This is a genomic window from Nostoc sp. (genome assembly GCF_036917155.1).
GTDB lineage: Bacteria > Cyanobacteriota > Cyanobacteriia > Cyanobacteriales > Nostocaceae > Nostoc.
Genome location: NZ_JBALDZ010000108.1, coordinates 1 through 57,671, shown reverse-complemented (window position 1 = coordinate 57,671; position 57,671 = coordinate 1). Strand labels below are relative to the sequence as shown.

Sequence of the window (57,671 nt, the reverse complement as noted above, 5' to 3'; positions counted from 1 at the left end):
TTATTACCCACTCATATAGAATTTATACTGAATTCTGACTCCTGAGTTCTTCTTATAAAAATTATAGAGTATTTGGTTCTTAGTGAACTTTTTTGCATAGTGAACAACAGCTATATTAAAATTTAGGGTGCATTGGGCTTGCCATAACTGACTAATATCATGGCAATATGCCATACTTTCTGCTAGCGTAATGTCTTACTATAGATAAGTAAATAAATAGAATTTATTCATTATTCTATCCTCGTGTGAAAGATAGTTTTAAACACATGAATAAACTTCCGTGTTCGCTTCTCTACATAACTGTTTTCAATTAGATAATATTGGGGCTAACTTTGGAGAAGATGCTATTTCCCCCTCATTATGCAAATCTGCCAAAATCCCAATTGCTCAAATCCATTCAACTCTGATAGCAATAGATTTTGCGTGAGTTGCGGACAAAGCAACTTTGGCAAACTTCTCAGAAACCGTTACCGCGTATTAAGACTCTTAGGTGAAGGTGGATTCAGTAGAACTTATGCTACAGAAGATGTCGATAGACTAAACGCACCTTGCGTCATCAAGCAATTTTTCCCACAATTTCAGGGAACAGGACAACGCACGAAAGCAGCAGAATTTTTTAAAGAAGAGGCTTTTCGGTTGTATGAATTGGGAGAAAATCATACCCAAATTCCCAGATTACTAGCTTATTTTGAACAAGGTACTAGTTTGTATCTCGTACAAGAATTTATTCAAGGAAAAACTCTCTTACAAGAAGTTCAGCAACAAATCTATGGTGAACAACAAATTTGGGAACTTTTAGCTGATTTATTGCCAGTTCTGGAATTCATTCATACCCATAACGTCATTCATCGGGATATCAAACCAGAAAATATTATCCGCCGCACCAGTGATGAAAAACCCGTATTAATTGACTTTGGCGGTGCTAAACAGGTAACACAAACCAGTATAGGAAGACAAGCTACAGTAATTTATACCCTTGGCTATGCCCCAACTGAACAAATGGCTGGATTTGCTTGTCATGGTAGTGATTTGTATGCTTTGGGTGTAACTTGTGTGCGTCTTTTAACTCAATGTTTGCCTTTTCAGGATGCTTCTGGACAGGTTAAAGATCCTATTTATGATGCCATGAATGCTAAATGGTTGTGGCGCGAACGTTTACAGCAAAAAGGTATTACTATCAGCGACGACTTAGGGAAAATTTTAGATAAATTACTCAAACATTTACCGAGTGAAAGGTATCAAACAGCAGTAGAAGTTATCAACGATTTGAAGTTTATAACATCGAACATTGAACCTGTTGCCCTAAAAATTGTTTCGATGCCTCAACCCATATTACCGCCGCTACCACAAAAAGTAATCGTACCATTACCCCCCTTAGAAACCTTTGAATTTGACGTAGTGACAGTAGACACAGGTGGTAGAGAAGTAAACCGCATGAGTTGCAATGCCAACTTCTTTGCCGAAGAATTGAGTAAATCTATCATATTAGAAATGGTATCGATTCCTGGCGGTACTTATATGATGGGTTCACCAGAGTTTGAAGGAGATGCTGACGAACGTCCCCAACATCAAGTTACCGTCGAACCATTTTTTATGGGGAAATTTCCCGTAACTCAAGCACAATGGAGAGTAGTAGCAGCTTTACCTAAAGTCAAACAAACTTTAAATCCCCATCCGTCGAAATTCAAAGGTTTAGATAGACCAGTGGAAAATGTATCTTGGTATGAAGCTGTAGAATTCTGTCTCAGGCTATCAGAAAAAACTGGACGCGACTATCGTTTACCGAGTGAGGCTGAATGGGAATATGCTTGTCGTGCTGGAACTACAACATCCTTCCACTTTGGTGAAACCATTACCTCTGAGTTAGTCAGTTGCACTATGGAACCAAAAAGCAAATTCCGTAAAGAAACAACAAACGTCGGCAGTTTTGAAGTCGCCAATGTCTTTGGATTATATGATATGCACGGGCTAGTTTGGGAATGGTGTGCTGATTCGTGGCACAACAATTACAACGACGCACCCTTAGATGGAACAGCTTGGGAGGTTGGCGGTGATATTCATCGTCGGGTGCTACGAGGTGGTTCTTGGAGTTTCAATGCAGAACTTTGTCGCAGCGCCAGTCGCAGTTGGAATGAGTCAGACGGTGGACTGAGGATTTGTGGCTTTAGAGTAGTATTTTCAGGGTAACTGAAAGTTTGAGAGATTTAAAAACCCTCCATACAAATGAAGGGCTATCGCATCAGTTCACTGAAATTATTTTACACAATTCCTATAGTCGGCACGGAAACAACCAACCGGAGTCCGATTCAGGGTTATAAGATTTCAATGACTCAGATAAAACTGGATGAACCGGGATTTGGCGGGTTCTTCGCTTCCCGTCAGGGCTAGCCTTGCGGGTTCTCGCGCGAAAAGTGATATATTACCGTGGTGTACCATCGCTGTAGTACGCGTCTTCAATTCGTAACTGTACAATTGCGCCCCAGCGCTCACCAGTGTGCCAAGCAATATCTAGAGGTGAGCGACGCTCACCTCCTTCCCTTTATTTGATTATTATCTTTAAGGGCTGTAACGAGAGAATAACTTTGTAAAAATTGGACAACATTGTTAGGTAAATTCAATTATCAAATAGGAGTCCTAGTAGATGGATAGCAAAGAACTAGCGCAATACATCGAAGCAACCAACAGCATTACTAAACCTTGGCTTTTAGTACAACTGCGTCTTAAGAAATTACAAGAGCGTCGAGCGATGCTTGCAGACGATGTTTATACCAAAGAATTAGAAGATATTTACCTAGACTTGATGAAATTAGGTGAATGGTGGCGCGGTATTGAAGATGAGGTATTTTAAAGTGAGGAGTTAAAAAAACTCATAACTCCTCACTTTTCACTTAAAACGCAACCTGATGGCTCAAGCTCTCGATCAAGTCGATTACGATACTCTCGATGCTGCAAAACGACGCTTCATCGATGCTGCAAAACGTACACTTGGCTTTGCAAGCACATACGGCATAGTGCCCGCGTCGGGTCTAGGAGCAAGTGCCAACGCTTTCAGCTTCAACCTGGCTCCGTTTCTAGAGGCGGGGGCTAGAGAACTTTCGATGACACTTGTACCCGAAGGACTGGGTACCGCAGACGATACCCGCCCTGACGACCTCGGTGAAGAAGAACTGCGACGATTCTGGTGGAATATTGGTATCAAGATTATCTCGTGTCTGACGAATGATGCTGCAACTTCCGGTATGCAGACTATACTCCTCGGTCTTTATTTACCGTCGAGTACTCCTGAAACAATTTTTACCCCCGCTTTCCTTGATGGGTTTCTGGATGGAGTGGTTGAAGGGTGCAAACGAGTGGGGTGTGTCTATCTCTCAGGGGAAACTCCTCAACTAAAAACTAAGATGATTCCAGGGCGACTCGATATCGCCGGCTCGGTTTTTGGGGTTATGCCAGCTGGTGTTGCTCCTATTGATAGCTCGCGTCTGGATGCCGGAAATACCATTGTTCTCGTCGAGAGTTCGGGCCCCCATGAGAACGGTTTTACTCCACTGCGAAAGCTTGCCCAGTCGCTTCCTGATGGCTATAGAACAAAACTCCCAAGTGGGCAGGAGTTCTGGGAAGCGATAAATGCTGCATCATATCTCTATACGCCGCTTGTACAGGCGGTGCTTGATGAGGGGATTCGTCCCACGGCGATGGAGAATATTACTGGTCATGGCTGGCAAAAGCTGATGCGGTCGGTGAAACCGCTCCGGTATGTCATCGAAACGATGCTCCCAATACCAGAGATATTTACCTTTGTCGAGGGTCATCTTGAGGGTGGTGCTGAGACGATGCTTTCGGTGTTCAATTACGGTGCAGGATTTGCATTCTATACAGAGTCGGAGCAGGATGCAGAGAAAATTGTCCTACTTGCAAGGGAACATCAACTCTCGGCTGTGATTGCAGGAAGGGTTGAAGCTTCCCTTAGTCGCGAGGTAGTGATAGAACCCCTGGGAGTCATTTTGAAGGGAGATTCTTTTGGAATTGCGCGAGGGGTGTAGTAAGAAAACTAGCGATCGCTAGTTTTCTTGGAGCTATTCTAAACTCACAAGATTTTCTTATTTATGCGATGCCTGGGTTGGGCTACGCCTACGCTAAAGTTGTTATTAGTTAAATCAAAGCGATAATTACTGAGGCAAATAACGATTTTTACACACAAACTCTAGTTGCATTTTCGGCTGATTATAATAGCTAACTCTTCTAAGAAGCCTTTAGTATCTAAGTCATTTACCATAGATGTTATATGCATATTTATGAAGTTTTACATGCAATATTTATTACTACTTAACGACAAAGTAGTCCAAATTACCCATGACTACTGAGATTAAGATTTGCTAACGTAGTCTTAACATATTGAAAAATTTGCTGAGAAAGCTGAGAAAGTACCAACCAACACTAATTTTTTAGTGGTGGATCTTTCTCATCTGTAGATGTGGCGTTTTGGTGTGTTAAGAATATATATTTTTGTTCAGAGGGAGTTATGGCTGTAAATTTGGCCCGGACTACTGCTTCGGCAGAACTTTTGAAGCAAGTATTCCATAACATTGATGCACATAGTTGTCCAAGGTTATTCAACTTTCACATGCACACTGTCTACTCGGATGGCAGGTTGCAGCCGAGCGCATTGATGGAGCAGGCGATCGCTATTGGGCTGAAAGGGTTAGCTATTACCGATCATCATGGTATTATCGGCTATCAAGCATCACTTGCTTGGTTAGAAGATTGGAAGTGGAGTAATCCTAGTGCAAGCACTCCTTACCTGTGGAGTGGTGTGGAAATCAATGCCAACCTTTTGGATACAGAAGTTCACATTTTGGCTTACGCTTTTGGAACAGAACACTCTACTATGAAACCCTATCTGCAAAGAAGGCCGACTACAGGGCAAGAATATCAGGCAAGTAACGTAATTGCCGCGATTCATGAAGCTGGGGGATTGGCAGTTCTGGCTCATCCAGCTCGTTACAAGCGATCGCATTTTGACTTAATTCCCGCTGCTGCCCAAAAGGGTATCGATGGCGTAGAAAGTTTCTACGCCTATAATAACCCTAACCCCTGGCAACCCAGCATCGTGGAATCAGAACAAGTGCAAAAGTTAGCTGATGAATACTTTCTTTTCAATACCTGTGGTACTGATACTCACGGTTTGAGCCTGCTACAACGTTTATAAAAGAATACCTTTCCCAATGTTAGGAGGCTTGGGAATAGGGTTTAAGCTGGTCTTGAAGTTCAAACAAAAAGAAATATCCCTTGGTTAAATTAATCGACTGCAAGCAGAGCCTCTCTGGCTCCGCAAAGTTTTTCTATGCGAACGAGCGGTGATTGAATGGATGGCTAAATCGGGGGTCACTCTACCATTTAGTTCTTCATAGAGTTAACTTCAAGAGCTTGAGAAGCTATCTTGATTGTCTCTTTAGCGGCTTTTTCCTTACGTTCTGAGTAGCGGTCTGTGAGATAATCAACTTTAGTCACGCAATAGCAAGGTAAATTTTTGACATACTCCCCCGAATGCGCCGATCTGGTTTTTCATAATGCCATAAATCTGACCGTGCAACTCTGGGCTAGACCAGACCTGCCCTTCTGACCACAGACTTAATTCGCGTAACTCCTGTACCTTTGGGTGAGTGTCAGGTACGCTGCCATAAATTGGCAGTTCGCGTGGATCGAAAAACTTCACCTGCGCCCCAAATTCTTCAATGATGCATGCGGCTTCTTCTGCCAAAAGGCGGCTATAGGAACGCTGACGTAGGGAGCCATACAAAAATAAAATTCTGGGGGGATGCTCAAATGTTGTCATAGAAATTTCAGTATACAAATTAATAGCTGGAACAGATAAGCGCAGAACTACAGAGACTAAGAACAGGTGGATTAAGGGGTTATTTCTACCTTGCCTTGAGACTTAGCTTGTGTACTTCAGCAACTTTAAACCTGCTGTAATTTTCGTGAAACTTTGCTTTGGGTTTGTTGAGCGACGGACGGCATATCAATAACAAAACAACGAGTAGAAAATATGAAATTAGTCCTGTCGCACCGATGATCAATAACCCTGGTAGCCTATCTTTTATCGTTTCAGACTTTAACTTCTTCCACCAATCTTCATCCATATTCCTTACTCCCTATCCAATCTATAAGATGTTGCTCCCAGTCGGTTTAGCTTCATCCAACAGATGCAACTTGCAGAGATTCAATTAGGCGAGTCACCCGTTCTCTGATTTCATCCCGCACACGAGGAAAAATTTCCGGTTGCTCTGCTGGATCATCCAATTGCCAATCTTCAAATACTTCCCGTGTCACCCACTCTGGAGGCAAATTCACACCACACCCACACAACGAAATCACTACATCAAAATTCTCCGATTTGAATTCACTCAAAGCTTTCGAGGTTTGATGGCTAATATCAATACCTGCATCTTTCATGGTGGCGATCGCTTCTGGTCTGACCTGACTTGCTTCTAAGCCAGAGCTAATTACTTCAATCTTTCCCTTACCAATAGTTTTAGCAAAACCTTCTGCCATTTGGGAACGGGCAGAATTCTTTTTGCAGACAAACATTACACGTTTCATGGTTCAACTCCTCCAAATAATTTGAGTAAATTTAAAATGTTCTCGATTCAGATGGCGAAAAATAACGTTTTTCAAACCAGAAAGCAACATTAACCAGACCAATCAATACAGGCACTTCCACCAGAGGCCCGACAACGGCGGCAAAAGCAACACCCGAATTAATGCCAAAGACAGCGATCGCCACTGCGATCGCTAATTCAAAATTATTCCCGGTGGCTGTAAACGCCACACTTGCGGCTCTAGAATAATCTGTCTTAATCCGCCAAGCCATGTAAAAGCTGACCAAAAACATGATCACGAAGTAGATGATCATCGGAATTGCAATCTTCACTACATCCAAAGGTATCTGAACGATCAAATTCCCTTTTAAGCTGAACATCACCACGATTGTAAATAACAAAGCAATCAGTGTGATGGGGCTGATTTTAGGCACAAATTCTTCGTGATACCACTGCCTACTTTTCACTTTTACTAGAAAAAAACGAGTTAAAAATCCAGCTAAAAAGGGAATACCAAGATAGATAAACACACTTTTGGCAATCTCGGCAATGCTAACATTAACAACACTGCCTTGTAACCCAAATAGTGGCGGCAGTACAGTGATGAAGAACCACGCATAAGGACTATAAAAGATGACTTGAAAGATGCTATTGAAGGCAACCAACCCAGCCGTGTACTCTGTATTTCCTCGTGCCAAATCACTCCACACAACTACCATTGCAATACATCGGGCTAATCCAATCAGAATCAATCCCGTCATATATTCTGGATAACCGCGTAAGAAAATAGTCGCCAGAGCAAACATCAAAATTGGCCCAATAATCCAATTCTGAATTAGTGACAAACCAAGAATTTTTCCGTTGCGAAATACATCCCCTAATTCTTCATACCGTACCTTGGCTAGGGGCGGATACATCATCAGAATTAACCCAATGGCAATTGGTATATTGGTTGTTCCTACTTGGAATTGGTTGATAAAGGCTTCTACTCCTGGAAAGAAATAGCCCAGACCAACACCGATTGCCATTGCTAAAAAAATCCACAAGGTTAGGAAGCGATCAATAAAGGAGAGGCGTTTTGAAGTCTTTTTGTTCATTACAATTAACCCCATACATGAATGCAGGAGCTTTGAGCATGAATTTTGGATTATTCAGTCTAAAATCTAAAATTCGTGAGTTATATCAAGAGTATATCTCCATCATTTCAAAAAAAATTGATTTGTCAATTCCTATTTAATTAAAATTAAACAAAATATTACAAAAAAAGTTGATGAATATTTAAGTCTCGCAGGGGGGACGAGTAGGTAATATTGGGCTAAAGCGGCGGAATTCTGCTAGATACTGCTCTAGGGCAACAAACTGCGGCAGATTGAGGCTGTAGTAAATCCAGCGACCTTCTTGACGAGCGCGAACTAAACCAGCTTCTTTCAGGGTTTTGAGGTGAAAAGACAGTTTAGACTGAGTGGTTCCCAGGTGGTCGCACAGGTCACAGACGCATAGTTCTTGAGAACGCAGCAGTTCTAAGACCTGAATCCGTAGGGGGTCAGATAGGGCATGAAAGCCAGCCGCGATCGTCTGAGGAGTGAAGGTGCTATTAGGAGCCATCAATTTTTTTTGAAGTATTTATTTATGGTAAGGTCTAAATCATCGCAAAGCAATTGGCATCATTGCATCATGAATGATGCCAACTTGTTGGTCGTTATGCTGTCTGTGTAGAAGCTGCTTTTGATTCTGCGGTAGGGTGAAGAAGACGCGATGAATCGGGTATCAGGTTCGGTTTTTGAGACGCGATAAATCGCCGTCTCTACAAGGCTATGCGATCGCCCCTATTCAAACAGATATTTTGACCGGGATGGAAATGCGATCGCAAAAACGATCGCCCCCCTTGTAGAGACGCGATTCATCGCGTCTTCTTCCTTCCCATCATTTACATAGCGCAAATAATTCCGAGTTTTTTGGGTTGGCAATTACATCAATGCAAAGCAATAATTGCATAAATTTTTGTATAAATCAAAGATGTAACCATGAATCATTACGATCCTCAACCAGAAAACAACAAACCTAAATACAAAGGTAAATATCGAATTGATTCAACCCGTTTGTCGGCATGGAGTTATGTTAGTAATGCTGGATATTTCATTACTATTTGCACCAACGGTAAAAAATGCTTTTTTGGTGAGGTTGTGCAGGGTGAAATGCAGCGATCGCTAATTGGAGAAATTGCTCATAAATTGTGGTACGAGATTCCTAATCATTTTTCTCATTGCCAGATAGATTCGTTTTGCGTCATGCCTAATCATATTCATGGGATTTTGGTTATTAATCAAATACGAGAAGAGGACGCGATGAATTCACGAACACAGGAAGAAGACGCGATGAATCGGGAAGAAGACGCGATTCATCGCGTCTCTACAAGGGGGGGTGGGGTTACTGGGTTATTTAATCCGATGTTGTCTAAAAATTCCCTTTCTAAAATTGTTAGGTGGTACAAAGGACGATGTACATTTGAAATTAATCAAATATATGAAGGTTTTAGATGGCAAGCAAGGTTTCATGACAACATAATTCGTAATGAATTTGCCCTCGATCAAATTAGACAATATATTATCAATAACCCAATCAATTGAGAAAGTGATCACGAACACCCACCCCATTAACCCTTGTAGAGACGCGATTCATCGCGTCTAATGCCTGTGCGTTTTGTGCTGGTAAAACAGATATTTTGAGGTACGCAAAATTAAAAAAAGAAAGATAACGAAGAAATGCTTAACTCAACTGTATTGGTTTATAGTCGATTCTTAGTGGGAATCACAATCATGGAGAAATATGGTACTTCAGCTGGATCAACTTCATCTAGGGGTATGATGCGTTGCTGTGATGTTGATGCCCGCTCAATATATCTTGCTCGTGATGCTAGCCCTAATTTATGCAGGATATCCCGTACTTTGGTAAAGTGACGACCTAGCTTCATAATTGCGGCGGCGTCGGTCATCAGCAGATGTGTAGTTAGTTCTTCTGCTGGCAATGGGGCGGGTAGAACTGTGAGGATATCGGTGTAATAGGTGAAAGGTACACCCAAGGCTACTGGACAAGCCATTAGTGAGGAAACTCCGGGGACAACTTCTGTTTCGTATTGGTCACATAACCGTGTGAACAGGTACATGAAGGAACCATAGAAAAATGGATCGCCTTCGCACAGTACCACAACATCTCGACCGGCTGCTAAATGGTCAGCGATTGGTTGAATTTCCTGGTCATAAATAGATTTTGCCTTTTCTGGTTCCAAGGCGCGGGGGAGATGAAATAACACCTCAATTTGATTTCCGGGAAGATACTGCGCCACGATCGCTCTAGCAATACTTTCTTTATCTGTGGCTGATTGATAAGCTACCACAGGAGCCGCACGTAATAGCCGCAGCGCTTTCAGAGTCAATAATTCGGGATCGCCAGGGCCGACACCAATTCCATAGAGACGACCTTTGGGTTTCATATTCATTCTTCCTCCGTTGCCAGGGCGTTTACTGCTGCTGCCGCGATCGCACTTCCACCGCGCCGACCGTGTAAGGTTAAAAATGGTACATTTCTGCTGTCTGCTGCCAATGCTGCTTTCGATTCGGCTGCACCGACAAAACCCACTGGAAAGCCTAAGATAATCGCAGGTTTGGGCATTCCTGCATCGAGCATTTCTAACAGCCTAAACAGTGCTGTGGGGGCATTGCCAATTGCAATTACCGATCCTTCTAGGTGCCATCGCCATAATTCTAAAGCTGCTGCCGATCTTGTAGTACCCATATTCTGGGCAATTTCTGGCACTTCTGGCTCGTTGAGAGTGCAGATAACTTGATTGTTTGCAGGCAACCGTCGCCTAGTAACGCCATCAGCAACCATCCGGCAATCGCATAAAATTGGCGCTCCGGCTGCTAGTGCTAACCTTGCGGATTGCACTGCTGTTGGTGAATATCCTAAGTCTGTGACAATATCCGTCATTCCACAGGCATGAATCAGACGTACAGCAACTTTTGCTACATCTGGCGGCAGCACATCTAGATTCGCTTCTGACCGGATGATTGCAAAAGAATGACGGTAAATTTCGTTGGCATCTCGGATATATTCGGGCATTCAATTTTGGATTTTGGATTGATTTGTTAGTTAATATAGATACTTTGTTTCCACCGGGAAAATACTTAATTTAATTAACCGCAGAGTCGCAGAGAACACAGAGTAAGAGAAACGGAGAAATCAATCATCTGTATTTATCTGTGCTTCTATATTCTAAGTATTTATTAAATAACTGCTGTAATTGGGCTAGTGGATATCGATTAGCAAATTTCCCAAATGACTCATCAGAATTTAAGCGTTGAATTTTATATACACATAGCATCCGCTCTATTAATGCAGGTAGTTGGGCAAAAGTTACATATTGATATAGTTCACGTCCGAATTTCTGCTTGTTGTCACCAACATAAATGTGATAGCCCTCCACAGTTTCATTGTCAGCATTGAGGCTGACACCGAGGAGAGTAATATCACTTTTGCTATGCTGGGCACAAGATTTTTCACAGCCGCTAAAGTGGATATTAACTGGGCAATCGAGAGTAACGCGAGTTTCAAGATACTCTGCTAATACCAACGCATGACTTTTAGTGTCTGTAGCAGAAGCGGCGCAACCCTTTTTTCCAGAACAGGCAACTAATCCACCTTTGATGTTGGTTGCAGAGGAATCTAATCCTAAGAAAGCAATTTCACTTTGGACATCAGCAACCCATTGCTGAGGAATATCTGTAAGGAGCAAATTTTGCCAAGGGGTTAGCCTGAGAGTTCCACTACCGTGTTTTGCTGCTAAATCTGCCAAACCCCGCATCTGTCTACTCTCCAATCGGCCAAGGGGCAAGACAACACCAATGTAAAATAAGCCTGGCTGACGTTGGGGATGGATGCCAATATGCTGATAATTCTCCCCCTTCCCTTGCAGAAAAGGGGGTTGGGGGGTTAGGTCTTTTCTTGTTTCACTACATAAAAGCGGGAAAGGTAGACACTGTTCAACTTCTTGGAGATAATTTTCACAACCCAAAGTATTCAATAACTCTAAGAGACGTAGCCGCCGCTTACTCTTAGTATGACTATAAGCTAGATAGACATCTGTCAATGCTGCCAAGACGGGCAAACATTCCTCTGGTGATAACAAAATTCCCATATCGCAGGGCGGTTGGCCCTTCTCTCCGACACTGAGATAGAGGCGAAAATAAACGTCACTTTTGACTAAGACAGCAGCAAATAAGATATCATTCAAGCGATCGCACACTCGAATTATCCCACCACCATCAAAGCAAACGCTAAATTTTGCCGAAAGTCCCGAAAGCGCTGGATGTGCGGCAATATAGTGATCCCAACTTTGCACAAAAGGGCGAGTGTCGATTAATTCTTGGGGATCGATACCAGCAGTTGGACTGGTCATAATATTCCGGATTTGGTCTACAAGAGTATTGCTAGAACCCAATCCCATAAGCTGTAGGTACTTCAGAACCTCAGCATTTATCCCTGTGCGGATTTCACGAACTTGTAGATTAGCTCGATTAGTCACGTCTATATAGCCGCCACCATGCTGGTCTGCTATATCTGCGATCGCACGGCACTGCTGACTACTAATAATTCCACCTGGTATTCTAATACGAGATAATATACCATCTGCGGCGGGTGTAGCATAAAATAAGCCAGGACAAGTGGCAAATCCAGAAAGCAAACTGAGAACTCCTTCCCCGTGCAACGCAGGGAGTAGACGGTGAGTGTGTTTTGAGGACATCCTGAGAGTTGGCATTCTGACTTGAGCGATCCCATCACAGCTGCGGCACAGTCCCGGAATTTCACCGGAGTTTCCCAACTCTCAGCTTTAGTAATTTAGATTTTGTTTAGGTTATAGACATCAGCCAGACATCATCTGAACAATTATCTTACACTATCATCGACATAAATCTTACTGGTAATTTAAGAAATTACTTATTTATCTTTCTTTTCTTTCAGCCACTCCACTGCGATCGCTAAAATTAATTGAGAATGAGTAAAAAAGGCACAAAAAAACGCCGAGACTAAAAATATCTAAGAAAAATGAGGGTCTCGGCTATGTCTCAATACGCTTGGGTTAAGGCTAAAACTCTGTTATCAAAGTCAAATTTTTAACGTAGACGCAAAGCGGTGAGGGGGTCGCAGTCTTGGCGGTTCCCGTCGATTGTGTTAGCGACGTTAGGAGCGTCACCCCCGAACCCGTTGGCGCAGCCTCTCGTAGAGAAGGGCTTGCCACAGGCTACCGCCTTCTCTGCGAGACACTGCGTGAACGCGTAGCGTCTCGTAGAGAAGACGCAGAGGACGCAGAGAAAAGAAGGAAATGCTTAACCCAAGCGTATTGCCATATATATTACTAAAAATGGTCAATTAGCTTTACGTAATTTGAGTTATATAGGTTTACTTCAATCTGTGGAACTCCATCGCGCACAAGTATTATCTCTTACCCGAAGAGAGTTAAATCTTAAAAGTCCTACAGGTATTTTCTATCTGTACAAAATAGATATTCACCCATCAACTCAATCAGTTTTTCAGGGGCTAGTCATAGAACGCTGTCAAGGAATTTGGGCACAGTTGGAATAATGGGTTTCCCCCTATTTTTAGCGTTGTTACACAAACAGGGGGAATATTAAAATAATTCGTAATTCGTAATTCGTAATGACGCTCTCTACAAGACTCTGCGCGTAGCTTGCTTCCCCGCAGGGGTAAGCGGACTCGCTACCGCTACACTAACGTAATTAAGTTTTGTAAAAAAGATTTTGTCCATTTAACTGTCTTAACTGTCTTAATTGTCCATTTAACTATCTTAAATGTCTTAACTGTCCACTTAGATTGTCTTAACTGTCTACTTAGATTGTCTTATCTGCTATTGCATTTTCTTGATAAAGCTGAGATTATTTGAGAGTCTAGATTAAGCAAATTGCAATACTACTCGCTTTGTGTATTTTTAACTCGTAATTGGGTTTATCTTATAGGTTAAAGGTTTTTATTTCCCTTTTTTCCTTAACCGACAAGTATGAAAGTACGTTGTTTAAAAAAGCTAGTTGATCTAAGTTAAAAAATTAATCTTTAGCTCTAAAAAAATACTAATTTTCCATCAATTGCCTAATTTTAGCAAAAAGACGTTTAACAGAGGTCGTTCAAAAGATTTACCAACAAGCTCTAGTTTTTATAAAAAACAACTTATTAATTACGAATTACGTTAGCGTAGCGGTAGCGATTCCACAGGCGTCATTACAAATTACAAATTACAAATTATCTTATTTGGAGATTAAAATCTTATGACAAACCAGGTATATAGCCAATCAGTTCTAACATTTGATGGTCAAGATGATTACATAGATTTTGGCAAAAACGATTTTGCTGGTGTTTTTGCTCAGGGAAGTTCAGCTTTTACGATTTCGGGATGGATAAATCCTCATCAACTCACAAATAAAGCTACTACTTATGGGACGCGCAATGTTTTTTTTGCCCGTTCTTCAGATCGATATAGTGATAATTTTGAGTTCGGCATCAGTGAATCAGGGAACCTAGATGTATTCATTGATGAAACTGTTGAAAAGAAAATTAAAACTTTTGGCACTGAAGAATTAACAGTCGGACAATGGCACTTCTTTGCCATTGTTTTTAATAAAGGTCAACTGAGCATATATCTTGATGATCATGAGTATTTTAGCCATTTTACAGGTGACTCTTTAAACAAAGCAACTAGTTCTGTGACTCTAGGCGCGACTTTACACAACAACATATTTTTCACAGGTCAATTAGCTAACATTAGCATCTGGAATTATCCCTGCCCTCCAGTGGAAATCCAGAGACATCGCTATCAGCCTCTAGTTGGAAATGAACAAGGATTAGTCGCTTACTGGGCATTAAACGAAGGACAAGGAACAACTGTAAAAGACCAGACTGTAAATGGCTATGATGGAAACTTGCGTGGGAATCCGAATTGGGATTTAGGACAACTTCCGTTTGGAATTACACAATCATCGAACGAGAGTGAGAGACAAGATCGCATAGCGAGTAGTGCCGAGGAGGGAAACCCTAGGGAAACTGTCGTGCTGGTGGAAGAAAGTCAGCCCGTTGCAGAAGTTATCTCCGTTGAAGTAATTGCTGTCAGTGAAGTCGAGTTGCAGCAAGCGCCCGTTGAAGTTCCGCCAATTGTAGAAACTGGCATCCCAATCCAAGCCACAACTGTAAACCCAAAGGCTAAAAAAGGGACGAAAAGACAGAGCGAAAAATCTGCAAGCCTTCAAACTACGAAGCCAAAAGAGGAGAAATCTGAAACAGTTGCAGTCAATATCCAACAGCAAGAACAACCACAAATATTAACTCAGGAGCGATCGCAAAAAACTATGAATACGAAAGCTAATCCCAAATATAAAATCCTTGCTATTGATGGCGGCGGTATTCGGGGCATTATCCCAGCCCTGGTACTAGCAGAAATTGAAAAGCGGACACAAAAGCAGATTTTTAGTTTGTTCGATTTAATTTCTGGCACTTCCAGCGGCGGAATTCTGGCACTCGGATTAACCAAACCCCGATTGAATTTAGATTCCACTGATAGCTCACCTACCGCCCAATACAGCGCCGAGGATCTCGTCCAAATATATCTTGAGTATGGGGCTGAGATATTTTACGAGCCATTCTGGGAACAAATACTCGGTCAGCTAGAAGATATATTCATCCAACCAAAATATTCTTCTGAAGGCAGAGAAGAAATTATCAGACAATATTTTGGCGACACTCCTCTAGAAAATAATCTCAAAGAAGTTTTTGTAACTAGCTACGATATCGAGCAGCGAATTCCCATATTCTTTACCAACAAAATCGAAAAGCAAGAGACAGAATCGAAAAAATTCCGCAAGTTATCTTCAGGTTTTACCCTCACAGATGCGGCATTGGCAACTAGTGCAACTCCGACTTATTTTGCTCCCTATCGCGTTGCAAGTTCTCATAATAGCAATGGCTTCTATACTTTAGTCGATGGTGGAGTAATCGCGAATAATCCTGCTAATTTGGCTATTTTAGAAGCGCAAATTAGTAGACAAGAAAATAAACAAGTCCTGAATACAGAAGATATCTTGGTAGTATCCCTGGGTACTGGTTCCCTGACGAGTATCTACCCTTATGACGAAGTTAAAAAATGGGGACTATTGCAATGGGCAAAACCGCTGTTAAATATTGTGCTTGACGGTGGCAGTGAAGTAGTAGCTGGAGAATTAGAACGGTTGTTTGAGGCTAATAATAAAGGTAAGCAAACTTCTTATTATCGATTCCAAACGTTCTTAAAAACTGAACTCGAAGCCATAGATAATGCCAAACCAGAAAATCTGCGGCAGTTACAAACTTTAGCCAATACACTCATTCAGGAAAAAAGTAAAGAGATCGATGAGTTGATTAGTATTTTATTAGCCTAAATTCTGAGCTTTTCTAAATGATAATGGAGTGGAACCAGTAATTTTCAATAGGTCGGAATGGGGGCTGGGGATTGGGGACTGGGGCAATGACCAATGACTAATTGTTTTAACCAAGAAAAAAAGGATTTTAGGTAATTACAATGGACGAAATCGTTAAAAAACTTGCTGGTCTGGGTCTTCCTGGCATAATTCTCGTGATTTTAACAGTCACATCAGCAGGTAGTAATGCTGCTGTTGTTGCTGCCCTCACAGCCTTAGGAGGGCCCTTTGGCATTGTTGGAGGGATAGGAATACTCGGTCTGATAACGGTTGTAGGGGATACTGTAGCGGGATATGGAATTGAAGCTGTTCTCAAAGCCATCTATACAGAACGTAGTAAAACCGAATCTGTGAGATTCCTCCTGAAAGAAATTAAAGATTTACCCATTTCAGAGGAGCTAAAACTCAAACTGAAAAATGAACTTAGCCCAGAAGTTATTATTGATACTGACGAAGTTCAGCCGCCAAAAACAATTGAAATCGTTGAGGAGTAATTTTACTGCCCTGACTGGTAATCCATTCTGGGAGGCTGCCACCTCCTCTCTCTTAAGCCTACAGTGTACGCACAAGTCGAATTACCCCCCTTAATCCCCTTACCAAGGGCAGGGCTAGGGCTGTTTCATCCCCTAAAAGATGTAAAATGACAAGCGTCGAGGGGATGAAAACAATGGGTGCAAATCTGATTGAACAACTACGGCAAGTAAAAGATTTTCGAGTCAAAGCGAAAATCAAGCTGGCTCGTACCTACGAACGGATTACCAATCTGAGAGATGACTTTCTGCACAAGCTGTCAACTCGTCTAATCAAAGAAAACAGCATTATCTGTATTGTTCGCGGAGCGTGTCGTAGACAAGATTTGCGAGTTGCCAATATGGTGAAGAATCATAAATTAGCCCTGAGTATTTCAGACGCTAGCTGGTCAAAGTTTGTCGCCATGCTTGAATACAAAGCTATGCGGCATGACAGAATTGTGCAGAAAGTCGGTACATTTTACCCCTCATCTCAGACTTGTAATCATTGTGGTTTTGTTAACCCGTTGGTTAAAGATTTAAACTTGCGTGAATGGTCTTGCCCTAGTTGCAATAGCTATAATTTGAGGGATAAAAACGCAGCACTCAATATATTAAGCGAAGGCTTGAGATTACTAACCGCCGTCGGTACGCCGGAGGTTATAAAAAACGCCTGTGGAGAACTCGTTAGTCCAGAAGCAATTCTGGCAGAGATCGCTGAAGCAGGAATCACGCCACTTCTAGTGGTGTGAGGTTCAAAAATTCAGAATTGAAAAACATGGCGTGCCTTCCTACTCGACGACCCGTCGGATACTAATAGGAGTAGACTTTGATATTCTTGGGAAAATATTCAATCAGTGGGCGCAAAACTACGTTCATGTAGATAAATCTGAGTGGTTTGGAATTGATAGTGGCAATGTATTGGGGGGAAGCCAGAAATTTAGTTCCCTCCCCAATACATAGGGGGAGGGTTAGGGTGGGATAAAACTGACACGAAAACTCAGTGAGTAAACTATTTCAGACTTGTGTATTTCTTCAACTGCTGCACAAACGCATTATGTTCCGGTGACTTCAACCCCGCTTGCACCACCTCCAACACTCGCACCATCTGATTGTTTAACAGCGCCTCGATCTCTAACCACAAACCCGGAAACACCTGAGAGCGAATAATTCCATCTGCACTAGGAGATAGCAATCGATAGCCGCCATCAATTAGGCAAAACCATTCAATTTTATTCTCGTAAGATTGCCAGATTACGTACTCCAACACCCCATTACGGCGATAAACCTGCTTTTTGCTGCCTGTATCGATCGCCACGCTACTCGCTGCAATTTCAACAATCAATTCGGGAGATCCTTCAATGTAACCGTCGCTGCTCAAACGGGTTTGTCCGCCTGCGTCTGGTTCAATAAACAGCACTACATCTGGCTGGGGTTCATTGTCTAAATCTAGTCTGACGGTTGGTTCAACGCTTAAGTCAACACCGGGAGTCAATGATTGGTAGACTCCTAACCAAGTTATGACTCGACTGTGGGGTTTGCCATGTTGCTCATGTCTTAAGGGAGATGCCACGTAAACGATTCCTTCAATCAGTTCTGCTTTCTTGATCTGGGGTGCAGCTGCATAACGCCGTTCAAATTCAGGGCGAGTTAAGCGATCGCCACTTTCAAGCGGAGGCAGATGTCTCTGGGCTGAGTACTCTCTAACCATTTGCCAATCCTTGGAGTTGCCGGATATTTCTGACTTTAGCAAATCTTCAGTTATCAGTTAAAATTTGTTGATTTGCTGCTTTCCTCAAATTCCAAAAATCAAAAAACGTAATGTTAATTGTCATCTTGTGTTTTACTGTGCGATGCTGTATTTGCCCAAGTAGGCATCGCCCACAGTTGATGCTGCATAACAGAGTCCAACTAGCTATCATTAGCTAAGTGGTATGTCAGATACAACGGCAATACCATTTAGTTTGCAGTCTTTATCAACTGCTTACACTCGCACCCATAAAAATTAGTTTGATTTACTTTTTATTTTCTACTCTCTATTTTGATAACCATTACCTAAAAGTTCTCTAACTAGGTACGGGATACAAAAAATACAAAAAATTCCTCAAGATTCAAGATTAAGGATAAGGCTATGGCAACCGAACAGTTGACTAGAGACAGCGACAATTTAGATTTAAATCAGCTACTAAGAACGCTGAATGCTGTTAAACACGGTGACTTCTCGGCTCGGATGCCCATAGACCATACTGGTGTGGCGGGGAAAATTGCTGATACGCTCAATGATATTATCGATCAAAATGAGCGGATGGCGGCGGAGCTACAACGGATTGGTAATGTTGTCGGCAAAGAAGGCAAAATTGCCGATCGCGCCTCTCTTGGAGATGTTCGAGGTTCTTGGTCAGATTGTGTGACTTCTGTCAATACTCTAATTACTGATTTAGTTCAACCAACGGCTGAAACTACCCGTGTGATTCGGTCGGTTGCCAATGGTGACTTATCCCAAACGATCGCCACAGAAATTGATGGCAGACCTCTCCAAGGTGAGTTTCTCCAAACTGCGAATATTGTCAACACGATGGTAGAACGGCTCGGTTCCTTTGCATCAGAAGTTACTAGGGTTGCCCGTGAGGTGGGAACTGAGGGTAAATTGGGTGTTCAAGCCGAAGTGCAAGGTGTGGCAGGCACTTGGAAGGATTTGACTGATAACGTTAACTTGATGGCGGGTAATCTCACCGGACAAGTTCGCAACATTGCCGAAGTTGCCACTGCGATCGCAAATGGTGACTTATCCAAAAAAATCACTGTGGATGTCAAAGGCGAAATTCTCGAACTAAAAAACACCGTTAACACAATGGTGGATCAGCTTAATTCTTTTGCGAGTGAAGTAACGCGAGTTGCCCGTGAGGTGGGAACTGAAGGTAAGTTGGGCGTACAAGCAGAAGTTAAAGGAGTGGCAGGAACTTGGAAGGATTTGACTGACAACGTTAATTTAATGGCAGGGAATTTAACTGCCCAAGTCCGTAACATTGCGGAAGTAACAACGGCGGTAGCTAATGGCGATTTATCCAAGAAAATCACTGTTGATGTGAAAGGTGAAATTTTAGAGTTGAAAAACACCGTCAACATCATGGTGGATCAACTTAATTCTTTTGCATCAGAAGTCACAAGGGTTGCCCGTGAGGTGGGTGCAGAAGGCAAATTAGGCGGTCAAGCAGAAGTGCGCGGGGTAGCGGGTACGTGGAAAGATTTAACTGATAGTGTGAATTTCATGGCGGGAAGCTTGACGGCACAGGTGCGGAATATTGCCGAAGTGACAACGGCGGTTGCAAATGGCGACTTATCTAAGAAAATCACTGTGGATGTGAAAGGCGAAATTCTGGAGTTGAAAAATACTATCAACACAATGGTGGATCAACTCAATTCCTTTGCATCAGAAGTGACAAGAGTTGCGCGTGAAGTGGGAACTGAAGGGAAGTTGGGCGTACAAGCAGAAGTGCGGGGAGTAGCAGGTACTTGGAAAGATTTAACTGATAACGTTAACTTAATGGCGGGTAATCTCACCGGACAGGTGCGAAATATTGCCGAAGTTGCTACTGCGATCGCCAATGGCGATCTATCTAAGAAAATCACCGTCGATGTGAGAGGTGAAATTCTCGAACTTAAGAATACCATCAATATAATGGTGGATCAACTCAGTTCTTTTGCGAGTGAAGTCACAAGAGTTGCCCGTGAAGTTGGTAGTGAAGGTAAACTGGGTGTGCAAGCCGATGTGCGCGGCGTGGCTGGAACTTGGAAAGATTTAACTGACAGCGTGAACTTCATGGCGGGAAGTTTAACGGCACAGGTACGGAATATTGCCGAAGTGACTACGGCTGTTGCAACAGGCGACTTATCCAAGAAGATCACCGTTGATGTCAAAGGTGAAATTCTGGAACTCAAAAATACCATTAATACAATGGTAGATCAACTAAATTCCTTTGCATCAGAAGTTACAAGGGTTGCCCGCGAGGTGGGAAGCGAAGGTAAATTGGGCGTACAAGCAGAAGTACGCGGCGTGGCTGGAACTTGGAAAGATTTAACTGACAGCGTAAACTTCATGGCGGGAAGCTTGACGGCACAGGTGCGGAATATTGCCGAAGTGACTACGGCGGTTGCAACTGGCGATTTATCCAAGAAAATCACCGTTGATGTCAAAGGTGAAATTTTAGAACTCAAAAATACCATTAACACAATGGTGGATCAACTCAGTTCCTTTGCAAGTGAAGTGACGCGAGTTGCTCGTGAGGTGGGAACTGAAGGTAAATTGGGTGTACAAGCCGAAGTGAAAGACGTTGCCGGCACTTGGAAAGATTTAACCGACAGCGTAAACTTCATGGCGGGAAGCTTGACGGCACAGGTGCGGAACATTGCCGAAGTGACAACTGCGATCGCTAATGGTGACTTGTCCAAAAAAATCACTGTTGCTGTCAAAGGCGAAATTCTGGAACTCAAGAATACCATCAATATCATGGTGGATCAACTTAATTCTTTTGCCAGTGAAGTTACAAGAGTTGCTCGTGAGGTGGGAAGCGAGGGTAAACTGGGTGTCCAAGCAGATGTGCGCGGCGTAGCTGGAACTTGGAAAGATTTAACTGACAGCGTAAACTTCATGGCGGGAAGCTTAACGGCACAGGTGCGAAACATTGCCGCCGTCACCACCGCCGTAGCTAATGGCGACTTATCTAAAAAAATCTCTGTTGATGTCAAAGGTGAAATTTTAGAGTTGAAAAACACCGTCAACACAATGGTAGATCAACTCAATTCCTTTGCCAGTGAAGTTACCAGAGTTGCCCGTGAGGTGGGAACTGAAGGTAAGTTGGGTGTACAAGCCGAAGTTAAAGGTGTAGCCGGCACTTGGAAGGATTTAACCGACAGCGTAAACTTCATGGCGGGAAGCTTGACGGCGCAAGTGCGGAACATTGCCGAAGTAACCACAGCAGTAGCAAACGGCGACTTATCTAAAAAAATCACCGTTGATGTGAAAGGTGAAATTCAAGAACTTAAAAACACCATTAACACAATGGTGGATCAGTTAAATTCTTTTGCATCAGAAGTTACCAGGGTTGCCCGTGAGGTGGGAACGGAAGGTAAATTAGGCGTACAAGCTTACGTCAGAGGAGTTGCTGGAACTTGGAAAGATTTAACAGACAACGTTAACTCAATGGCGGGGAACCTTACCGGACAAGTTCGCAACATCGCCGAAGTTACGAAAGCGGTAGCAAATGGCGACCTTTCTAAGAAAATTACCGTCGATGCCAAAGGTGAAATTTTAGATTTAAAGAATACCACCAATACGATGGTAGACCAACTCAGTTCCTTTGCATCAGAAGTAACGCGGGTGGCGCGGGAAGTGGGAACTGAAGGGAAATTGGGTGGACAAGCGCAAGTCCAAGGTGTTGCGGGGACTTGGAAAGATTTAACTGATAACGTGAACTCAATGGCGGGGAACTTAACGGCACAAGTGCGCGGTATTGCCAGAGTTGTCACCGCAGTTGCTAACGGCGACTTGAAACGGAAACTGATGCTAGATGCCAAGGGAGAAATTGAAACCTTGGCAGAGACAATCAACGAGATGATTGATACCCTAGCGACATTTGCCAATCAAGTAACCACAGTAGCGCGAGAAGTGGGAATTGAAGGGAAGTTGGGCGGACAAGCAAGAGTCCCTGGGGCGGCTGGAACTTGGAAAGATTTGACGGATAATGTAAATGAACTTGCTGCTACATTGACAACTCAGTTGCGAGCGATCGCAGAAGTTGCTACAGCTGTAACTAAAGGTGATTTAACTCGTTCAATCGCCGTCGAAGCATTAGGGGAAGTAGCGATCCTCAAAGATAATATCAACCAGATGATTGCCAACCTGCGGGAGACAACGCAGAAAAACACCGAACAAGACTGGTTGAAAACTAACTTAGCCAAGTTTACCCGAATGCTCCAAGGGCAGCGAGACTTGGAAACCGTATCTAAACTCATTCTCTCAGAATTAGCACCCTTGGTAGGAGCGCAACACGGTGTATTCTTCCTGATGGAGTCTGCTGAGAATATACCATATTTGAAATTAATTAGTAGCTACGCTTACCGCGAACGCAGACATCTAGCTAACCGCTTCCACTTGGGTGAAGGTTTGGTGGGACAATGCGCTTTAGAAAAAGAGCGAATACTACTGACGGATGTGCCAAGTGATTATGTCAGAATTGCCTCTGGTTTAGGAGAAGCCACGCCCCTGAATGCTGTGGTGTTACCTGTACTCTTTGAAGGACAAGTAACAGCAGTCATTGAATTGGCATCCTTTCGCCGCTTTAGCGAAATTCATCTGACATTCTTCGACCAGCTTACCGAAAGTATCGCGATTGTCCTCAACACGATCGCAGCATCGATGCGAACTGAAGAATTACTCAAACAATCGCAATCTTTAGCTGAAGAACTCCAAACCCAGCAAAGCGAACTCCGCGAAACCAACAAGCGTTTAGAACAACAAGCCCAATCACTCAAAACCTCTGAAGATTTACTCAAAGGACAGCAAGAGGAACTGCAACAAACCAACGCCGAACTAGAAGAAAAGGCAGAGTTGTTGGCGATGCAGAAAAAAGAAGTCGAGCGCAAAAATCGGGAAATTGAACAAGCAAGACTATCTTTAGAAGATAAGGCTGAACAACTCGCCCTCTCCTCAAAATATAAATCAGAATTTCTCGCCAATATGTCCCATGAACTGCGGACACCGCTAAACAGCTTGTTGATTTTGGCGAAATTGTTGACAGATAATATCGATCGCAACCTCACCAGCAAGCAAGTTGAATACAGCCAGACAATTTACTCAGCCGGTACTGACCTGTTGGCATTAATCAATGACATTCTGGATCTTGCCAAAATTGAATCTGGAACCATGTCCATCGACATGACCCAAATGCCATTAGCAGAGTTGGGCGAACAAGTTGAGCGTACCTTCCGACAAATCGCTCAGAGTAAAGGACTTGTTTTCGTAATTGAATTTACTCCCGAATTGCCCAACAGCATCTATACAGATGTCAAACGTATACAACAGGTCTTGAAAAATCTCCTCTCCAACGCTTTTAAATTTACAGAACAAGGGGAGGTCCGCTTACAGATTGCGGTAGCCAAGCAGGGATGGAGCAATGACAACGAAACCTTAAATCGCGCTCAGATTGTCATCGGTTTCTCAGTCAGCGATACAGGTATTGGTATAGCCCCCGAAAAACAGAAAGTGATTTTTGAAGCATTCCAGCAAGCCGATGGCTCTACCAGTCGGAGATACGGCGGTACCGGATTGGGCTTATCAATTAGCCGCGAAATCGCCCGTCTCTTCGGCGGCGAAATTAAACTCATCAGCCAACCCGGTGAAGGTAGCACCTTTACATTCTATTTACCACAATTCAGTGCTGTTAGCGATAGCGGGGCGTTTAGTCTGTCACGAGTGCTGAGTCCTGAGTCTAGATCGACACTCCCTACTTTTCACTCCCCACTCCTCACTCCCCACTCAGCACTCAGCACTCATCACTCAGCACTCATAACTGACGATCGCACTACTATTGAAAAAGGCGATCGTGTGTTACTAATTGTCGAAGATGACGTTAATTTCGCCCGTATCCTTCTAGATATGGCGCAACAGCAAGGATTCAAGGTAATAGCTGCCCAAACAGGTAGTACAGGTTTGATGTTAGCGCAGCAATTTCTACCTTCAGCCGTTTTGCTAGATATCCGGTTGCCAGAAATGGATGGTTGGACGGTATTAGATCGTCTCAAACACGACCCAAATACCCGTCACATCCCCGTACATATTATGAGCGTTGAAGAAGGTAAACAACGCGGTTTACAACTAGGTGCGATCGCATATCTGCAAAAACCTTTAACCAGCGAGACAATATCCGAGGCGTTAACCAAAATTAAAGGTTTTGTTGAGCGCCAGGTGAAAAATTTATTGGTAGTCGAAGATGACGACACTCAACGGCTGAGTATTGTTGAGTTAATTGGCAACAGCGATGTTTCAACCACTGCTGTGGCTACTGGTACAGCAGCCTTAGAAGCTATTCGCACCCAGCATTTTGATTGCCTCGTCCTCGATTTGGGGCTACCTGACATGACTGGCTTTGAACTGATCGAGCAGATAAAGCTTTTACCTCATGGTAAAACTTTACCAATTATTGTCTACACAGGTAGAGAAATTAGCAAAGCTCAAGAAACGGAACTCAGACGAATTGCCGAGACAATCATTATTAAAGATGTGCGATCGCCCGAACGTCTCCTCGATGAAACAGCATTATTTTTACATCGAGTCCAAGCAAATTTACCAGCACCCAAGCGCCAAATACTCGAACAACTGCATTCACAAGACTACTTACTCACTGGCAAAAAAGCGCTAATTGTAGACGACGATATGCGGAATATCTTTGCCCTTACCAGTATGCTGGAGCGTTATCAAATCCAGGTTTTATATGCTGAAAATGGTAGAGAGGGAATCACTCTGTTAGAAAATACACCAGATATTGATGTGGTGTTGATGGATGTCATGATGCCAGAAATGGATGGTTACGAAACCACACGGGTAATCCGCCAAAACGAGCAATTTAAATCTTTGCCGATTATTGCACTGACCGCTAAAGCCATGCAAGGCGATCGCGAGAAGTGTATTGAAGCAGGTGCATCAGACTACATCACCAAACCCGTGGATACCGAACAATTGCTGTCACTATTGCGTGTTTGGCTATACCGTTAACAATATCTACCCAATTTGCTCAATCAAAAAACCTCTAAGAAGGTTTTACTACGCAAAACCGTCCCTCTCCGAGTCGGAGAGGGACAGACTTGAATACTGTTCGGTTAAGTCAATAGACGCGATGAATCGCCGTCTCTACAATAATCAATCTTTTGTAGAGACGGCGATTTATCGCGTCTTTGGAATTTAGAATTTTAATCAAAAAACCTTAACCGAACCGTATTGCATCGCGTCTTTATGATGATTTATTTTTTCTAGCATTATTCTTTTGCGGAGATAATAACTTTTCTCCTTTATATTCTTTCCATCCTAGAACACGTCTAAGACCAATTTTCAGATATTCTTCTTGAGATTCTATGCTAATAGAATTCCGCCCTAAGCGTTTTGCCACGGCAGCAGATGTAAAGGTTCCTGCAAATGGATCAAGGACAATACTACCCCGATCACTACTTGCAAGAATAATTCTCTCTAGTAATGATTCAGGTTTTTGTGAGGGATGATTTTCATATTCTTCCATTCGATATCTCACACGAGAGAAATACCATACATTACCAGGTACTTTTTCTGTGTTGTATTGGCTGGGAACAGATTTTCTGTAATCAATCAACTTTCTCTGCGCGCCTGTTTTTGCTTCTATTTTAATATCACTTGAGTTGAAAATATAATTGCTTTTGTCTTTAACACAATGAAGTATTGGCTCATACATTGAGCCGAAATATTTTGTTGCTTGAACTCCAGAACTATCATAATGCCATACAATTCGGCTCAGAATTACCATTTTCTGCCTTAAGTAAAGGTCAAAGTATGGCATCGCTTGAGTGCTTGTCATGACATATAAGGTTCCATTTGGCTTCAATATCCGCAGACATTCATCAAGCAACTTGTATGCCCACTTGGCATACTCCTCTTCAGACTCCCATTTGTCGTAGAAATTTGAAAATTGTTTTCCTATGTTGTAGGGAGGATCGATAAAAATAATATCTACAGATTCACCAGGAATCTCACTAGACAAAATATGTAGGGCATCGCCATGAAATATAGTATGTTCCTCGTCTTTATATCGTTCAAACATTACCATTTATCTAAAAATAAGCTGTACGCGAATAAATTAAATATGCGTTAGCGTAGCAATACGCTTCGGTTAAGGTTTTTTAATGAAGATTTTAGATTGCTAAAGATGCGATAAATCGCGTCTGATTATTGTAGAGACGGCGATTCATCGCGTCTCTTGCCTTAACCGAACAGTATTGGTTAGCGTAGAGATTTTGCGTCTATACAATCCTTAACCGACAAGTATTGCGATCGCCTTCACCAATTCCTCTGGATCTACAGGCTTGGAAATATGCTGTTGAAATCCCGCAGCAATCGCTTGTTGATGATCCATCTCACCAGCATAAGCAGTTAAAGCGATCGCTGGAATTGTCCCCCCTTGCTCTGGTTCCAGACTCCTGATCTGTCGCATCAGCATATAGCCATCCATTTCTGGCATCCCGATATCACTGATGAGCAGATTTGGCTGGGATTGACTCAGTGCAGTTAAAGCTTCAATGGCTGAGGCGACAACGGTAACAGTTGCACCATAATGTTCCAGCATGAAGGGCAAAAACTCTCGCATATCTGCATCATCATCCACCACCAGAATCTTCAAGCCAGACAAGGGCAAAGACTGATCCGCCACCAGTGAAGAGTTATCTTTTGCATCCTTGATTTCTTTGTTTTCATCTTGTAAACATAGAAGTCTAACGGTGAAAGTTGCTCCTTTACCTTCGCCCAGACTTTCTGCTTGCACAGTTCCCCCGTGAAGTTCCACAAGATGGCGGACGATCGCTAATCCTAAACCTAAACCGCCAAATTTGCGAGTTGTCGCACCATCTGCTTGACGGAAATAATCAAAGACATAAGGTAAGAACTCAGGTGCAATCCCCTTCCCTGTATCAGTTACACAGATTTGTACCTGTAAGCCAACTTGCTCTAATTTAATTTTTACCTGTCCACCGATGGGAGTAAACTTAATGGCATTAGAAAGGATATTCCAAATGACTTGTTGTAATCGATTGGCATCGCCTAAAACTTCCCCGATACCAGATTCAGACAAGTCTTGAATCTGGATAGACTTAGCCTCCGCCGATAAACGCACTGTCTCGATCGCAGCTTCAATCACTGATGCCAAATTAATCCGGCCGAAGTTGAGATTAAGTTTACCCTGAAGAATGCGGGAGACATCCAACAAATCTTCAATTAATTGAGTTTGTAACTTGGCATTGCGCTCAATGGTTTCTAGGGCGCGATCGCTAGTTGCTTGATCCAGCTTGCGGCTCCGCATCAGTTTTGCCCAACCCAGAATCGGGTTGAGTGGTGTTCTCAATTCATGAGACAGCACAGCTAAAAATTCATCTTTGACGCGGTTTGCGCTTTCAGCAGCGCTTCGTGCCGTTCGTTCGGCTTCATAGAGATGGGCGCGAGCGATCGCTTGGGCACATTGTTGAGCAACAGCCAAGAGAAATGCTCGATCTTCTCCACTAAGTTGTTGAGGCTGGGCAAATCCCAAAGTTATACCGCCAACAGCCCAGCCTTCTACCATCAATGGAATAGAAATCCAGGCTTCAAAGTCATATTGGGCATAAGCTTCAGCCAAATGTGGGTAACGAGTTACCCGATTTTCTGTTGCTTGTTCCCAAATCGGTTTCCCAGTTCGCACGGCTTCTGCTAAGGGAGAGGGGGAATCGATGGCAAAATTCCGCCAAGTGTCTATCAAATCTGCGTTATAGCCAACCTCCCGCACAATTTCCAGTTCAGTTTTACTTTCATTCACCAAGGCGACGAGGGCACAACTGGCTCCCAAGGCAGCCATGCTCTGCTCTACAATGACTTCAGATACTTGGGCTGGTGTCAGAGATTCTGAAAGGGCAGCTGTAATTGACTGGAGACGGGCAATACGCTCCAATGCTCTTTCTGCCGTTTTTTGTGCTTGCTGCGCTTCTTGGTAAAGGCGGGCATTATCGATCGCGATCGCTGCTCGATGGGCAACATCTTCCGCTAGTGACAAGTCAGCTGTGCTGTAACGACGTTCTGATTCCGCAGTAAAAAAGGAAATTGCCCCAAAAATTTTTTCACGTGCCATCAAGGGCAAAATTATACAGGACTTTAAACTTAGTTCACGCAGAATCTGCAGATGTTCTGGATTTAGGATGGCTGCTACTAGGGCTGCATCTGAAATTTCAACCATTTCAGCAAGTCCTGTACGCAGCACCTTAGGCACACCTCCAGCTTCATCCAACTTTCTGGGATAACGCTGATGAAGTTCCCAACCGAGTTTAACTTTCTCTGGATTTCGGTGAGCAACTGCGACTCGATTAATTGATTGGTTGTCTTGCAGCAGATCAACGCTGCACCAATCGGCGAAATAAGGCACAACTAGCTTGGCCACATTAGCAAGCGTGTTTTCATAATCGAGGGAAGAAGCGAGGGTTGCACTGACTTGAGCCAAAAACCCTGCTCGTTGTCGATCGGCTTCTGCTTCCTGTCGGGCGGCTTGCTCTTGAATCAGTTGGATACGTTCGGCTTCAGATTGTTTGCGCTGTGTAATATCAAGTACAACACCACTCATGTGTGTGGCTTTACCAGCTTCGTTGAAAAAGGCTTTTCCCCGGCAGGCTGCGTAGCGGATACTGCCATCATCTTGAATAATTCGATATTCTAAATTATGCTCCACATCTTCGTTAATCGCTCGACTCAGCGATTGAGCCAGCAATCCCCGATCGTCTGGATGCAGACGAGCTAAAAGTGCTTCACAACTGCCAGCAAAGGTTTCAGGTGTTAACCCAAATAGTTGATACATCTGTTCATCCCAGTCAAAGCGATCGCTGATAATATCCCAAATCCAAACACCAATTTGGGCAGATTTTAACGCCAAATTCAGTTGCTCTTGGCTATTTTCTAAACCTTGATAAAGACGAGCATTTTCTAGAGAAATAGCAATTTGAACTGTCAATATTTCTAATACAGAAAGTTTTTCCTGTGTAAAGGCACTGGAGATCAGATTATTTTCTAAATATAAAATACCAAGTAATTGTGACTGACGGGCGATCGGCAAACAAAGTACAGATTTAGGCTGCTTTTGAATTATATACTCGTCTTTTGAAAACAAATTATGCTCAGTGGCATTCTGCAAAATCACTGTTTCTTGAGTCCGCTGAACATAATTCAGCATTGATTGCGGAATAAACTGGGAAATTTCACCCTCTAATATAGGTCGAGAAACATTGAGCTTTTCTGCTTGGGGATTAACCTTAGCTTCTACTTCAATCACCAGATTTTGCTCATGTTCCAGCAACAAATAACCGATTTCTGCCCCTGCTTGCTCGATGACAATTTGCATTAATGTCTTCAACAACCGTGAAAAAACAATCTCACTACTTATAGTTTGAGAAGCTTTAACTACTGATAAAAAGTCCAAATGCTCACCTGTGGTGCTAAACGTTCCGTTAGAGATCAGCTGTTGTTGTGGCAATAGCTGAAGATAGGATTCTTCGAGGTGTTTGACTTTAGCAGATGCCTCCCAACGCATATAAGCATTTTTAGCTACTTGCAAATAAGTTTTGGCAATTAATTCAAACTCTCGCTCTAGGTAAAACTTAGCAGCTAGCTCATTAGCCAAAGCTTCATATTGCACAAATCCCTGCTCACGGGCTGAAGCAATTGATTGCTCATACAGGCGCATTGCTGCTAAATCTCGACCTTCAATTCGAGCTATTTCAGCAGCTACTAATTGAGACTTGTGTAAAAAGTTTGCAGAGCAGTGGTTAGCCCAGTATTGCAATTGCTGCTGATGGGATTCTAAGGTTTGCAAAAACTGCTCTTGCTCTTGAGAAGATACTATTGGGTAAAGAGCCGTTAAAGTCAGTGAGTAATATAAAATATAATCTGTTTCAATTGGCAATGCCAGTGTCGTCACTGGAAAATTGGATAATTCTAAGGCAGATTTCAATGCTTCTGTGTACTGTCGATATGTAAAAAAGATAATTAGTTTAATAATGTGATAAAAAATAATCCCACTGACAAAACCTGCATCTTTAATTACAGACAAAGCGGATGATTCATCAAATTCATCATTACTTAGAGTCAGATTTTGGTGAGTTAGTCCGCGCAGATTCATCACTAGCATCTGCTGTAATCTGATTGTCTGATAGACAGCCTCATGTTTAGACTGGTGGGCGAAGGCGGCATATTTTTCTAGAGATTTGTATGTATCTGCAAGTGGATATCCTAGCTGGATAATTTGCCACGAGCCTTGATAGCCGTTGTAGTTTGCCATTGTTATATCACCTGCTTCTACACAACCGATAAACCCCCGCTCTAAAAAGGGAATATCACTGGCAATATGGTTACACCAAACGTTAATATGACTTCCATGAATGTGTAGAACAACTCCTCTAAGTTTTAAGTCATGCAACTTTTCATTCAATTGAATTGTCATCTCAGAAAATGCGTAACCTGTAGGAATATCATGGAATATGGAAACCAACAGCATCGCGTACATACTGTAAGCAAAACAGGAATCTTCCGTATTCCCAAACTTGAGGGAGTAATTAACAGCTTGCAGTACGACTAAGGGAAAGAGATCGGGTCTAGCAAGATAAGTAGGTGGGCCCAATGTTGTCAACAGACTAATCAGTGTCTTAATATTTGCATCTTGGATTACCGGAGCATTAATTAAATCAGAGATTTGTCTATTACCTAAGTTGATTAATACCTGGTTTTTTTCAATTGCGATCAGCGCTTCGCTGCTGCGCTTCGCTATCGCACCTTCCACTTCCTCATTTGTATCAGGGAACCTCACCCCAAAAAACTTTAAAGATTCTAATCCCAATGTCAGTGCTTCTTCATATCTACCTGCAACTTGATACAGTCTGATTTGCAGCATGTAAATATTAGATTTCTCTACATGAGATTTTGCTTTCAGTAATAGTAGATAAAATAATTCTTCCGCTTGCTCTAAATTTCCTGTTAAGAATTCACACTCAGCCTGTTCTCTAAACAAAGTAAATGTTTGTTCATATTGTTCAAGCCAGACATTTTCAGCCAAAAGATTCATGGCAATACTAAAAAATCTTTTGGCAGGAGTGTAGGCTGTGGAAGCTTTTGCCTTTTTACCAGCGATTAAATTCAACCGTAGCAATTCATCTTTTTCTCTCTGCTCAACAATCAGAACCAGCGCGAGATTGAGTTGATTGACTAGATCAAAAATTTGCTCGTTAACTTCTTCAGGACTAGCATTTCTCAGCAAAAGTTTCCCAATTTTCAGGTGAACAGCCGACTTTGATTCATCGGCAATTAAGGCATAAGCAGCTTGCTGAACTCGGTCATGGTAGAAACGATATTTTTTATCAATAGTTTCATCTGACTCAATGGAAATAATTAATCCTCTTAAAATTGCTTCAACAAGTGCATTTGCTGTTTCTTCAATAGATTGTTCGCCAACCAGTGCCAAAACTTTTAAATCAAAATGATTACCTATGCAGGAGGCTAATTTAAGCACCTCTTGAGTTGCTTTTGGTAACTTTTGCATCCGTCCAATCATCAAACTGACAATATTATCTGTAATACCTTGAGCTTCAATCTGAGCTAGATTCCATTGCCAAATCCGATGTTGGTGATTAAAATTTAGGAGATTCTCTTGATGCAGTGTTTTCAGAAACTCATTGACAAAGAAAGGATTACCATCAGTTTTTTGGATAATCAATTGAGCAAGAGGTTCTACTTGCTCTACTGAACTATATAACGTATCAGCAAGTAACTGATTGACATAGACAAGATTTAATGGGGTCAGCAGAATTTCGGTTGTTCTTGTCCCATACTGCCGAACTTTATCCATCATCAAATTGAAGGGATATATAATATCTACTTCATTATCTCGATACGCTAAAATGAAGCAGAGATACTGGATACTAGAGCCAGTAATAATACTTTGAATTAAATTCAAGGTAGCGGTGTCTGCCCACTGCATATCATCTAAGAAAACAGTGAGTGGATGTTCTTTTTGAGCAAAGACGCTGATAAATTTCTGAAACACCAAGTTGAATCGGTTTTGAGATTCGCCAGGCCCCAACTCTGGTATGGGAGACTGTTCTCCAACGATTAATTCAACTTCTGGAATTACGTCTGTGATTAGCTTACCATTGTTACCTAATGCTGCTTGTATTTCCTTTTTCCAGTTAGAAAGTTGCCCTTCCGGTTCAGTTAAAATTTGTCGAGCAAGTGTTTGAAAAGCTTGAACAATGGTGGAATAAGGAATATCTCGTTTGTACTGATCAAACTTACCACAGATAAAAACGCCGCGTTCTCTGACAATGGGCTTGTGAATCTCCTTCACCAGAGAAGATTTACCAACGCCAGCATAACCAGAAACTAGGACTAGTTCTGGTTTGCCTTGACTAAGAACTCGCTCAAATGCTTGCAAAAGCTTGGCAATATCTTGTTCTCGCCCATATAATTTTTGAGGAATTTGAAAGCGTTCTGAGATATCTTGCTCACCCAAAACAAAGGATTGAATTTGTCCGGTTATCTCTAATTGCTTCAAACACTTTTCTAGATCAAATTGCAAACCTAAAGCGCTCTGATACCTCTGTTCGGCAACCTTCGATAGCAATTTCATGATAATCTCACAGAGCATTTGAGGAATATCAGGGTTCAGTTTGTTCGGATATAACGGAGATTTGGCAATATGACAATGCACCCATTCTAAGGGGTCTTTGCCTTGAAATGGTAGCTGACCTGTAAGCATCTCATAAAAGGTGACTCCCAGTGAATATAAATCGCTGCGATGGTCAATTCCTCGATTCATCCGCCCAGTTTGCTCAGGTGATAAATAAGGTAAACTGCCCTCAATGCGACTGGAACTGCTAACTATTTGCTGCTGGTATGGAATGAAGGCAGCAATGCCAAAATCCGCAATTTTGACCTGATTAGTTTCGAGGTTAATTAAAATATTTTGCGGCTTAATATCCTTGTGGACAATATGATGAGTGTGGATTTGGGCGAGTTTGCTGGTGATTTCAATAGCAATCTTCAGAAACGGCACAGGTTGTTGAAATTGGTCTAGAAACTGATCGAGCGATCGCGCCTCAAAATCCTCCATAATTAAATAAGGAATTCCCTGATGCATCTCTAATGCGTAGACTTTGACTGCGGCTGTGGTGTTTAGCCCTTGAGCGATCGCATACTCATGTTTGAGTTGTTCAATATTATTGGGTGTACACTGTTCTGGACGTAGCCCTTTGATAATTACCGGAAACTGGTCTTTAACCTTAATTCCCCGATATATGATTGCTTTTACCCCTGCTTTTAACAAAGTCGCAATTTTAAATCCGGGTAATGCAATCATCATGCGAAATACTCCAGCCGTGTTTCTTTAGGGATAATCCGAGCTTAATTGTATTTTAGATACATTTCCTGGGGCAGATGAAATTTAAATGATATCAGGTGCGGATAATCACTTCTGCTGACTCTACAGACAAAAATAAGCTACCATTCAAGCAGAGTAAGCATTTCCCGCTCAGAAACTTCCCATGTTTGATCGCCTGCAAACCCAAATTTATCAACTAGAACAATTTGCCAACAGCCTCGTTTCTAACCAACTGACACACCTTAGCGTGGTCAGCGTTGGGATCATTTTTGCCGCTGGCTTGCTCACCAGTCTCACACCCTGTATGCTTTCCATGCTGCCAATTACCATTGGTTACATTGGCGGTTATGAAGCCAAAAGCCGCTTGCAAGCAGCGGCCCAATCAACTTGGTTTGCTTTAGGTTTAGCAACCACACTAGCAGGGATGGGAATTATAGCAGGTTTTGTGGGAAAAGTCTACGGTCAAGTGGGAATTGGTTTGCCGATTATCGTCAGCATTATTGCCATTCTCATGGGGCTGAACTTATTAGAAGCACTGCCTTTACAGTTTCCATCCTTGAATGAAACGAATTGGATTTCGCCAGATTTGCCAACAGGATTGCGTTCCTATTTGCTGGGACTGACTTTCGGCTTAGTCGCATCCCCTTGTAGCACGCCTGTTTTAGCGAGCTTGTTAAGTTGGATTGCTAGTACACAAGACTTAATTTTAGGCGCTGTTTTGCTACTTTCTTACACAGCCGGTTATGTAGCACCGTTGATTTTGGCGGGTACTTTTACAGCTTCAATTAAAAAATTACTAGAATTGCGTCGCTGGTCTGGTTGGATAAACCCAGTTAGTGGGGCACTATTGGTAGGATTCGGTGTATTTTCCTTAATTTCTCGAATTCCCCTTGGCAGTTTTTAATATCAACACTTTTGTTAGATTTTACACGTAATGACTTTAGAAGATTCAGTTGCAAAAGAATTAAAATGGTGGGCAATACCTGGGCAGTTCTTGCGGCAAGAGCTTTTGCCTGTACTGACTAACTTACGACTAGCGATCGCACTACTGCTATTGATTGCAATCTTTAGCTCCACCGGTACTGTCATTGAGCAAGGTCAGTCACCTGCATTTTACCAAGCCAATTACCCAGAACATCCGGCTTTATTTGGTTTCCTAACTTGGAAGGTAATTCAAGTAGTTGGATTAGACCATGTATATCGTACCTGGTGGTTTCTATCATTACTCATCTTATTTGGCACTAGCTTAACTGCTTGTTCATTTACCCGTCAGTTACCAGCCTTAAAAGCTGCCCAGCGCTGGAAATATTACGAAGAACCACGACAATTTCAGAAATTAGCTTTAAGTACAGAACTAGATACTGGTTCCCTGAATTCTCTCAGCCAAATATTACAGAAACACCGCTATAAAATTTTTCAAGATCAAGAAAAAGCAAATCTCCTGTACGCCCGTAAGGGAATAGTCGGACGCATCGGCCCAATTATCGTTCATATTGGCATCGTTGCTATTCTGCTAGGAGGAATTTGGGGGGCAATGACTGGGTTTCTCGCTCAGGAAATGGTTGCTAGTGGCGATACATTTCAAGTAACAAATATTGTCGATGCTGGCCCAATAGCCGCAAAAATCTCGAAAGATTGGTCTGTGCGAGTCAATCGTTTTTGGATTGATTACACTCCATCTGGCGGCATCGATCAATTTTATTCTGATATGTCTGTCTTGAATAATCAGGGAAAGGAAATTGACCACAAGAAGATTTTTGTCAATGAGCCTCTGCGCTATCATGGCATAACTTTCTATCAAACTGATTGGGGAATTGCAGGTGTTCGCGTCCAATTTAACAACAGCCCGATTTTTCAACTACCGATGGCGCAATTGAACACCAACGGGAAAGGCGGGCGCATTTGGGGAACCTGGGTACCAACTAAACCAGATTTGAGTGAGGGTGTCTCTCTGTTAGCGAAAGATTTGCAAGGGATGGTATTAATTTATGATGCCACTGGCAAACTCGTTGATACAGTCCGCGCTGGGATGTATACCGAAGTAAATGGCGTGAAGCTGAAAATTTTGGATGTCATTGGTAGCACCGGCTTGCAAATTAAAGCCGATCCAGGCATACCAATTGTTTATTCAGGGTTTGGCTTGCTCATGGTGGGTGTAGTGATGAGTTACTTTTCTCACTCGCAAATCTGGGCATTGCAAAAAGGCGATCGCTTGTATATTGGTGGCAAAACTAATCGCGCTCAAGTTGCTTTTGAACAAGAGGTTTTAGAGATTTTAGATCGGCTGAGTTCACAGCCAAAAGGTGAGGAGAAAGAGGCGGCGATTGAAGTTTAAACGCAGAGGGGCGCATTCGCAAAGCGTCTCGCAGAGAAGGAAATCGCAGAGGAACGCAGAGGATTACTTTGCGTCCCTACCCTGTGGGCTATGGTGTATACACAAGCAAGTTAGACAGAGATCAGAACGCCGGGATAAACATTCTTAATTTAGGATTGGAATAGGGCATACTGGAACCTTTGCAGCGCCACTTCCTACAACGGGGGGAACCGCACAACGCAGTGGCTTCTAGATGCAAGCAACGCTTCTGGAGAATCGATCTCTACTCTAATTGGAGCAATCCTGTCAGAGCAAGCCGTTTCGTAGATAGAAGAATCTCCGTGCGTTCACGCCAGGGAGTGTCAATAGAGGTATTTATTAAACATTGGAACAAAAGATTTCTATATCTGCTCAACTTCAATTTAAGGGAAGCGTTTACCTTCTACCCCTAATCGCTATCTTGTTAAATATCGCTTCTTGTACTGCCAATAATCGAAACATCAAACATATTTCTCTCGTTGGTGCTGGAGCGAGTTTTCCTGCACCTTTGTATGAGCGCTGGCTTGCAGATTATAACCAGCAACATCCTGATGTACAAATTAACTATCAAGCTATAGGGAGCAGTGCTGGAGTGCAACAACTCATTGAAGGTACTGTGGACTTTGCAGCTAGTGATGTGGGAATTACAAATGAACAAGCAGCCAAGATAAAAAGGGGAGTAATTGCTTTACCTCTAACAGCCGGTTCTATTGTGTTGGCTTATAACCTCACACCAGTTGCACAGCAGTCGCCTCAAGTCAATGTGCCAACTGCTCTCAGGCTACCACGCCAAGTTTACGTAGATATCTTTCTCGGAAAAATTACGAATTGGAATCATCCTAGAATCGCCGCAGCTAATCCAGGAGTGAGTTTGCCCGATTTACCGATTCAGGTTGTACACCGAACTGATGGTAGTGGGACTACAAGTGTGTTAACGCAACACCTAAGCGCCATAAGTCCAGAATGGAAAAGCAAAATTGGGGCTGGTAAATCTGTAGCATGGCAAGTAGGAATTGGTGGAAAGGGTAACGAAGGTGTTACCGCCCTAATTCAACAAATACCCGGAGCTATTGGCTATGTAGAGTACATTTACGCCAAACAAAATAAACTTCCTGTGGCAGCTTTAGAAAATAAATCTGGTAACTATATTACGCCAACACCAAAATCTGTAGCTCAAACCTTAGAAGCAGTGAAGTTACCTGCCGATACTTTGATTGCTTTTATCACCGATCCTACCGATGCCCAATCTTATCCCATCGTTACTTACACATGGCTTTTAACTTATCACCAATATCCAAACCGAGTCAAAGCTCAAGCGCTGAAAAACTTTGTTGATTGGGCTGTGATTGACGGGCAAAAATCCAGTTTGGAACTTGGGTATATTCCTTTGTCTAAAAAAGTTGTGCTTCAAGTGCAATCTGCGGCAAAGAAGATTGCCAATTAATGCCATCAGCGCTCATCAGTGATGATATTACTTTTGGTGACGCACTTCAACCACAGTATGTACATTACCGCGAGGCGTAAAATCTGCTTTCACCGTGACTTCCAAGGGATCACAAGCAGCCACAAAATCATCCAAAATTTGATTGGCAGATTCTTCGTGGGAAATGTAGCGATCGCGATAACTATTAATATAAAGTTTGAGTGCCTTCAATTCCACTACCCGTTCATCAGGAATATAAGTAACGTAAATTGTCGCAAAGTCAGGGTAGCCGGAAAATGGACATTTACAAGTAAATTCCGGCAAAGTAATACTAATATCATATCGCCTCCCCACACGCGGATTCGGAAAGGTAATTAGTTTACCTTCCGCAATGTCACGTTCGCCATACTTCATTTCTTGGCTTGCCTGGGATACACTTTCATTAGTCATTAGTCATTAGTCATTAGTCATTAGTCATTTGTTATTTTACTGATATTTACGTCCTTTTAGTAATTTTATAACTCCAAACTCCAAACTCCTAACTCCAAACTCCTAACTCCAAACTCCTAACTCCAAACTCCAAACTCCTAACTCCAAACTCCAAACTCCAAACTCCAAACTCCTAACTCCAAACTCCAAACTCCTAACTCCTAACTCCAAACTCCTAACTCCAAACTCCTAACTCCAAACTCCAAACTCCTAACTCCTAACTCCTAACTCCTAACTCCTAACTCCTAACTCCTAACTCCTAACTCCAAACTCCTAACTCCAAACTCCTAACTCCAAACTCCTAACTCCAAACTCCTAACTCCTAACTCCCTCTCAATACTCCTCCTTCTCCCAATCTAGACAATTCTCATCTTCACAACCGTGGGGATGCATGGCACAAACTAACAAATTACCACCATAAACTTGCCCGTGGTAGTTACTACAACCGATGCAGGCAGGATTTTTTTCGGCTGTGGGTTCAACTGAATAAGGAAAACCCGGATCTACATCTGCTACCATGTCTTCCAGTTCCCAGTAAGCTTCTAACATTGGTTCAGCAAAATCCTGTAAATACAGATCGACTTCAGTAGCAATATTATTGTGTACTTGCTCGGTGACTTCTTCTGTTAGCTCAAAAAATGCGTCTACCACTTCACTCATTCCCAGGAAGAAACGCTCTACTTCTTCAGCCACGATTTCGACGATTTCTGCTAAATCTTTTTGCCACTGTTCCATAAACTTGACACCTTCGCAGGCTATAAACAGGACGCTTTGTGTTGTCTGGCTTGAAGCACTAAAATGCACACTAGGCAATGTATCTTATCAAGTTTCTATCCGGAGTGTCATGTCAAAATGCCACTTATTACTAATATTTCGATCAAAGAACACTTTTTATTGATCGCGTTGCAATCGTTTTAACTCGTCTTGCAGATTTAGCACTTCTTGGCGTAATTTATCTACATTCTCATCATTTGATGCCTCTTTCACCGTTGGTTCTTCGTCTTCCTCTAAAATTTCAATGCGACGAGGTTCAGAAGGGGGTGTTTTTTCAGAGGTTTCACCAGATGGTTGAGCCTGCTGGGCTTGCTTCATCATCTCTTCAACGAAGCGGCGGGCTTCTTCTGTGTTCATTTCGCCCTTTGCAACCATTTCATCTGCCAGTTTTTGGACTTGCGATCGCACTTGGGCTAATTTTCCCCCTGCTTTCTCACCTGCGTAAGAAGCTAATCCAACACCGAGGTAAAAAGCTTTTTGAACAATATCTCCAAAACCAGGCATTGTTGCTGAAGGCTCCTAAAAATAGGGCGACCCGGAGACTACGCCTACCACAAGCCTCCCGTGTTGCTGCTACCTTCCGGTTCTGACAAGATTTGGGTGTTGCGATCGCATAGATCCAGGTCTTCTAAAAGAATAACATGAAAAGTCAGTAATTGTGTGTCATTCCATAACAATTCGCCATTCATAAAGCTGATAGTTGACGCAGCCGTGTTGTACCAAGGGATCATCAGCGACAATTGCTTCTGCCTCAGCCTTTGAGGCTGCCTCAAACAACAACATCCCGCCTCTTTGCTCTGCCCAATAGCCTGTCCGCGCTTTGTGTCCTTTAGCAATTAAGTCCTGAATGTAGGCTTTGTGGGCTGGTACATATTGGTCAAAGGTAGGTTTATCGACTTTCCCTTCTTCAATTTTGACAAACCACGGCATAAGCTTGGATCCTCTGATAAAAATTTTGGATTGGGGATAATTATGATTAAAGATCAATTTAACGTGAGTCTCCAACGGAGGCGCATGTTAAAGTAAAGGAGTCAGCAATCGAGAGACTCTCACAGCTAGCTTGAACCAAAAAGGTTTTTTATCATACTCATTAAGATCAACAGCAACACAGACAGCTAAATCATCCTCTAACATCTTTTTCACACTTTGGACAAACTGAGGCTCGGTAACAAAACCCATAACTTCAAAGTTTAGAGAAAAAGAGCGATTATCTAAATTAACAGTTCCTACTCCTGCGAGATTCTCATCAACTACTATAATTTTCTGGTGCATGAAACCATTTTTATAACGATACAATTTGATACCGATTGTTTCCATTTCGGTGTAGTAAGAGAAGGAACATAAATAAACAAATAAGTGATCGGGTCGATTTGGTAAAATAATTCGTACATCTACACCTCGCATTGCTGCCAGTTTTAAAGCTGACAATGTTGCCTCATCCGGCACAAAGTATGGACTAGCAATCCAGAGGTGAGTTTGAGCTTGATTAATTAGTTCGATGAAAAAAAGCTTACAAGCTGGCAAACGATCTGCGGGGCCTGTAGGAAGTATAAATGCAGTTTGATTAGTTTCCCGATTAACTTTTACCTGCCAATTAACTTCGATAAGTTTTCGAGTCGCCCAATACCAATCTCGCACAAAGGAGTTTTGTAGGCTTTGTACAGTTGGGCCTTCGAGCATCATGTGGGTGTCGCGCCAGGGACTCAAGCGAGGATTTTTTCCTAAATATTCGTCACCAATATTCAGTCCGCCTACAAATGCTATTTCTCCATCCACCACCAGAATTTTCCGATGATTGCGAAAATTCAATTGGAACCGATTACCATAACCTTTGGTGGTGTTAAATGCACTCACCGCAATTCCATGTTGTTGTAGAGATTGGATATAAGCCAGAGATAGTTTCTTGGAACCAATTTCATCGTAGAGAAAGTAGATGCTGATTCCTTGCTTGGCTTTAGCAATCAATGCTTCTTTAAACTCATTACCTGATTGGTCATCGTTAACAGTATAGAATTGCAACAAAATATAATTTGTCGCCACTGCAATCTTTTTCAGCATTGCTTCATAGGTTTGCTGACCATTAATCAGTAATTCGGCAGCATTGCCTGATGTAAAAGAAATTTCTGTCAAAGTCTCCGCTAATGGTTGTAACTCAGCGAGATTATCTGGTGGCGCAACTTGAAATTTAATAAGTTCACTATAAGTTGGATGAAAAAGCTTATAGTGTTGTGCATAGACTGAACGCAGTGTTTCAGCATATCCATGAAATTTAGTTCTTCCTAAAATCCAATACAACGGAATCGCTAGCCAGGGAAAGGTAACTAGAGAAATGCTCCAAGCAATTGCCCCTTGAGAAGAACGCACATTCATTACTGCATGGGCTGCCTGTGTAACTCCCACAAGATGAACAATAACTGTAGCTGTGCTAAAAATCGCTAGAACACCACTATCTACAAGCATCTTAATTTTTTTGAGTATTGGTATAAGTAAATTCTGCCAGCAATGGCTTGTGATCTGATGAACAAATTTGGTCTAGCACTTTCGCACTGGCTTTCTTCACACTGATATCTCGATAAAAGATATGATCTAAAGGGGGCGATAATAGGAAGCGTTTAATTTTATCCTGATAATGAGGTGCGAAAACTACAGGCATTAATCCTAATTTAGTTGTTACCTGATTGAGGATAACTGCTCTTTTTCGACTCCAAGTATTGAAATCTCCTGAAAATATTAGTGGCCCACGATGTATAGCTAATGCTAGCTCTAATTCTTGAAGTTGTATTTTAAATTTATTTAAATCTACAAAATTTATTAAATGGCTATTGATTGTCAGGATAGTTGTGCTTTGTTCAGATAGCAGATACTCAGTAATTAAAGAAATTTTAGGAGTTCTAACAATCGGTTCATAATGTTTAGTAGTTATCACTTTTTTGGTAAGTGGACTAATTGTAGCTGCTGTGAAAATTCCTGAATAGGTTTGATGATGAATATCTACAAAGTTAGGTGCAAAGCTCCAATTCATTTTCAGCCATTCCCCCCATTCATCTGCTTCTAGTTTGAGAGAAAACTCTTGCAAAAATATCAGATTTGGTTGATAAGTGTCAATGATTTTTAAAAAATCTTTTACCCAGATTTTATTATAGTTTTGTTTAGCAATATTCCAACTGAGAACTTTAATTGATTTACTATCAATTTCTGTTTGGAGTAAATTATTCTTATCAATTGTAAGTTCTTGCAAACGCAGAAATCTATAACCGGGAACAAATCTCGTAACGAGAGTGTTTACGTGTTCTTGAATATTAGACATAACTAATATTGAAATAAATTACTTTTAGCTTAACGCTATTGAACAGTCGTTACAGAAAAATGGCGCAAGTGCCCACCATAGGCGATCGCAAATTTAGTATGATCATGACCTGCGATCGCTATCTGTTGTATGGGTGATTTTGAAGTTTTCATCCCCGTGAGGGGTAAAGGAATTAAAACCCTACCCATTCAGAAGCCTTATTATGATTGAGCTTGAGAGGGATCAATCTGAGGGGGTCGTTTTTCTAGGATAATAGTTGAATATTGTCAATAAAAGAGACTATGACACGCCTCAAAGCCTTACTCAGCAAGCTATCTGAGGGGGTCAACGAAAGAATCAGGGTTTCAGCCTTTGCCTAACCCCCTCAGATGCTTATCAATCAATGAATAAATTATAACTTTATCTAATGATTGAGAGTAGTTAGAAACATTTAACTCTTGATCCCGCATTTCTCACTCTTCAGTAGGGGCGGGTTAACAGATATGATCCATCATTCATGAATGTCTCGCTTAACCCGCCCCTACAAACTCTGCACTTCGGTTTGATAAATCTGGTGAGAAATCCGGGTAAACACCTACGAAAGCTCACTTTATATCCTGTATTTGGGTGTGTTAACTCAGATTGCTGCTTTTCTTCCCAGTGCTTAAGAAACTTTTTCCTTTTTTTCGTCAGAAAGAGTAAAATCATCTTCTGTGAAAATATTCGAGTTAGTTCCAGACTTTGTTTGATTTTATATTTTCATTCAAAAACTATCGGCGATCGCACCCAGGATGTTGGCTTTGGCAAAGCCTCCACCCAACCTACAATTTTTTTGCAACATTTTAGCCTTGCCACGCCACTACACATTTTTATTTTTTGGGCTTAACCGAACCCTATTGCATCTGTTGTTACTAAAAAAGGCTACAATCGTAGCCATTTTAAACATAGAGGAACGCAAAGTAAGCGCACAAGTATGCAGAGTCTTTTTGAAGAGAATTAGTTACAAATTTCTGCAATGTCGACAAGTCAAATTACCCCCCTCAATCCCCCCGATATATTGGGGGGAAACAAGAAATCTAGTTCCCTCTCCAATACATACGGGGAGGGTTAGGGTGGGGTAAAACCTTGGGTTTTTCAACTATTTCAGACTTGTGTGTACACCGTAGCTTGCCAAGGGGGTATTATTATGTGCATCTTCATACAGAATTGGTCTTAGATGTCGCACAAAAAATTTATTTACTGCTGGCAAAAACGCTTACTTCCCATCTTGATACCTACTGCTGTGCGAGTAGCGGTAATAATTTGTCTAACAGCAGGGGTTTTGGGGATCTGGGGAAACACTGCTTCTATAAGTTATGCTCATGCTCAACTAGTCAGTTCCCATAGAGGCATTCAGAATCAACAGACATTATCAAAATCAACAGCGCTAAATGCCACTGTATATCACAGTCCCGATTGTAACTGTTGTGGCGGGTGGATTGATCATTTAAAGGCACAGGGTTTTAAAATCACAGACTTTCCTACGCCTGACATCGAAACAGTCAAACAAAAGTACAACGTGCCGGATAATTTGTCATCCTGCCACACAGCAATTGTGAATGGATATGTCATTGAAGGACACGTCCCAGCAGATGACATTAAACGTCTGCTTCAAGAAGAGCCAAAAGTTATTGGTTTATCTGTACCCCAAATGCCTGTAGGTACTCCTGGGATGGAGATGGAGAATCGAAAAGATCCGTTTTCTGTGTTTTCTTTTGATCGCAATGACTCTGTTGCAGTATTCAATAACTACAAGGGTTCTAGATAATGCATATTTAATTTCTAGAGATGTCTATTAGAACCAGATTTAATCAACTGCGACAAATTACTTAACCATTTCCCAAACCAGAAGCCAGATGTGAAGGTTGCAACATTTTGAGAAAGAAGCTCAATGGCATGGTTACAATCTTGCAGGCTGGCATCGAGGCCCATTGCGTGATAGATTTCGCGAGCCTTGCAAAAGGCATTGATCGCTTCTGATTCTCGATTGATTTTTTCTAACACCAAACCCAAATTAAACCAGGCGTTTGCTTCCCCATTTCGATCGTCGAGATTCCTTCTGATCTCTAATGAATGCTGATGAAACTCAAAAGCCATTTGGTACTGTCCCAAAGCCTTATAAGCACTGCCCAAGCCACTCAAAGCCATGCCTTCGCCGTTGCGATCGCTAATGAATCTTGCCAACCCTAACCATTGCTGGTAAAACTCAATTGCCAGTTGGTAATTTCCCAACGATTCATAAGTATTGCCCAAACTTCCCAGGCTTAGGCATTCTCCAGTCCAATCACCTATGTTCTTCGTTATACTCAACCACTGCCGATAAAACTCTATCGCTTGCTCGTACTTGCCCAGGTATTCATAAGTATTGCCCAAACTTCCCAAGCAAATGCCTTCTCCTGTGCGATCGCCAATTTTCCTAGTAATACTCAACCACTGCTGATAAAATTCAATCGCTCGCTGGTATTTTCCCAGTGATTGGTAAGCATTACCCAACCCAGATAAAGATTTGGCTTCCCCCAAGCGATCGCCTATTTCTCTAGCCGTATCTAACCACTGCTGATAAAATTCAATTGCTAGGTGGTACTCGCCTAATGACTGGTAAGCATTGCCCAAACTTCCCAAAGAAATAACTTCCTCATTGCCTTGGCTTTGCACATTGTCGGCATCGCCTGTTTCTCTGGCTTTTTCTAAGCACCGCTCCTCAAACTCAATGGACGCAACAGGTTGCGTCCATAATTCCCCACATTGCTGCGCCAAAGTTGAGGAATCCTCGGCGTTCCGGGACTGGGTACTGGATACTGGGCTGACACCGTAAGCGTCAGCATTCGACTGACTTGTACTTAGCTGTGTCGTTGGCGCAGCCCCTCGTTGAGAAGTAGCGCTCACGCCCAAGTCTGAACGAGACTGGATAGGAAATTCCTTTAAGATTTCGTTGGGATCTGAATTCCCATCCAAATTTTCCCAGTCCTCAATCCCTAGTCCCCAATCCCCAGTCCCTATTTCAATGTTATTTAGGCTCCCGGATCTAATTACTTCTGTCATTCTCTATAGAAAACGCAATTTTTGGTTAATAAGCTGTTGATTATACAATTTTCTGTGCCTTTAGCGCAGGATAGGTGAAACTTATAGGCACAACTTCTCTTAAAAACCTAGAAGTTATTCTTCAATAATAAACCTTATTTTATACCCCGTCTTCTCTGTGTATAAAAAACTTTAAATATCAGAAAAACCAAATCAATCAGCAGCAGCGTAGTCGGGTAATACGTTGAGTTCTAAATTAACAGCATTTAGATAATTTTGGTCGTTTAAAACTTGTGATGGTAATTTATCTGCATTAACAGCAGCTTGAACCACATCTATCGCCAGAATATTTCTGTTTTGAGTTCCAAGTACTAGGGCTTCTCCGCTCGGAATACCATGTTGTTGCAGACCTCCTTGATAAGCAAAAGTTACTAGATTCAAGGGTTGTAGGTAACTCACAGCAGTCGAGCTAGTGGATAAATTGTTAGAGTTAATCGCGATTGTTTCATTGCTATTGCTAGTAGCTGTTTGAGCGCCAGCGATTCCAGGTACAAAGGCAATAGAAGCAAAAATAAGTGCAGAATTTATTAAGGTAACAAGTTTCATAACGGTAAAATGCAATCGGTGTTCTTTACTAATAGAGTCCTCCTTATTATTAATCTCAGCTTCCTTCGTCCAGGTCATCTGATCGGTTGATCTATGACTCACCCAAAAGGGTGAGCTAATTGAGCCGCATTTCTCACAAGCAGTAGGGGCGGGTTAACAGATATGATCCATCTCATTCATGAATGTCTCGCTTAACCCGCCCCTACCCTGGATTTCTCACAAGTGAGAAATCCAGGTTTTGACCACATAAAAAAGGGAGACTTGATTACCTCCCCCGATAAAATGCCTGTAGCTGTAATTTACTCCCCTAGCAGTTCCAATACCTCTTCCAGCTTCAGTTTAGCCTTGTAGAGGTTAATCAGCCTCTCTTGCTCCCACCTCTGAGGTGCTTGGTAGCGTTTCCCTTCCATTGTCAGCTTAATCAGCGCTGCTTGTTCATCTGTGGGTGAGTTCATCTCATCCAGTGCTGCACCAAGATTCTGGTAAGCTTCAAATGACATCCGTCTCAGCCCCATTCCCTTTTCTAACTGGCTAAGTGCTATGGCAGGGAATGCGATTAGAGAGGTTATGTAGCTGACCTTATAGCCAGCGTTGCCAGTCGGCTTGATGCCGTACCGCCTGCACAAATCTCTCAACTCAGCAATGGTTTTGATTTCGAGTTCTGACCGTGTGAACATAAAATAGAATTACCCATTTGTAAAAGTGGTATCGGTGGTGAACTGTTTTCCAGACTGTCATCACCACCGATTAAAGACTGTAACCCGACGCTTGCATCGACTTCAATCTATATTTACCTTTCTACATAAATGTCTAAGCCCAAAGGTAAGCCCGAAAATTTTGACAATCCACCAAGTAGAGAATTGACCGAGAATGTTACTTTCAGGGCTACCAAGGACATGAAGGAAGAGATACAGAAGCAAGATAACCCGGCACAATTCTGTAGAGACGCTGTGCAAAAGGCACTAGATGAGAAGAAAGGGAAGTAGTGCGAATTTAGCTGGACTACTTAGTTAGACTAAATTTGCACATAAGATAGAGAGACATTTATCCCTGAGAGGGTGAGCATCCTTTGAGCATAACTACTGAGTAGTATTTTATATCTGCTATTGATGCTCAGACGCTGAAAATAGGCTATTTGAGCATTGCGTGAGCATTTTGGTGAGAGTAAAGGCTGAAAGTGTTGCTAGTGCGTGTAAAATTATGATCGAAGTTGAGCATCTAAGTAAAATATACGGCTCTACCCCAGCGATTACTGATGTCACCTTTAGCGTCGAACCTGGGGAAATTTTAGGGTTGTTGGGCCCCAATGGGGCTGGAAAAACCACAACCATGCGGATTCTGGCTGGTTATTTACCAGCAACCAATGGAAATGCCCGGATTGCTGGTTATGATGTCCATGAAAATTCTCTGGCTGTGCGCCAACGCATTGGTTATTTACCCGAAACACCGCCGTTATATCCAGAGATGACGGTGGAGGGATTTTTGCATTTTGTCGCCCGAATTAAGGGAGTTCCAGCAGGCGATCGCCCCAACAAGGTGACAGCCGCCATTGAACGCTGCAATTTAGAAGACAAGCGGCGAGTGATTATCCGCAAACTCTCTAAAGGATACCGCCAAAGGGTAGGCATTGCTCAAGCGATCGTCCACGATCCACCAGCGATCATCTTGGATGAACCCACCGTTGGACTCGATCCTCGACAAATAATTGAAGTGCGGAATTTAATTAAAAGCCTTGCTGGTACGCACACAATTATTCTTTCCACACACATTCTGCCAGAAGTGAGCATGACTTGTAGCCGCGTCGCCATCATCAATCGCGGTAAAGTAGTGGCAACTAATACACCAGAAAACCTAATGACTCAGTTGACAGGTGGTTCCGGGTATGAATTGGAAATAGAAGGAGAAGCTGCCCTAGCGAAACAGGTATTGCAAAAAGTCGCGGGTGTGAGTCTGATAGAATCAATTCCCACAGCCGGAATCCACGGCCATCAACCCCAGGAAAATCGCGCTTACCTGCGGGTAATATCACAACCGGGAAAAGAACCAGGAAAGGATATTGCCACAACATTAGTACGTGCAGGATTCGGTTTACATGAACTGCGGCGGGTTAACGCTACCTTAGAAGACGTGTTCTTGCAACTGACCACAGAAGAAAAGAATTTCGATCCTGAGGTAGACTTAGCAGCAGACAACGAAGGAGAGGCAGCCTAAATGGGTATAGTGCTGAGTAATATTATTGCCATTTATCGCCGAGAGTTACAGAGTTATTTTGTATCGCCTTTAGCTTATGCGATCGCAGGCATATTTTGGTTCCTTGCCGGGTTATTCTTCGTGATGATTTTGCTAGGGCCAGATGGCATTTTGGTAGGAGTGGCGGCAATGGATGCACAAGGGCAACAGTTGGGAGTACCAGTACCGCCCATAGATGTCCCCTACGAATTTGTCCGAATATTTTTGGAACGTATGGAGTGGCTATTGTTGTTTATTCTGCCCATCCTCTCAATGGGACTCTATGCTGAAGAACGTAAGCGGGGCACTTTAGAACTGTTAGCCACCTCACCAATCACCAATTGGGCGGTAGCTGTGGGTAAATTATTAGGCGTACTAACATTTCTGACCACAATGGTTGTACCCATGCTAGTGTTTGAAGCGATCGCCATCAGCGGCTCAAATCCCCCAATGTCGCTCTTAATTCCCTTGCTGGGTAATTTTGGATTAATCTTGCTAGCAGCAGCAATTTTATCTATTGGAATGTTTATTTCCTCATTAACAGATAGCACAATTCTGTCTGCCGTTCTTACCTTTGCAGTCATCTTATTATTGTTATTAATTGATTTAATCGGCAAAATTGTCCCTGGCCCCGTGGGCGAAGCTTTAGGTTATCTATCGTTGCTGAAACATTACAGCACCTTAATTCAAGGGATTTTCGATACCAGCACCTTGGTTTTATTCGCCAGTTACATTTTTTTGGGCATCTTTCTCACCGCTCAATCAATTGATGCACTGCGCTTTCAAAGGCAATAGTCATTGGTCATTTGTACTGAGCAAATGCGAGTGCATATTGTAGAGAAGCCGTTGGTGCAGCCTAAGAAGAGAAGTATTGGTCATTAGTCAAAAAATAGTGACACTTAAAAATATATGGATGAAAATTGATTGACTAAAAATCATCAAGACAACTCAAGAAATGGCAACAAAGCGTTTCCAAGAATTACAGGTTTATAAATTATCAGAACAATTAGCGAATGACATTTGGAAAATTGTTGAGGGATGGAATTTTTTTGCAAAAGATACGATTGGTAAATAGATTGTACGTTCAGCTGATAGTATCGGTGCCAATATAGCGGAAGGTTTAGGAAGAGGCAGTTTTCAAGATAATAGACGTTTTATAAAAATAGCAAGAGGCTCTTTGAATGAAACTCAACATTGGTTAAGACGAGCTTACATTCGTAACCTTTTAACTACCGAACAGATAAATGCAACCAAAACAATCATTAACGAACTAGCGCCCAAATTAAACTCCTACCTAAACTCAATTGGCAATGTACCAGATGACAAATGACAAATGACAAATTATATGAAGATAGTTACAAAAAAGAAACTTTGGAAATATCTGTTTTGGTTGGGCCCATTCCTAATTACTGTCGGCTTAACAGTTGGATTGATCTCTGAACAGTGGGGACTAATTCCATTAGTATTTATAATTACGGGAATTATCATCAGTGGACTGGGGATAATATGGCAAAGCAACCAGAGTAACTGGTGGAACCGTCGTTCTACCCAAGCAGGAACTAATGCCTTAGTGGCAACTCTGGCAGTATTGGCAATTTTGGGATTGATTAACTTTTTGGGAACTCGCTACCATCTGCGGGCAGATTTAACAGAGTCTCAATTATTTACCCTTGCGCCCCAGTCACAGAAATTAGTAAGCGTTTTACCACAGCCAGTTAAAGTGTGGGTGTTTGATATTAACCAGAATCCCCAAGACCGAGAACTGCTAGAAAATTATCAGCGGCAAAGCTCAAAATTTAAATATGAGTATATCAACCCTGAAGCTAGACCAGGACTTGCAGAGAAGTTTGGCGTTAAAGATTATGGCGAAGTTTACCTCGAATCTGGGGATAAACGGCAATTAGTACAGACAATAAATGAAAATGAGCGTCTGTCAGAAATCAGATTAACTAGTCGCCTACAACAACTAACAAATTTAACCACAGCCAAAGTTTACTTCCTCCAAGGTCATGGCGAACACCAACTTTCAGCTGGTAAAGGCGCAATGTCACAAGCAGTTCAGGGATTAGGCGATAAAAATTTCACAACAGCACCGCTGAATCTAACAGAAACCTCGAAAGTTCCTCAAGATGCAGCTGTCGTCATCGTAGCTGGCCCTAAGCGAGAGTTATTTCAGGGCGAAGTCAAAGCCTTGCAAGAATATCTGAATCGAGGCGGTAATTTGCTGCTGATGATTGATCCTAATACCGATCCTAAACTTAACAGCTTGCTACAAGAGTGGGGTGTTAGTTTAGATAATCGTTTAGCCGTAGATGTTTCAAGTGAAAGCGTCGTGGGACGTGGTCCTGCTGCGCCCTTAGTGACAGAATACGGTAAACATCCAATTACCAAAGATTTCGGTAACGGTAATTCTTTTTATCCGATTTCCCGACCACTGGAAATTACCTCTGTACCTGGTATTGAGGCTACTCCTCTGCTGCGAACCAAACCCTATCCCAGCAGTTGGGGAGAAAGCGATCTCCAAAGCGAAAAATTAGAGTTTAATGCAGGTAAAGACCTCAAAGGGCCTCTGACCTTGGGTGTTGCCTTAACCAGAAAACAAACACCCAAATCTACTTCCACTCCCCAAGCTTCACCCACACCTTCACCTCTACCATCACCAATCACCCAAGGCAAAACTAGTCCTAATCCTTCTGCCAAAACTCCGCAATCTTTACCACTTCCATCACCAAGCACCACTCCCTTATCTCCCCCATCTCCCCCTACTTCCTCATCTCAAACAACCACTGAGTCGCGGTTAGTGGTTTTAGGAAATTCTAGTTTCGCCACCGATGGTTTGTTTCAACAGCAACTAAACGGAGATGTATTCCTCAATTCAGTTACTTGGCTGAGTAAACAGGATCAGCAACCCCTTTCTATTCGCCCTAAAGAACCGAAAAACCGTCGGATAACCCTGACAACTACCCAAGCAAATCTTTTAATATTGTCGTCTTTGTTAGTTTTACCTTTAATTGGGTTATCGGCGGCAGTTATTATTTGGTGGAAACGACGGTAAGAAATGGGTTAGGAGTTAGGAGTTAGGAGTTAAGAGTTATAAATACTAACTCTTCACCAATGAGAAATGAGAAATGACAAATGACAAATGATTAAAAAATGAAATTGCCGCGAACGACTTTAATTTTGATACTGCTAGCACTAGGTTTAGGTGGTTTTGTTTACTTCTATGAAATTCGAGGTGCAACTGTACGAGAAGAAATCAAGGAGCAAAAACAGAAAATTTTCTCTTTTGGAGAAGATGATGTGCAGTCTCTAACAGTCAAGACAAAAAAATTCACCTTGAACCTGGAACGTAGCCCTGAATCTTCTAGTAAGCCTAAGTGGTTAATCAAATCTCCGATATCTGGCCCAGCAAATGACGCTATTGTTTCTTATTTAATGGATTTGTTGGTCAAGGGTAATAGCGATAGCACTTTATCAATTCCAGCAAAACAGCTTGGAGAATTTGCCTTAGATCAACCCCAAGCAACTATCAATATCACCTTAAAAAACCGGCAAAGCCATCAGTTGATTTTAGGTAAATCTAACTTTAACGGTCGTTTATTGTACGCTCAAGCTGACTCTGCTATTAAACCCGATGGAAATATAAATGTGCTGTTGGTATCCACAGATTTTGCCAATGCCGTGAATCGGGAATTATCAGAGTGGAAACAACCGGTAGATAATAGTCAGAAACTTCCTCCGCTGATCATTCCTAAACCGAGTCCGACAAACAGCAAATAGTTACTTTCAAATCTGGCGATATTGTTATGACAAGTCCGACAGCAACATTGCTAATTTCTTGCCCCGATCGACGAGGACTGGTGGCGAAATTTGCCAATTTCATCTATTCTAACGGTGGTAATATTATTCATGCAGATCAACATACAGATTTTGCTGCTGGGTTATTCCTCACCCGCATTGAATGGCAGTTAGATGGATTTAATTTGCCGCGAGAATTTATTGCCCCTGCATTTAATGCCATTGCTCAACCTTTAGGTGCTAAGTGGGAAATACGTTTTTCTGATACAGTACCACGCATTGCTGTTTGGGTCAGTCGCCAAGACCATTGTCTATTTGATTTAATTTGGCGACAACGCGCCAAAGAATTTATTGCTGAAATTCCTTTAATTATTAGCAACCATTCTAATTTAAAGGTAGTGGCAGAGCAATTTAATATTGACTTTCAGCACATTCCTATCAATAAAGACAATAAATCAGAACAAGAAACCCAACAGCTAGAATTACTCCGCCAGTACAAAATAGATTTAGTGGTATTGGCGAAATATATGCAAATTGTTAGTGCAGATTTTATTAGTCAATTTCCGCAAATTATTAATATACATCATTCATTTTTACCAGCTTTTATCGGCGCAAACCCTTATCACCGAGCTTTTGAACGGGGTGTGAAAATTATTGGTGCAACAGCGCATTATGCCACCGCTGATTTAGATGCTGGCCCAATTATTGAACAAGATGTAGTGCGAGTTAGTCACCGTGATGAAGTTGATGATTTGGTGAGAAAAGGCAAAGATTTGGAGAGAATTGTATTAGCAAGAGCAGTGCGATCGCACTTGCAAAATCGTGTATTAGTCTATGGTAATAGAACAGTAGTATTTGAGTAATTTTATATCCAAAGTAATGCAAGAGAGCGATGCCTACGGTGGTCACTGAGCTTGTCGAAGTGCGGGCTACGCCTACGCGAGAAGTTGTGAGATGATGTTTTGTAGCTAGAACACCGATTCAGTAATAAAACGCGAGGCTGGGAAACCAGATTTTTAGGTCATTTAAACCACAATTTCCTTCATCCGTCTAAAATAAACCCTAATTTTTCGTCATGGCTCTGAATGTGTACATTAATACAGCTTTTATAGAAGTAAATCTTTATCACAGGCTATATAAACAAAGTCCGCCTAAGCGGACTTTATAAAAAAGAAGATATTTCAACTAGATTTGGTATTAAACAGCAACTTTTCGGCTAATGTAATCGACAGCCTGTTGAATTGTTGTAATCTTTTCTGCAGCTTCATCAGGAATTTCAATGTCGAATTCTTCTTCTATAGCCATAACTACCTCTACTAAATCAAGAGAATCTCCTCCCAAATCTTTGTTAAAGTCTGTGCTAAGTGTTATTGTGCTTGAATCTACTGCTAAATTTTCGGCGATAATATTTTGCAGCTTTTTAAAGATTTTCTGCTGTAAATTGCTGTTAGTGGAAGACTCAGCTACATTTATGTTTATTTACTTGCTTACAATCTACTGCGTGGTTTGATGTGGTCAGCAGGTACTACTTACGCTACTCCTCCATTGCGCTTATCACTCCAAGGCACTCGCCATCATTTAAATAACTTTATTCCCGAATTGTTAGCCGCAGCTTCCACAAAACGTCAGCAAATTTATCGTACTTTACTAAAAGTTATTGCCCACAAGCCTGTCAGCGATGCCTGCGGCGGTAAACTACGCCCCGGTAGAAGTGAACCACGAGTTCGTAAACGTCGCCCGAAAGCTTACCCCTTAATGACGAAACCACGGCATGAATTACGTAAGCAATTGCAAAGCGCTTAATTGATAAGCCTTTCCGGTTTTCTTAGTGCCATTCGACTAAAAGACCAAATAAAAGGGAAAGTTTTTGAACTAGGATTTCAAAAATTCGATGAGTCAATGGATACAATATTCGAGAAATTAAATGAAATAGTTAACTCAGTCTTTGAAAACCGAGTTGAATCAGCTAGTCGAGTAATTGCAGAAGCGATCGCACTTTACGAAAATCTCCTCGAACAGCAAGAAAAGGCTCACAACGAAACCCTGGAACAACGTGAGGCTGAAAAGATGTGGATTTACCAAAAGCGCCAAGAACTTGAGCAGGTACAGAAGGGGCTAGAAGTCATTCTCAGTAAATGCACCATTGTTTAATCACATTCCTTTTGTAGCTAGTCTCGTCTCATAATAAAGAAAGATTAAGCCGATTCTCAGAAAAGTTTCAATGAGCCAAACTAGCCTAAATTTAGTTGCAATATCAATCTTTCTCATGACCCTATCAGTATTGCTGGGGCCATTCTTAAACTTATCACCGGCAGTACCAGCACTTGCTACCTTCACCATCTTAGGCATAGCGACATTAGATAGTTTCAGCTTGCAAGGCAAGGGTGGTACTATTTTTTTAGATTGGATTGCTGGTTTTTCAAAAGAACACCGCGATCGCATCGTTCACCACGAAGCAGGGCATTTTTTGGTTGCTTACCTGTTGGGTATTCCCGTTACTGGGTACACACTCAGCGCTTGGGAAGCCTGGAAACAGGGGCAACCTGGACAAGGCGGCGTTAGCTTTGATGATGGCGAATTAGCATCTCAACTAGAAGTAGGTAAAATCAGCGCCCAAATGCTAGACCGCTACTGCACTGTTTGGATGGCGGGTATTGCTGCTGAAACCCTAGTTTTTAATAATGCTGAGGGTGGAAGTGATGATAAAAGCAAGCTGATAGGAGTCTTGACAATTTTGGGCTTTTCTGAATCAGCTTATCAGCAGAAACTACGGTTTCATGCCCTCCAGGCAAAAACCCTACTCCAAGAAAATTGGTCTAGCTATGAGGCTTTAGTTAATGCCATGCGACAAGGCACTTCGGTAGAAGGTTGTCAGGCTGAGTTAGGAGTGGGGAGTAGGGAGTAGGGAGTAGGGAGTTATTAACATCTGTTGAACGTGAGTTCAACAGAAAAGTTATTCAACTCTGGCGCGGAGTGCGGGAGATGGAAAAAGATTTTCAAATCCAGCTTGTCGCTCTTCTAAAGATTCTTGGGCATCGTTCCAAAGACTTTCATAATAAAAGAAGGTTACGCCTAAACCGCGTTCTTGGGCAGCCCGCACCTGAGACTGAATTTGCTGCATGGGAACTGGGTTATTTCTTAACCCTGTCATAATGCCAATTCCAGTTGGAATTATTTGTTGCGCTTCTTGAATTTCTGGGCGGGAAATATTGGCTATAAAACTTTGCAGATTCGGACGATAAACTTGCACAATTAACTCGTCTACAATATTTTGCCGCATCCAAGTCAGCCAGTCTTGCAGTTGAAACTTGTAAGCAAAATCATAGTAATTGGGAGAAACCGAGAAAATCGCTTGGGGTTTTCTCTGCTTCACAGCTTGGTTAAGTTGTACCATGAACGCCGTAATTTTATCTGCCCGCCACTTTACCCAGTCTTCATCTTGAGGATTACTTGGGGGAGCATTATTAGTTTCTTGGGTGTACAAGGCAACTGTATATTTATCGTAGCCAAATTCGTAGGGCAAACTTGTATGATCGTCAAACTGAATGCCATCGGCATCATATTGGGTGATAGCTTCTAGCACGAGATTGGTAATGAACTGTTGCACTTGTGGATGAAACGGATTGAGCCACATTACCTCACCCGCCGCACTGATTGAAGTTTGGGTACCATCCCGCATTTGTGTGAACCAATCGGGATAATTTAATGCTAGTTCTGAGGTTGGGGGAGCCATGAAACCAAATTCAAACCAGGGAATTACTAGCAATCCTTTGCGATGGGCTTGGGTAATGAGGTCTGCAAGAATATCATGTCCATCTGAACCTCTGGAGACAAAAGGTTGAATCCCTGCACGTTGCGCTAGGGCACTGGGATACATTACATAACCAGAGTTCCATATCACAGGATAGATTGTATTGAAATTCAACCGCCGCAGTTGACTTACGGCATCATGCACTTTATCGCGACTCTTGAGGGTGTCAAAATCATTGTTGGTCATCCAAACCCCGCGAATTTCCTGACGGGGTATCTGTGCGATGGCAGGGGTGAAACCGTCTACCAACAATACCGTAACAAAGGATATTAAAATGAGAAAGGGAAAAAGATACTTGAGCGATGTCTGACGACAAGCTGCCAGGCATCTACGCCGCCAACTTTGAATAATAAAAGATGATTTCATAGATTTGAATGATGCATTAACTACCCACACACGCCATTGCTCGTTTTTATAAATTAATCTACTAAGCATATATAGTTTACAAGTATTTATGCTTAGTACGGGATTGATAAGTTGGTAGTTTTTCGTTCCCTGCTTATAGAACTTTTGCACCAAAATAACCAAAGCAGACCTATAAGGTGCTTGACGTATTTAGTAATCATTAGTGCCCAGTAGACATTGGGAATTGGGCATTGGGCACAAAAGGTAGAGGTGCAAAGGAGCAGAGGGGAAAAACTTACTACAACTTCTCCCCTGCCCTCATCCCCCTCATCCCCCTCATCCCCCTCATCTCCCTCATCCCCCTCATCTCCCTCATCCCCCTCATCTCCCCGATCTTCACATTCCCCCACGCCCTACCTGTGTCACAATAAAGAACTGTAATAAGAAAAATATTGTTAAGGTAATTTAGTGAGTCCAATTGCTCAATCCACGGTAAGTGCGCGTCGCGTAGTATTTCCTTTTACGGCAATAGTGGGCCAGGAAGAAATGAAACTGGCGCTGCTATTGAACGTGATTGACCCCAAAATTGGGGGTGTAATGATTATGGGCGATCGCGGCACCGGAAAATCCACAACTATCCGGGCGCTGGCAGATCTGCTGCCAGAAATTTCTGTGGTTGCCAATGACCCCTTTAGTAGCGATCCTAGCGACCCCGACTTGATGAGCGATGAAGTCCGCCAACTGTTAGAACAAGGGGCGGAAATTCCCGTAGCTCACAAAAAAGTCCAAATGGTAGACCTGCCGCTAGGAGCTACAGAAGACCGAGTTTGTGGCACAATCGACATCGAGAAAGCTTTATCTGAAGGTGTCAAAGCCTTTGAACCGGGACTGCTGGCAAAGGCTAACCGAGGCATTCTCTATGTGGATGAAGTCAACTTACTAGATGACCACCTTGTAGACGTGTTACTCGACTCCGCTGCCAGTGGATGGAACACTGTAGAACGGGAAGGCATTTCTATCCGTCACCCGGCGCGTTTCGTGCTTGTGGGTTCTGGAAACCCCGAAGAAGGGGAACTACGCCCCCAACTGCTCGATCGCTTTGGGATGCACGCAGAAATTCACACAGTCAAAGAACCAGCCTTGCGGGTGCAAATCGTAGAACAACGGGCAGATTTTGACCAAAATCCATCGGTATTTCTCGAAAACTACAAACCCCAGCAAGAAGCATTACAACAGCAAATTGTCAATGCTCAACAGCTTTTGCCAGAAGTGAAAATTGACTACGATTTGCGGGTGAAAATTTCTGAAGTCTGTTCAGAACTAGATGTAGATGGTTTACGGGGTGACATTGTTAGTAACCGCGCCGCCAAAGCCTTAACAGCTTATGAAGGACGCAATGAAGTTACAGTTGATGATATCCATCGCGTAATTACGCTATGCTTGCGTCACAGACTCCGGAAAGACCCCTTAGAATCGATTGATTCTGGCTACAAAGTCGCCAAAGTTTTTAGCCGCGTCTTTGGTGTCGAACTACCAGAAAGTGACACGGTACAAAAAAACGGCACAGGTCAAAAGTTAGGGGCTAGAGGTTAAAAGTTAGGAGTTAGGAGTTAGGAATGAGGAGTTAGGAATGAGGAGTTAGGAATGAGGAGTTAGGAATGAGGAGTTAGGAATGAGGAGTTAGGAATGAGGAGTTAGGA

The 57,671-nt window shown here is 42.4% G+C and carries 43 protein-coding genes, 1 other RNA gene, 3 pseudogenes and 1 riboswitch; of the genes and pseudogenes, 23 read left to right on the top strand and 24 right to left on the bottom strand.

The genetic code is table 11. From position 1 onward, the window contains the following. The first annotated feature begins 360 nt into the window (after positions 1-360). The 4 genes from V7K67_RS15735 (at position 361) to V7K67_RS15720 (ending at position 5,206) form a co-directional block, all read left to right on the top strand. Positions 361-2,187, top strand: coding sequence for a bifunctional serine/threonine-protein kinase/formylglycine-generating enzyme family protein (locus V7K67_RS15735; RefSeq protein WP_334733646.1), 1,827 nt, complete (start codon positions 361-363; stop codon positions 2,185-2,187). 454 nt (positions 2,188-2,641) lie between these two features. Beyond that, positions 2,642-2,848: a hypothetical protein gene (locus tag V7K67_RS15730; protein ID WP_334709619.1), complete on the top strand. Its 207-nt coding sequence runs from the start codon at positions 2,642-2,644 to the stop codon at positions 2,846-2,848. 55 nt (positions 2,849-2,903) lie between these two features. Continuing rightward, the gene (locus tag V7K67_RS15725; protein WP_334733645.1) at positions 2,904-4,040 is read left to right on the top strand and encodes an AIR synthase related protein; all 1,137 of its coding nucleotides are present in this window, start codon (positions 2,904-2,906) and stop codon (positions 4,038-4,040) included. A 479-nt stretch (positions 4,041-4,519) separates the two neighbouring features. Beyond that, positions 4,520-5,206: a PHP domain-containing protein gene (locus V7K67_RS15720; protein WP_334733644.1), complete on the top strand. Its 687-nt coding sequence runs from the start codon at positions 4,520-4,522 to the stop codon at positions 5,204-5,206. A 188-nt stretch (positions 5,207-5,394) separates the two neighbouring features. Here V7K67_RS15720 and V7K67_RS15715 read toward each other — a convergent pair. The 4 genes and pseudogenes from V7K67_RS15715 to V7K67_RS15700 form a co-directional block, all read right to left on the bottom strand. Next, positions 5,395-5,833: pseudogene (locus tag V7K67_RS15715) on the bottom strand (NAD(P)H-dependent oxidoreductase). Between the two features lie 359 nt (positions 5,834-6,192). After that, on the bottom strand, positions 6,193-6,600 hold the full coding sequence (gene arsC / locus V7K67_RS15710; RefSeq protein WP_334733643.1) for an arsenate reductase, glutathione/glutaredoxin type: 408 nt from the start codon (positions 6,598-6,600) through the stop codon (positions 6,193-6,195). Between the two features lie 31 nt (positions 6,601-6,631). Beyond that, on the bottom strand, positions 6,632-7,696 hold the full coding sequence (gene arsB / locus V7K67_RS15705) for an ACR3 family arsenite efflux transporter (protein ID WP_335167323.1): 1,065 nt from the start codon (positions 7,694-7,696) through the stop codon (positions 6,632-6,634). 181 nt (positions 7,697-7,877) lie between these two features. Next, complete coding sequence (locus tag V7K67_RS15700) at positions 7,878-8,204, bottom strand: ArsR/SmtB family transcription factor (RefSeq protein ID WP_334709613.1); 327 nt, start codon at positions 8,202-8,204, stop codon at positions 7,878-7,880. Positions 8,205-8,623: 419 nt separating this feature from the next. Between V7K67_RS15700 and V7K67_RS15695 the strand changes: the two genes are divergently transcribed. Continuing rightward, complete coding sequence (locus V7K67_RS15695; RefSeq protein WP_335167321.1) at positions 8,624-9,226, top strand: transposase; 603 nt, start codon at positions 8,624-8,626, stop codon at positions 9,224-9,226. A gap of 158 nt (positions 9,227-9,384) precedes the next feature. Here the strand turns inward: V7K67_RS15695 and V7K67_RS15690 are convergent, their stop codons facing one another. The 3 genes from V7K67_RS15690 to cobG all read right to left on the bottom strand — a co-directional run bounded on the left by V7K67_RS15690 (position 9,385) and on the right by cobG (position 12,399). Next, the gene (locus V7K67_RS15690; protein ID WP_334733639.1) at positions 9,385-10,089 is read right to left on the bottom strand and encodes a precorrin-2 C(20)-methyltransferase; all 705 of its coding nucleotides are present in this window, start codon (positions 10,087-10,089) and stop codon (positions 9,385-9,387) included. Between the two features lie 2 nt (positions 10,090-10,091). Next, positions 10,092-10,718, bottom strand: a complete 627-nt coding sequence (locus V7K67_RS15685) for a precorrin-8X methylmutase (protein ID WP_334733638.1) — start codon at positions 10,716-10,718, stop codon at positions 10,092-10,094. Between the two features lie 124 nt (positions 10,719-10,842). Next, on the bottom strand, positions 10,843-12,399 hold the full coding sequence (gene cobG, locus V7K67_RS15680; protein WP_334733637.1) for a precorrin-3B synthase: 1,557 nt from the start codon (positions 12,397-12,399) through the stop codon (positions 10,843-10,845). Position 12,400: 1 nt separating this feature from the next. Next, a riboswitch (adenosylcobalamin-variant (AdoCbl-variant) riboswitch) is annotated at positions 12,401-12,484 on the bottom strand. 1,452 nt (positions 12,485-13,936) lie between these two features. Between cobG and V7K67_RS15670 the strand changes: the two genes are divergently transcribed. From V7K67_RS15670 to V7K67_RS15660, 3 genes are all read left to right on the top strand, one after another. Beyond that, positions 13,937-16,075, top strand: coding sequence for a patatin-like phospholipase family protein (locus V7K67_RS15670; protein ID WP_334733636.1), 2,139 nt, complete (start codon positions 13,937-13,939; stop codon positions 16,073-16,075). 140 nt (positions 16,076-16,215) lie between these two features. Then, positions 16,216-16,608: a hypothetical protein gene (locus tag V7K67_RS15665; protein WP_334709607.1), complete on the top strand. Its 393-nt coding sequence runs from the start codon at positions 16,216-16,218 to the stop codon at positions 16,606-16,608. A gap of 146 nt (positions 16,609-16,754) precedes the next feature. Continuing rightward, entirely contained in the window at positions 16,755-17,375 is a 621-nt protein-coding gene (locus V7K67_RS15660; protein ID WP_335167317.1) for an RNA-guided endonuclease TnpB family protein, read from the top strand. A gap of 260 nt (positions 17,376-17,635) precedes the next feature. Here the strand turns inward: V7K67_RS15660 and V7K67_RS15655 are convergent, their stop codons facing one another. Then, positions 17,636-18,334, bottom strand: a complete 699-nt coding sequence (locus V7K67_RS15655) for a Uma2 family endonuclease (RefSeq protein ID WP_334733635.1) — start codon at positions 18,332-18,334, stop codon at positions 17,636-17,638. Between the two features lie 420 nt (positions 18,335-18,754). Between V7K67_RS15655 and V7K67_RS15650 the strand changes: the two genes are divergently transcribed. After that, positions 18,755-25,393 (top strand): HAMP domain-containing protein, encoded by a 6,639-nt coding sequence (locus tag V7K67_RS15650; RefSeq protein WP_334733634.1) that lies wholly within the window; start codon positions 18,755-18,757, stop codon positions 25,391-25,393. Between the two features lie 235 nt (positions 25,394-25,628). Here the strand turns inward: V7K67_RS15650 and yhdJ are convergent, their stop codons facing one another. After that, positions 25,629-26,465: an adenine-specific DNA-methyltransferase gene (gene yhdJ, locus V7K67_RS15645; protein WP_335167314.1), complete on the bottom strand. Its 837-nt coding sequence runs from the start codon at positions 26,463-26,465 to the stop codon at positions 25,629-25,631. Between the two features lie 210 nt (positions 26,466-26,675). Further along, complete coding sequence (locus tag V7K67_RS15640; protein WP_335167312.1) at positions 26,676-33,779, bottom strand: AAA family ATPase; 7,104 nt, start codon at positions 33,777-33,779, stop codon at positions 26,676-26,678. Between the two features lie 181 nt (positions 33,780-33,960). On the opposite strand from V7K67_RS15640, the gene V7K67_RS15635 reads away from it, so the two are divergent. The 3 genes from V7K67_RS15635 to pstS all read left to right on the top strand — a co-directional run bounded on the left by V7K67_RS15635 (position 33,961) and on the right by pstS (position 37,594). Continuing rightward, entirely contained in the window at positions 33,961-34,701 is a 741-nt protein-coding gene (locus V7K67_RS15635) for a cytochrome c biogenesis protein CcdA (protein ID WP_334733631.1), read from the top strand. Positions 34,702-34,731: 30 nt separating this feature from the next. Continuing rightward, positions 34,732-36,132, top strand: a complete 1,401-nt coding sequence (locus V7K67_RS15630) for a cytochrome c biogenesis protein (protein ID WP_334733630.1) — start codon at positions 34,732-34,734, stop codon at positions 36,130-36,132. Between the two features lie 364 nt (positions 36,133-36,496). Further along, complete coding sequence (gene pstS, locus V7K67_RS15625) at positions 36,497-37,594, top strand: phosphate ABC transporter substrate-binding protein PstS (protein WP_334733629.1); 1,098 nt, start codon at positions 36,497-36,499, stop codon at positions 37,592-37,594. Between the two features lie 27 nt (positions 37,595-37,621). On the opposite strand, the gene queF is transcribed toward pstS, so the two are convergent. From queF to V7K67_RS34410, 9 genes and pseudogenes are all read right to left on the bottom strand, one after another. Beyond that, a complete protein-coding gene (gene queF / locus V7K67_RS15620; RefSeq protein ID WP_335167309.1) occupies positions 37,622-38,023 on the bottom strand; it encodes a preQ(1) synthase in 402 nt (133 codons plus the stop codon). Between the two features lie 372 nt (positions 38,024-38,395). Further along, entirely contained in the window at positions 38,396-38,797 is a 402-nt protein-coding gene (locus V7K67_RS15615; RefSeq protein WP_334709598.1) for a hypothetical protein, read from the bottom strand. Between the two features lie 156 nt (positions 38,798-38,953). Next, the gene (locus V7K67_RS15610) at positions 38,954-39,340 is read right to left on the bottom strand and encodes a phasin family protein (protein ID WP_334709597.1); all 387 of its coding nucleotides are present in this window, start codon (positions 39,338-39,340) and stop codon (positions 38,954-38,956) included. 25 nt (positions 39,341-39,365) lie between these two features. Beyond that, an RNA gene (gene ffs / locus V7K67_RS15605) (signal recognition particle sRNA small type) lies at positions 39,366-39,462 on the bottom strand. A gap of 37 nt (positions 39,463-39,499) precedes the next feature. Next, positions 39,500-39,766: a YciI family protein gene (locus V7K67_RS15600; protein WP_334709596.1), complete on the bottom strand. Its 267-nt coding sequence runs from the start codon at positions 39,764-39,766 to the stop codon at positions 39,500-39,502. An 87-nt stretch (positions 39,767-39,853) separates the two neighbouring features. Continuing rightward, entirely contained in the window at positions 39,854-41,296 is a 1,443-nt protein-coding gene (cls, locus tag V7K67_RS15595; protein ID WP_335167306.1) for a cardiolipin synthase, read from the bottom strand. Position 41,297: 1 nt separating this feature from the next. Beyond that, entirely contained in the window at positions 41,298-42,143 is an 846-nt protein-coding gene (locus tag V7K67_RS15590) for an endonuclease/exonuclease/phosphatase family protein (protein WP_335167304.1), read from the bottom strand. Between the two features lie 35 nt (positions 42,144-42,178). Continuing rightward, the gene (locus V7K67_RS15585) at positions 42,179-42,331 is read right to left on the bottom strand and encodes a hypothetical protein (RefSeq protein ID WP_335167302.1); all 153 of its coding nucleotides are present in this window, start codon (positions 42,329-42,331) and stop codon (positions 42,179-42,181) included. A gap of 379 nt (positions 42,332-42,710) precedes the next feature. Next, positions 42,711-42,852: pseudogene (locus V7K67_RS34410) on the bottom strand (CRISPR-associated endonuclease Cas1); the annotation flags it as partial. Between the two features lie 486 nt (positions 42,853-43,338). Here V7K67_RS34410 and V7K67_RS15580 point away from each other — a divergent pair. Further along, the gene (locus tag V7K67_RS15580; RefSeq protein ID WP_335167300.1) at positions 43,339-43,929 is read left to right on the top strand and encodes a DUF411 domain-containing protein; all 591 of its coding nucleotides are present in this window, start codon (positions 43,339-43,341) and stop codon (positions 43,927-43,929) included. A 14-nt stretch (positions 43,930-43,943) separates the two neighbouring features. Here V7K67_RS15580 and V7K67_RS15575 read toward each other — a convergent pair whose 3' ends face one another. The 3 genes from V7K67_RS15575 to V7K67_RS15565 form a co-directional block, all read right to left on the bottom strand. Then, positions 43,944-45,203, bottom strand: a complete 1,260-nt coding sequence (locus V7K67_RS15575) for a tetratricopeptide repeat protein (RefSeq protein ID WP_335167298.1) — start codon at positions 45,201-45,203, stop codon at positions 43,944-43,946. A gap of 192 nt (positions 45,204-45,395) precedes the next feature. Further along, positions 45,396-45,788: a hypothetical protein gene (locus tag V7K67_RS15570; protein ID WP_335167296.1), complete on the bottom strand. Its 393-nt coding sequence runs from the start codon at positions 45,786-45,788 to the stop codon at positions 45,396-45,398. 299 nt (positions 45,789-46,087) lie between these two features. Further along, positions 46,088-46,465: a hypothetical protein gene (locus V7K67_RS15565; protein WP_334729388.1), complete on the bottom strand. Its 378-nt coding sequence runs from the start codon at positions 46,463-46,465 to the stop codon at positions 46,088-46,090. Positions 46,466-46,988: 523 nt separating this feature from the next. Between V7K67_RS15565 and V7K67_RS15560 the strand changes: the two genes are divergently transcribed. From V7K67_RS15560 to purU, 6 genes and pseudogenes are all read left to right on the top strand, one after another. Next, on the top strand, positions 46,989-47,999 hold the full coding sequence (locus V7K67_RS15560; protein WP_334729386.1) for an ABC transporter ATP-binding protein: 1,011 nt from the start codon (positions 46,989-46,991) through the stop codon (positions 47,997-47,999). Beyond that, positions 48,000-48,812, top strand: coding sequence for an ABC transporter permease (locus V7K67_RS15555; RefSeq protein ID WP_334729385.1), 813 nt, complete (start codon positions 48,000-48,002; stop codon positions 48,810-48,812). A 160-nt stretch (positions 48,813-48,972) separates the two neighbouring features. Next, a pseudogene (locus tag V7K67_RS15550) lies at positions 48,973-49,347 on the top strand (four helix bundle protein). A gap of 15 nt (positions 49,348-49,362) precedes the next feature. Next, on the top strand, positions 49,363-51,072 hold the full coding sequence (locus V7K67_RS15545) for a GldG family protein (protein ID WP_335167293.1): 1,710 nt from the start codon (positions 49,363-49,365) through the stop codon (positions 51,070-51,072). 98 nt (positions 51,073-51,170) lie between these two features. Next, positions 51,171-51,797, top strand: coding sequence for a DUF4340 domain-containing protein (locus tag V7K67_RS15540; RefSeq protein ID WP_334729384.1), 627 nt, complete (start codon positions 51,171-51,173; stop codon positions 51,795-51,797). Between the two features lie 26 nt (positions 51,798-51,823). Further along, entirely contained in the window at positions 51,824-52,678 is an 855-nt protein-coding gene (purU, locus tag V7K67_RS15535; protein WP_334729383.1) for a formyltetrahydrofolate deformylase, read from the top strand. 334 nt (positions 52,679-53,012) lie between these two features. On the opposite strand, the gene acpP is transcribed toward purU, so the two are convergent. Next, the gene (acpP, locus tag V7K67_RS15530) at positions 53,013-53,288 is read right to left on the bottom strand and encodes an acyl carrier protein (RefSeq protein WP_335167339.1); all 276 of its coding nucleotides are present in this window, start codon (positions 53,286-53,288) and stop codon (positions 53,013-53,015) included. Between the two features lie 36 nt (positions 53,289-53,324). Between acpP and V7K67_RS15525 the strand changes: the two genes are divergently transcribed. From V7K67_RS15525 to V7K67_RS15515, 3 genes are all read left to right on the top strand, one after another. Beyond that, positions 53,325-53,618 carry a hypothetical protein gene (locus V7K67_RS15525; protein WP_335167290.1) on the top strand — a complete coding sequence of 98 codons (294 nt, stop codon included), beginning with the start codon at positions 53,325-53,327 and terminating at the stop codon, positions 53,616-53,618. A gap of 96 nt (positions 53,619-53,714) precedes the next feature. Next, a complete protein-coding gene (locus V7K67_RS15520) occupies positions 53,715-53,966 on the top strand; it encodes a hypothetical protein (protein ID WP_335167288.1) in 252 nt (83 codons plus the stop codon). Between the two features lie 70 nt (positions 53,967-54,036). After that, on the top strand, positions 54,037-54,720 hold the full coding sequence (locus V7K67_RS15515; protein WP_334733077.1) for an ATP-dependent Zn protease: 684 nt from the start codon (positions 54,037-54,039) through the stop codon (positions 54,718-54,720). Positions 54,721-54,768: 48 nt separating this feature from the next. Here the strand turns inward: V7K67_RS15515 and V7K67_RS15510 are convergent, their stop codons facing one another. After that, positions 54,769-56,061 (bottom strand): glycoside hydrolase family 10 protein, encoded by a 1,293-nt coding sequence (locus V7K67_RS15510; RefSeq protein ID WP_334733078.1) that lies wholly within the window; start codon positions 56,059-56,061, stop codon positions 54,769-54,771. A gap of 378 nt (positions 56,062-56,439) precedes the next feature. Between V7K67_RS15510 and bchI the strand changes: the two genes are divergently transcribed. Then, the gene (gene bchI / locus V7K67_RS15505) at positions 56,440-57,564 is read left to right on the top strand and encodes a magnesium chelatase ATPase subunit I (protein WP_335167285.1); all 1,125 of its coding nucleotides are present in this window, start codon (positions 56,440-56,442) and stop codon (positions 57,562-57,564) included. Positions 57,565-57,671: the final 107 nt, after the last annotated feature.

Coding starts and splice junctions, on each gene's coding strand:
- V7K67_RS15735 (WP_334733646.1), top strand. CDS start 361: ATGCAAATCTGCCAAAATCCCAATTGCTCAAATCCATTCAACTCTGAT.
- V7K67_RS15730 (WP_334709619.1), top strand. CDS start 2,642: ATGGATAGCAAAGAACTAGCGCAATACATCGAAGCAACCAACAGCATT.
- V7K67_RS15725 (WP_334733645.1), top strand. CDS start 2,904: ATGGCTCAAGCTCTCGATCAAGTCGATTACGATACTCTCGATGCTGCA.
- V7K67_RS15720 (WP_334733644.1), top strand. CDS start 4,520: ATGGCTGTAAATTTGGCCCGGACTACTGCTTCGGCAGAACTTTTGAAG.
- arsC (WP_334733643.1), bottom strand. CDS start 6,600: ATGAAACGTGTAATGTTTGTCTGCAAAAAGAATTCTGCCCGTTCCCAA.
- arsB (WP_335167323.1), bottom strand. CDS start 7,696: ATGAACAAAAAGACTTCAAAACGCCTCTCCTTTATTGATCGCTTCCTA.
- V7K67_RS15700 (WP_334709613.1), bottom strand. CDS start 8,204: ATGGCTCCTAATAGCACCTTCACTCCTCAGACGATCGCGGCTGGCTTT.
- V7K67_RS15695 (WP_335167321.1), top strand. CDS start 8,624: ATGAATCATTACGATCCTCAACCAGAAAACAACAAACCTAAATACAAA.
- V7K67_RS15690 (WP_334733639.1), bottom strand. CDS start 10,089: ATGAAACCCAAAGGTCGTCTCTATGGAATTGGTGTCGGCCCTGGCGAT.
- V7K67_RS15685 (WP_334733638.1), bottom strand. CDS start 10,718: ATGCCCGAATATATCCGAGATGCCAACGAAATTTACCGTCATTCTTTT.
- cobG (WP_334733637.1), bottom strand. CDS start 12,399: ATGTCCTCAAAACACACTCACCGTCTACTCCCTGCGTTGCACGGGGAA.
- V7K67_RS15670 (WP_334733636.1), top strand. CDS start 13,937: ATGACAAACCAGGTATATAGCCAATCAGTTCTAACATTTGATGGTCAA.
- V7K67_RS15665 (WP_334709607.1), top strand. CDS start 16,216: ATGGACGAAATCGTTAAAAAACTTGCTGGTCTGGGTCTTCCTGGCATA.
- V7K67_RS15660 (WP_335167317.1), top strand. CDS start 16,755: ATGACAAGCGTCGAGGGGATGAAAACAATGGGTGCAAATCTGATTGAA.
- V7K67_RS15655 (WP_334733635.1), bottom strand. CDS start 18,334: ATGGTTAGAGAGTACTCAGCCCAGAGACATCTGCCTCCGCTTGAAAGT.
- V7K67_RS15650 (WP_334733634.1), top strand. CDS start 18,755: ATGGCAACCGAACAGTTGACTAGAGACAGCGACAATTTAGATTTAAAT.
- yhdJ (WP_335167314.1), bottom strand. CDS start 26,465: ATGTTTGAACGATATAAAGACGAGGAACATACTATATTTCATGGCGAT.
- V7K67_RS15640 (WP_335167312.1), bottom strand. CDS start 33,779: ATGATGATTGCATTACCCGGATTTAAAATTGCGACTTTGTTAAAAGCA.
- V7K67_RS15635 (WP_334733631.1), top strand. CDS start 33,961: ATGTTTGATCGCCTGCAAACCCAAATTTATCAACTAGAACAATTTGCC.
- V7K67_RS15630 (WP_334733630.1), top strand. CDS start 34,732: ATGACTTTAGAAGATTCAGTTGCAAAAGAATTAAAATGGTGGGCAATA.
- queF (WP_335167309.1), bottom strand. CDS start 38,023: ATGACTAATGAAAGTGTATCCCAGGCAAGCCAAGAAATGAAGTATGGC.
- V7K67_RS15615 (WP_334709598.1), bottom strand. CDS start 38,797: ATGGAACAGTGGCAAAAAGATTTAGCAGAAATCGTCGAAATCGTGGCT.
- V7K67_RS15610 (WP_334709597.1), bottom strand. CDS start 39,340: ATGCCTGGTTTTGGAGATATTGTTCAAAAAGCTTTTTACCTCGGTGTT.
- V7K67_RS15600 (WP_334709596.1), bottom strand. CDS start 39,766: ATGCCGTGGTTTGTCAAAATTGAAGAAGGGAAAGTCGATAAACCTACC.
- cls (WP_335167306.1), bottom strand. CDS start 41,296: ATGCTTGTAGATAGTGGTGTTCTAGCGATTTTTAGCACAGCTACAGTT.
- V7K67_RS15590 (WP_335167304.1), bottom strand. CDS start 42,143: ATGTCTAATATTCAAGAACACGTAAACACTCTCGTTACGAGATTTGTT.
- V7K67_RS15585 (WP_335167302.1), bottom strand. CDS start 42,331: ATGGGTAGGGTTTTAATTCCTTTACCCCTCACGGGGATGAAAACTTCA.
- V7K67_RS15580 (WP_335167300.1), top strand. CDS start 43,339: ATGTCGCACAAAAAATTTATTTACTGCTGGCAAAAACGCTTACTTCCC.
- V7K67_RS15575 (WP_335167298.1), bottom strand. CDS start 45,203: ATGACAGAAGTAATTAGATCCGGGAGCCTAAATAACATTGAAATAGGG.
- V7K67_RS15570 (WP_335167296.1), bottom strand. CDS start 45,788: ATGAAACTTGTTACCTTAATAAATTCTGCACTTATTTTTGCTTCTATT.
- V7K67_RS15565 (WP_334729388.1), bottom strand. CDS start 46,465: ATGTTCACACGGTCAGAACTCGAAATCAAAACCATTGCTGAGTTGAGA.
- V7K67_RS15560 (WP_334729386.1), top strand. CDS start 46,989: ATGATCGAAGTTGAGCATCTAAGTAAAATATACGGCTCTACCCCAGCG.
- V7K67_RS15555 (WP_334729385.1), top strand. CDS start 48,000: ATGGGTATAGTGCTGAGTAATATTATTGCCATTTATCGCCGAGAGTTA.
- V7K67_RS15545 (WP_335167293.1), top strand. CDS start 49,363: ATGAAGATAGTTACAAAAAAGAAACTTTGGAAATATCTGTTTTGGTTG.
- V7K67_RS15540 (WP_334729384.1), top strand. CDS start 51,171: ATGAAATTGCCGCGAACGACTTTAATTTTGATACTGCTAGCACTAGGT.
- purU (WP_334729383.1), top strand. CDS start 51,824: ATGACAAGTCCGACAGCAACATTGCTAATTTCTTGCCCCGATCGACGA.
- V7K67_RS15525 (WP_335167290.1), top strand. CDS start 53,325: ATGTGGTCAGCAGGTACTACTTACGCTACTCCTCCATTGCGCTTATCA.
- V7K67_RS15520 (WP_335167288.1), top strand. CDS start 53,715: ATGGATACAATATTCGAGAAATTAAATGAAATAGTTAACTCAGTCTTT.
- V7K67_RS15515 (WP_334733077.1), top strand. CDS start 54,037: ATGAGCCAAACTAGCCTAAATTTAGTTGCAATATCAATCTTTCTCATG.
- V7K67_RS15510 (WP_334733078.1), bottom strand. CDS start 56,061: ATGCTTAGTAGATTAATTTATAAAAACGAGCAATGGCGTGTGTGGGTA.